Genomic DNA, 55,989 nt, shown 5'->3' on the forward strand with positions numbered 1-55,989 from the left:
GATCATGCTCACTGTGAAAAAAAAGCAGCTTCAACGGCTATGAGTCTAATGTATCGCTATGTTGATCGTGATAATTTGCTTCATAAAATGTCTCGCTTGGCTCGTGAAGAGCTATTGCATTTCGAGCAAGTTCATAAAATCATGCGAAAACGTGGCGTCGCCTACGATCATTTGTCGGCTTCACGCTATGCTGATGGTCTACGAAAACATATTCGAACCCATGAACCTGCGCGTTTAGTTGATACCATGATTATTGGCGCTTTTGTTGAGGCACGTTCTTGTGAGCGTTTTGCTGCCTTAGCTCCGCATCTAGATGATGAGTTGTCGAAGTTCTATATTTCATTACTAAAATCAGAAGCAAGACATTTTGAAGATTACCTTGAGCTTGCAAAAGAATATTCAAACGAACCAATTGACGATCGCGTGGCTTTTTTCCGTGATTTAGAAGAAAAGCTTATTACTGAACCTGATGAAGAGTTCCGTATGCACAGTGGGCCACCAAGCCTGATGTAAGTTACAAAATGCCACAATCTACTTACGCATCTTAATGGTGACTTTTAGGCAGGATGCTACACTCATATTATCAGTCAGATCTTCTGGAGAATATAATGGGCATACATAAGAGCGAAACCCTGCCAGATGTCACGTATTGGCTTGCACTGGAAATTGCGAAAGTAGACCCTGTGGTGGACTTAGACGTGATGTATAAAGGCTCTCTGGAGCTAGATTTTTTGTACCAACTACTTACTTGCAAAGTGCAACAACATTGGTGGCAAGCCTATGGTATTCAATTAAGTCCAGTAATTGTAAATAACGCCTTTTTTCGTGCTGTGGCCATGCTGCATAACCGTAATATAGAATTTTCTAGGTCTAGAAATGCAGATGAGACGGTTTGGGTGAGGGAGTTGTTATCGAGGGGGAGTCAGAAGCCGCGGTAACATAAACTAGGGGGATTTTGATTTATGATAGACAAATCATTTAAAGCAGTAAATTTACATCTTAGCATAATCAAATAAGCCCAAGACCAACAGGCAATTCGGTCTTGGGCTTAATTTTTTTGGCAACCTTAGAAATTAACAATACCTAATACGTTTAGGAATACAATAATAATAGCCAATGGCGTAATGTAGCGCATGGTAAATAACCAGAGTTGATGCATGATGGTAGAGCTTAAGCCTAGCTCATCTTGCATGACTGTTTTCTTCAATATCCAGCCACTAAAAATAGCCATCAATAAGCCACCAAGGGGCATAAGCCAGCTGGAGGTTAGATAATCAAGCATGTCAAAGAATGTTTTCCCGAATAGTGTCCATTCGGAGCCGATATTGAGAGAGACCACGACACCTAAGCCACCAAGCCAAAGCAATGAACCTGCTAACATGCAAGCTTTAAAACGTGTCATTTTAAATTTTTCGGTTAGCCAAGAAATAGTTGGCTCAAGCATTGAGATAGCTGATGTCAAAGCCGCAACCGCTAGCAATAAGAAAAACAAAGTGCCAAATGTACTGCCAAAAGGCATTTGACCAAAGGCAATAGGTAGGGTTACGAAGATCAGTCCCGGTCCAGCACCCGGTTCCAAACCATTTGCAAAGACAAGTGGGAAGATGGCGAGACCTGCAGCCAGTGCAACAACCGTGTCCATGATCGCTATTATCATGGTAGTTTTGCCAATCGAGACATTTTCAGGTAGGTATGAGCCGTAAGTCATAATGGCGCCTGACGCTAGACTTAGAGTGAAAAAGGCGTGACCGAGCGCGACTAAGAACCCTGTCCCAGTCATTTTGCTAAAATCTGCTTTGAACAAAAAGCTAACACCTTCCATAAAGTGTCCGCTGGTCATTGCGTACCCTACTAGAATCAGTAACAAAATTAGCAAGCCCGGCATTAATAAATTAATTGCTTTTTCAAGTCCACCATGTAGGCCGCGTAAAACAATGCCCATAGTTAAGCCCAAAACAACAGTCATCCAGATGGTTAGAGCAATAGGGTCCGCCAACATGCCGCCAAACATGGAGCCAATCGTGTCTCCATTTTCTCCGACAAAGCTTCCGGAAGCTGCTTTCGGGACGTACGCGAATGCCCAGCCAGCCACAACCGTATAAAACATAAGGATCATAAAGCCACACAACAATGCCATGACCCCGATGATTTTCCAGAAAGGATGCGCACCCGCTTCTCGTGCTAATGTAGCAATACCTTGGGCTGGGTTGTGTCGACCGCGTCGGCCTAAAGCGATTTCAGCCATCATAACGGGGATGCCAATTATCAGAATACAGCCTAGATAAACTAGTACGAATGCACCACCACCATGCTCGCCGGTTATGTAAGGAAATTTCCATATGTTGCCTAAGCCAACAGCTGAACCGACGGCAGCAAGAATGAATGCCATTCGAGTTGACCATTGAACACGAGTAGGTGACGATTTAGTAGAGCCAGAATATCCAGCCGAGGAATAGTTATCAGACATGAAGGTTGTACCTTTTTATTTATTTTTATGGTAGTGCTCAACATGGTAAGTTGGGCGTACGAATTAGTTACCAGACCGCTCTTTCGGATCACGAAAAAGAATATAGTAAGGCAGAATACTCTCTATTTTTTGATACACGGTCAAGTCCGATAGGATTGTTTTTGTATCGCAATAGGTGGGTTGTTGATTATTTCACGCTATAGTTCGTGGGGAGAAAACGCTTCAGCCTGTGCTAACCAGAGGTGAAGCGTAGTTTTGATGCAGAGTGCTAACAAATAAGTAAAGTTTTACGATGAACTTCTTGCAGTCCAGCAAGCCCATTTTCGTTAAAATCCTCTACCAATGATTTTGATTGAGAATAAATACCGTCCTTAATGCTTGCTAGCCAGACAAAGGTATCCCAATCGCCTAATACGCAGCGCAAATAGAGATCACCTTTATGAACGTCTGGTCTATGCGTGTGACCATGAATCACGCTTTTGCAGTTATGTTGAGACAAAGAGTCTTCAACAGCTGATGGCGTGACATCCATGATTGCCATGGATTTTTCTGTCGCCATGGATTTACTGTCATTGCGAAGTTGAGCTGCTAGCGAGATACGTTGCTCAAGTGGCATAGCGAGAATGTGTTCTTGCCATGCGCTAGAACGTACCGTTTTTCTGAACGCTTGATACTCAGTATCTTCTATGCAGTATTCGTCACCATGTGTTAGTAGTACAGTACAACTTTCAAGAGGTAATTTGGTTTGCTCATGAATGAGTTTAGCACCTACACGGTTAATCCAATCGCTACCAATCAAGAAATCTCGGTTGCCATGCAAAAAATACAAAGCGATTCCTGACTGAGATATTTCTGCCAAGGCATTTTCTATTTGAGTATTCCAATCTGCCTGATAATCGTCACCGATCCAAGCTTCGTAGAAGTCACCTAAAATATAGAGTTCGGCCTTTTCATCGCGTGAAATAAGTTCTTTGCTCATTCGTATAAACGCTCGGATAAGATCCGGGCGTTTATCACTTAGATGTAAATCTGAAATAAAATAACGAATCATTAGCCTTCGCTTTTTACTAATTCAGCGCTTTCAATGATAACGTCTTCTGCAGGAACATCTTGGTGTCCAGACTTCATTGTTGTTTTCACTTCTTTGATTTTGTTTACTACGTCCATACCTGCAGTAACTTTACCAAATACTGCGTAACCCCAACCATCTGGAGTTTTGCTGCGGTGATTTAAGAAGCTGTTGTCTGCAACGTTGATGAAAAACTGCGCAGAAGCTGAATGTGGGTCCATGGTGCGAGCCATCGCCAATGTGCCGATTTCATTTTTTAGGCCATTGTCCGCTTCATTTTCAATCGCTGTACGTGATTCTTTTTGTGTCATGCCTGGTTCAAAACCGCCGCCTTGAACCATGAAGCCATTAATTACACGGTGGAAAATAACACCATCGTAAAAACCTGAGGTTACATAGTCTTCGAAGTTTTTCGCAGATTTTGGCGCTTTTTCGTAATCTAGTTCAACGTGAATGTCACCGTGGTTTGTATGTAGAATGATCATTTAAGATTCCTTGTATGGTTAATATAACAATGTGGTAATAAGTAAATCGTATTCAATGCTTAATCGATATTGAGCATTTTATGTGTTTGTAAGCTAAGACGCCACCGCGGATGCGATAAACAATAGTGTAAAGTGGCTTGTTGCGTATCAATGAGTGGGATTTGATCCGTTGTTAGGTGGCTTTGATCCATGGGCTGTAAATAAAAATGTGAAAAATCCAGTGTTTCAAAGTAATCTGGGGATATATGTGACTGCGGATAAACCAACTTGAGTTCGTCTCCTTTGGTTACAACCAAAGGTTTAGCTGTTTTAGGGCTAACACATATCCAATCAATCCCATCGGGTAATGCCATTGTTCCATTCGTTTCAATCGCGATGGTATATCCATGCTGTTTCATTTCAACGATGAGCTCATCGTCTAGCTGAAGAGCGGGTTCGCCGCCAGTAAAAACAACGTATTTATGTCCTTGACCGCCAGGCCAAAGCACATCTATATGGGTGCGTAATTGTTCGGCGGTTTTAAATTTTCCGCCATGTTGCCCATTTGTTCCGATAAAATCAGTATCACAAAATTGGCATTCAGATGTGGCGCGCGTTTTTTCTGAACCAGACCACAAATTGCAGCCGGTAAAACGGCAAAATAGAGCAGGGCGACCAGCATGAGCGCCTTCGCCTTGTAATGAATAAAAGGCTTCTTTAATAGAATACATTTGGTTACACCTATTACATCTCGAAAACAGTCGAGGTAAGGGTTATAACTTTAGTTGATAATTTAATGACTAAAATTGGACATTTGTGGAACAAAAACCAATCAGCACTAAAACAAACACACTAAAATCAGAATAAGTAATTTGTTTAACTCGGTGGTTAAACTTCATAATCCAATGGATCTGTTTTACCTTGTTCAGCAAACGCTTCTAGGCGTTCGTAGCAGGCACCACATTTACCACAAGATTTTTCACGGCCATTGTAACAAGTCCATGTGTTGGCATAGTCGAGATCCATTTTCAATCCGGTTTTTAAAATTTCGCCCTTTGAAGAATGTAAAAACGGAGTGACGATTTCTACAGACTGGTAGTTGGCAATTTTAGATACCGCGTTCATGGCTTCCACAAACTCTGGACGGCAATCAGGGTAAATATGATGATCGCCAGAATGAGCACCGTAATAGACTTTGCCAGCTTCTAACGAAACAGCATAAGCAATTGCCATTGAAAGCAAAACCATGTTGCGATTTGGTACTACGGTAGACTTCATGTTGTCGTCTTCATAATGGCCTTCTGGAATTTCAGTATCGCCAGTTAGCGATGAGTTTGCCATTAAACTATTAATTGCGGTGATATCAATAATTTTATGAGAAACGCCTAATTCACGACATACCTGTGCGGCGACCTCTAATTCTTTGCTGTGCTTTTGTCCGTAGTTAAAAGATAAAGCATAAACATCTAGTCCGTTTTGAATTGCCGTATTCAGAACGGTAAAAGAATCCATTCCTCCTGAATACACAACGACAGCTTTTTCAGACATCTTTTGGTTCCTCAAAATAAGCCTTATTTGGTACTGCAAAAATGACAGTAACAAGGCCAGAGTTTATAAAACGCGGAGTATAGCAGACAGCCAATAACTCAAACTAGAAATCTAAGAGGAAGTTGTGCTTGTAACGATTAGAACTTTGCGATATTTTTATATCCGTAACTGGTTACCTATTTTTTGGTCGACCTTACTCTATTGTAAAAATTTTATATGCTGGAAACTTCATGGAACAGTTCGGAGTACTAACACTTGGCAGTCGATTAAAGCGATTAAGTGATCATTTGTTTATTCAAGTGCAAGAAATTTATTCCCAGTGCGATATACCTATTTCGGCAACCTATTTTCCTATTCTTAGGTTGTTGCAGAAAACGGGAAGTTTATCTGTGATGGAAATTGCTGACCGTTTGCATCTAAGTCACCCTGCGGTGAGCAAGCAAACTACTAAGATGATCAAAGAAGCGCTGTTAGAGAAAACAGTGGATGAGCAAGATCAGCGAAGATCTTCCCTACGCCTTTCTGAGTTTGGTTTAAGTGCTATGCTTCGTGTGGAGCCCGTCTTACATGAAATGAAAATCATCCTTGAAAAAATGACGGCTTTTTCTAGTGATAATTTTATGAACGGCCTGTCTTATTTGGAATCGCAGGTTTTAGGCGGAAGCTTAGCGGATAAAGTGCTAGACCGCTTAGAATCTATTCAAATTGTATCGCTAGAAAGTCAGCATGATAAAGCGTTTTATGATCTAAATATGGCTTGGCTTGAGCGATATTTTCCAGAACAGATTGCAGAGAAAGATCGGATCGTGTTGAGTAATCCGCAAGAAGAAGTTATTGAAAAAGGCGGTGTGGTTTGGGTGGCGATTCGCAAAACAAAATCGGTAGATTCTGTCGTTGGAACCATTGCTTTTGCTCCTCTGAAAGACAGTGCTTTGGATAATAAAAGAGGTGAAGTATTTAAATTGTCAGTTGCTGAGCACGCTCAAGGAAAAGGAATTGCTCAACGTTTGCTGTCTACTGCTATTGATTTTGCTACTCAAGGCGGCTTTTCTGTGTTGTCGCTAGAGACAGCGTCGTGCCTAAAATTGGCAAGGCGTCTCTATGATAAAAATGGTTTTGTTGAGAAGCCATTTCCCAATCCTTCTTTGTACGCAAGAGCGGATGTCTATATGGAAAAATCATTAATATTAAAAATGCATCGAGATCCTTCATGAATACAATGCAACATATGCGACGAGGTGCTGTAGCCTCCATACCTATGATTATTGGCGGTATTCCTTTTGGTTTGCTTTTTGGTTCGTTAGCGTCGAGTTATGGGTTGAGTCCTTGGTTTGCTGTGGCTATGTCAGCTTTTGTTTTTGCGGGCTCAGCGCAATTTGTTGCACTTGGATTAATAGCACTACACGCTCCTTTATGGGTAATTATTTCGACCACCTTTATTGTTAATCTTCGTCATCTTTTATACGCCGCGGATTTGGTCAAATTTGTGAAGCATCTACCAATGCCAATGCGAATTATTATGGGCTTTGGGTTGATTGATGAAACTTATGCTGCCGTTCGTCCAATGTATGAAGTGGGAGCGGCCGATGAAAAAAATGGACACAAGGTCTATCTAGGTTCTTTTCTCTCGTTTTATGTAATGTGGAATGTGACTACCATTTTAGGTGTGTTGTCTGGAGAGCTAATTCCCGGTATGAGCGAATGGGGACTGGAATTTGCTATGGTAGCGACCTTTGTTGGAATCATTACGCCATATTTAAAACATAAAGCATTTTGGTTGTGTTTATTAAGTGCAGGTGCATCTTCAATCATATTATCTGGTCTGCCAAATAATTTAGGATTGTTGGTCTCTGCAGTAATTGGTGTGGTGATGGGGTATGTGGCGGATTCTACTAATAAAACAATTTCGGACTCAAATGAGAATATGCAAGAGGTGAGCAAATGACTTTATGGCAAGGGTCTCTCATAATTCTGGGTATGTTTGTTGTTACTTTTGGTGTGCGGTTTGTTCTGTTCGCGCGAGCGGACAAAGTTGTTATGCCTGCTTTTATTGAAAAAGCGTTAAAGTTTGTTCCAGTTGCGGTTTTGACTGCAATCATTACGCCGATGATTTTGATGCCGAATCAGCACGTGGATTTCTCGTCATCTAATCCTTGGTTACTTGGTGCGTTGGCGGCTTTTGTTGTGGGTATTTGGCGTCAGCAACAGCTGCTGACTATTTTAGTGGGCGTTTTGGTTTTCTTTGCGGCGAAATACGGATTTTCTTTATAAAAAAAAGAGAAAAAGGCAGAAAAGATTTTCTGCTCAATATCCCATGCAAACCTAAATACTATATACTTGTCGGTCGAAGTAACAATATTGTTAGACCAACACTTATCGGGACTTACATCAAACATGTCAGAAACGTCTAAACCAGGTAATTTCATTACCCAAATCATTGATAAAGATAACGAATCAGGCAAGCATGGCGGTAAGGTTCTTACTCGCTTTCCACCTGAACCAAATGGCTACTTACACATTGGCCATGCTAAATCTATTTGCCTTAATTTTGGCTTAGCGCAGCGTTACAATGGTCAATGTAATCTACGTTTCGATGACACTAACCCAGAGAAGGAAAGTGTTGAATACATTGAATCTATTAAACGCGATGTTGAGTGGCTTGGTTTTGAATGGAAAGGCGAACCTAAGTTTGCTTCAGACTATTTTGATCAGTTATTTGATTTTGCTGTGCAGCTTATTCAAGCAGGCAAAGCTTATGCTTGTGAGCTTAATGCTGAGCAAATGCGCGAATACCGTGGCACCTTAAAAGAGCCAGGTAAAAACAGCCCATTCCGTGATCGTACCGTTGAAGAAAATATGGCCATCTTTATGGACATGAAAAACGGTAAGTATAAAGACGGCGAAGTTGTTTTGCGTGCCAAGATAGATATGGCAAGCCCAAACATCAATATGCGTGATCCGATCATTTATCGAGTTCGTCATGTACACCATCACCAAACGGGTGACAAATGGTGTGTCTACCCCATGTACGACTTTACTCATTGCTTGTCCGATGCATTAGAAAATATTACGCATTCTGTATGTACGCTTGAATTCCAAGACCATCGTCCATTGTACGATTGGGTTCTAGAGACATTAGATACGGCACATCCGCAGCAAATTGAATTTGCGCGTTTGAATTTGAACTACACGGTAACAAGCAAACGTAAGTTGAAGTTACTGGTAGACGAAAAACATGTTCATGGTTGGGATGATCCTCGTATGCCAACGATTTCTGGTTTGCGCCGTCGTGGTTATACGTCGCTGTCTATCCGCAACTTCTGTGAGCGCATTGGTGTGACCAAGTCTGACAGCGTTGTAGATGTTGGCATGCTCGAACATGCTATTCGTGAAGATCTGGATGCGAGCGCAAATCGAGTCATGGTCGTTTTAAATCCAATTAAGGTGACCTTGACCAACTATCCAGCAGACAAAGAAGAAATCTTCACCGTAGGTAATCACCCGAAAAGCGAAGAAGCGGGTACTCGCGAAGTGCCGTTTAGCAAAGATCTATACATAGACGCTGCTGATTTTGCTGAAGTGCCACCTCGTAAATGGAAACGTTTGACACTGGATGGTGCTGTTCGTCTTCGTGGCGGTTACGTCATTACTTGTGATGAAGCGATCAAAAACGAAGCGGGCGAAGTGGTTGAACTACTTTGTCGCTATGATGAAAACACTCTTGGTGTGAATCCTGAAGATTACAAACCAAAAGGTGTGATTCATTGGGTGAGCGCAAAACATGCAGTAGATGCAACAGTTAATCTTTATGATCGCTTATTCGTAAACGAAGCACCTGATGCAAATTATGAAGATAAGAACTTCTTAGACTTTATTAATCCAGAGTCTTTGACGGTATTAACAAATGCTAAAGTTGAGCCATCTTTGTTGACGTCTGACAAAGGTCAAGGCTTCCAGTTTGAGCGTGAAGGGTATTTTTGTCGCGATCTGAAAGAAGACGGTATGGTATTTAACCGTACTGTGACATTACGTGACTCTTGGGCGAAAATCGAAGCAAAAGGAAATTAAGCGCATGTTGAAGATTTACAACACCCTAAGCGGGAAGAAAGAAATTTTCAAACCAATTGAAGAGGGCAAAGTGGGGATGTATGTCTGTGGTAACACGGTATACGACTTCTGTCACATTGGTCATGCTCGCGCGATGATCTCCTTTGATATTATTTCGCGTTTTATTCGTCATCTTGGCTATGAGCTGAATTACGTTCGCAATATTACTGATGTTGACGACAAAATTATTAAGCGTGCAGAAGAAAATAACGAATCAACTCAGTCGTTGACTGAGCGCATGATTGCTGCGCAGCGCGAAGATGAACTGCGTCTTGGCAATAAAATGCCAGATCGTGAGCCAAAGGCGACTGAGTTTATGCAAGAAATTATCGATATGGTGCAAATCCTTATTGATAAAGGTTTTGCTTATCAGGGCACTTCTGGCGACGTTTATTATCGAGCCACTAAATTCAAAGATTACGGCAAATTAAATAACCGTAAGCTTGAAGATATGTTGGCTGGTGCGCGTATTGATGTTGAGGTGGCAAAAGAGCATCCAGCGGATTTCGTTTTGTGGAAACAAGCGAAAGCTGGCGAAGTGTCTTGGTCTTCTCCTTGGGGTGATGGTCGTCCTGGTTGGCATATTGAATGTTCTGCTATGTCGACTAATTGTCTTGGTAGTCATTTTGATATTCATGGTGGTGGGCCTGATCTTAAGTTCCCTCATCACGAAAACGAAATTGCTCAATCAGAGGCGGCGACAGGCAAAGACTATGTGAACTATTGGATGCACTGTGGTGCAGTTCGTGTTAACAACGAAAAAATGTCCAAGTCTTTGGGTAATTTTTTCACCGTGCGCGATGTATTGGCCAAGTTTAATCCTGAGGTGGTTCGCTACCTGATGGTTTCAAGCCAATATCGCAGTGCGATTGATTACTCAGATCAAAGTTTGCTAGAGGCTAAGGTTGCTTTAGAGCGCCTTTACACTGCTTTACGTCAACAGCAGGTTGCTGAGTCATTCGAGCCAACCGTCTTTACTGAGCGCTTTGAAGAGGCCATGAAGGATGACTTTAACACTGCAGTCGCTGTTTCTGTGTTGTTTGAGCTAGTTCGTGAGCTAAATAAAGCAAAAACAGAAGATGCAGATAAGGCCTTGGTGCTGGCTGCGGAGTTACGCTCTTTGGCAGAATTGCTTGGGTTGTTGTATCAAGATCCAGAGTACTTTTTGCAAAACAGCACTGTGTCTGAAGGATTAGATGAGGTGGCAATACAGGCTTTGATCGACGAAAGAACTCAAGCTCGGAAAGACAAAAACTTTGCTCGTAGCGATGAAATTCGTGATGAACTGGCTAGTCAAGGAATTGAACTTCTTGATAGTCGAGAAGGGACGACTTGGACCAGAAGTTAAAGTAGTAAATTGAGAATAATAAAAAGGCGATGTAATCCATCGCCTTTTTATTATATGACTAATTGTTGCTAGTCTTTGTCTTTTACCACTTTAACTGCTAATACGTCACATGGTGCGCCATGAAGAACGCCATTTGCTGTGGATCCTAATAATAGAGCAAGACCATGACGACCATGACTTCCTACAACAATAAGATCGACTCGTTTTTCTTCAGCAATACGGTGTATTTCGCTTTCTATGCCGCCTTGTGAAATACAGCTTTCTTGAACTGGAACGTCCAATTGGGCTTCAAGGATGGCAATGCGCTCTTTAGCAGTTTCTTGTAATTGTGCTTGAATATCTGTGATATCGATTGGTACATCACCACCATAGGCGTAATTGAGTGATTCAATAACATGGAGTATGGTAAGTTCCGCACCCGTTGCTTTGCATAGCGCGACGGCTTTATTAGCTACTTTAATACTTTCATCAGTTAGGTCAACAGCGAGTAAAATTCTGCTATACATCATAGAACACCTCCAAATTTGGCTCGATTAATTTATTTTAGTTTAAAACTAGAGAGACATTAAAATATGACCGCTCTTATTGTTATTTTTATTACACTATCATTAATGGGGTCGGCGTTATGGATTATGCCTCCTAAAAAAGAGCGTCAACGCATGGCTTTACGCATGCATGCTCGAAAACTTGGTCTTACTGTTCAGCTTACATCAATTGACCTTCCTGACAAGTGGGATAAATCAATGAATAGGCAAAAAACGATTGCCTATTCTTTTTATCGGCTGAAACCTGTAACTTCATTGCCTGATTGTATTTGGCTGCTACCTTATGAAGTATGGAAATATAATGCCCTGCTTAGTGGGTGGTGGTCTAGTGACTTATTTGCACTGGCTGCTGATGCCCAAAAAGCATTAGAAAAATACGGAGCATTGCTTGTAGGGGTAAAAATCACACCTGAGTGTGTGTCATTGTATTGGGATGAGGCTGGTGATGAGTCGGTTTTGGATGAGTTGGCTACACTGGTGTTTTCATTGGCTGAAGTAAAAAGCGTCCCTAATTAGAAATAAGAGTGACGCTTATTATGGTGTTAATAATATTGAATTAAGAATTCTTAGGTATTTCTAGGTTGTGAAGGAGTTCACTCAATACTTCTTCTGGGTTATCACTGGCTTTCATCGCTTCAATTTTAGGTGACAGTATCTGTTTCATTCGATCTGTTACGAAGTTTTTGAGGGTGTTTTTTTCTGGGCGCTCTGTGGCATCGGATTTAATGTGCGACAAAATTACCCCATAAAGAGTTTGTGCTACGCGCATGTCTCCACCAGCAAAGTTTTTATTTGCTTGAACCATTTGGCGATTTAATTGAATCCACAAGTTAAGCCAGCGCAGATATTCGTAGCAGGCTTGATAATGCGTATTACTAATACGTCCTTTTCGGCGTAAATAAAGCAACATTTTAGCAAGTTTAGTAAGGCGCTCTTTGTAGTTGCTTTTTTCTTGGAAGCTAAAAGGTTCAGGTTCTGGATTAAATGGAACGGGGTCGTTATTTCTGCCTTCTTCGGCGGTTGCAATGCGAACTTCAATCTTTTCGGGATCATCGGAATATTGCAGAAGCTCTCGAAGTGTGTCTAGATAGAAATCATAAAGCACATCGGTGGCAATGGTATCGGTATTAATATCTTTTAAACCGCGGATATGTTGTTCGACACGATCCGCGCGATTTGACAGTTGCAATTGTTTTACACGTCTTTGAGTGATTTCTTTTTCTTTTTGATGTGCTCTTGATCCAATGACCACAGATAAAAGTACAATAATGATCAAAAATGCAATTGTTAATATTTGGAGGGTAGCCATGATTGTCCTTAAGCAACGAATTCAGTATGTTAAATAAGAAATACTAAGTTCAGCAAGATATAATATGTGAAACAATACAGGGATCGCTTGTCATATAAAAGGTGTTTGCTTAATATCAGCGCCCCTAGAGATTAAACTTCGTGCAACGTGGATTTGCAGACCTACTTTATTAAAAGGCTTACACAGTTCAATGGGAAAATCACTGGTTATCGTGGAATCGCCTGCTAAGGCGAAAACCATCAACAAATACCTGGGCAACGACTTTATTGTCAAATCTAGTGTCGGGCACATACGTGACCTGCCTTCAGGTACAACTGCCACCTCTACGCCTCAAGAGCGTGCAAAGCAGGCTGCTTTGACGCGTAAAATGAGTCCAGAAGAAAAACTTGAGTATAAAAGTAGCAAATCACGTCAGCAGTTGATTTCTAGAATGGGGGTTGATCCAGAGAGCAACTGGAAAGCTCACTATGAAATTCTGCCAGGTAAAGAAAAAGTTGTCGATGAACTAAAACGTTTGGCAAAAAATGCTGACACCATCTATCTCGCAACCGATTTGGATAGAGAGGGAGAAGCAATCGCTTGGCATCTTCGTGAAGCTATTGGTGGTGATGATAGTCGCTATAAGCGTGTGGTATTTAACGAGATTACAAAAAAAGCCATTAAAGCTGCGTTTGACACGCCATCTGAATTAGACATGGATCGTGTAAACGCTCAACAAGCTCGTCGTTTCTTGGACCGAGTAGTTGGCTTTATGGTGTCACCTTTGCTTTGGTCAAAAGTAGCGAGAGGTTTATCTGCTGGGCGAGTTCAGTCCGTTGCAGTTCGCTTAATCGTTGAACGTGAAAAAGAAATCCGTGCTTTCATTCCTGATGAGTTCTGGGAATTAGATGCAATGCTTGCGACGCCATCGAAAGAAGTCATTAAATTCGAGGCCGCAAAATACCAAGACAAAGAATATCGTCCAGTTAACAAGGCGCAATCTGATGAGCATGTTGCTCGCTTAAATGATGCGAAATACCTCGTTAGTAGTCGAGAAGATAAGCCGACAAGCAGCAAGCCATCTGCGCCGTTCATCACTTCTACGTTACAGCAGGCGGCAAGTACTCGTTTAGGCTATGGTGTTAAGAAGACCATGATGCTAGCACAGCGCTTGTATGAAGGCGGTTATATCACTTACATGCGTACTGACTCGACCAATTTGAGTGTTGACGCGGTTGAGGCGTTAAGAGGGTATATTCTTTCCAGCTTTGGCGAGGCTTATTTGCCTGCTGATCCGATACGTTACAGCAGTAAAGAAGGTGCTCAAGAGGCGCATGAAGCGATTCGACCTTCTGATGTTACCGTACGTGTTGATGACTTGCTTGGCATGGAGAAAGATGCACATCGTTTGTATGATTTGATTCGCAGCCAATTCATGGCGTGTCAAATGACGCCAGCAGAATACACGTCAACGACCATAACTGTTACTAGTGGTGAATACGAGTTTAAAGCTAAAGGGCGTATTTTGCGCTTTGATGGTTATACTCGTGCTATGCAGACGGTTGCTAAAAAAGGCGAAGATAATATTTTGCCTGACGTAGGTCAGGGTGAATATTTGGCTCTTAAAGAATTATTGCCTGAGCAACATTTTACTAAACCTGTTGCGCGTTTTAGCGAAGCAAGTTTGGTTAAAGAGCTTGAGAAGCGTGGAATCGGTCGTCCATCAACTTACGCATCTATCATTTCTACGATTCAAGATCGTGGGTATGTACGTGTTGAAAACCGTCGTTTTTACGCGGAAAAAATGGGTGATATCGTTACTGAACGTTTGGTTGATAGCTTTAATTCTTTGATGAATTTCAGTTTTACGGCCCAAATGGAAGAACAGCTAGACGAAATTGCACAAGGTAATAAAGATTGGATTAAAACGCTTAATGCGTTTTATAAAGATTTTAGCTCGGTGTTAGCTAAGGCAGAGTCGCCAGATGGCGGTATGATGCTGAATGAGCCAACACCGACCGATATTGAGTGTCCGACTTGTTCTCGCCCGATGCAGATCCGTACTGCCAGCACAGGCGTATTTATGTCTTGTTCTGGATATGCTTTGCCTCCCAAAGAGCGCTGCAAAGCGACTATTAATCTTATTCGTGGCGACGAAGCCATTGCTGTAGATGATGAAGAGGGTGAATCTAAAGCGCTTATCAATAAGCATCGCTGCAAGATTTGTGGATCGGCCATGGACAGTTATTTAATGGATGAGCATCGCAAGCTTCATGTTTGTGGTAACAATCCGGCTTGTTCTGGTTACGAAGTTGAAACTGGAGTCTTTAAAATTAAAGGCTATGACGGCCCGACACTTGAATGCGATAAGTGCGGATCAGAGATGCAGCTTAAAACCGGTCGTTTTGGTAAATACTTTGGCTGTACTAATGATGAATGCAAAAACACTCGTAAGTTATTGAAGAGTGGTGAAGCTGCGCCACCAAAGATGGATCCAGTGCCAATGCCAGATCTTGCTTGTCAAAAAGTAGAAGATCATTATGTGCTTCGTGACGGTGCAACGGGCTTGTTCTTGGCGGCAAGTCAGTTCCCACGCAAGCGTGAAACTCGTGCCCCATTGGTTGAAGAATTGCTTCCATATATGGATCAAATAGATCCTAAATATCACTTTTTTGCAAAAGCGCCTAAAAAAGATTCTGAAGGTCGCCCAGCCATTATTCGATATAGCCGCAAGACGAAAGAGCAATATGTCATGACGGAAGAGGAAGGTAAGCCAACAGGCTGGAAAGCATTTTATGTCGGCTCTAAATGGGTGATTGAGGAAGGTAAGAAAAAATGAGTGGTGCCAGTTTAGCTAGCTTAACCAATCAAAAACTAGACACGGCAAGACGCTTTATTAAGCAAAGCCAAGATAGTGATGAAGCGTGGCTAAGGGTCGGGCTGGAAAGCTCGGCTATTTTTCAGTTAAGAAGTGCTCTTAATGGTCTGCTAAAAGAAGTGAATGCAGCGTATTCGTTATCTGGATCTCTGGATGTTGCTAAACTATTAGCTGAGTCAGAAGATAAGCAGATTGTTGTTCCTGTGCTGGCGGAGCTCGCTGATTTGTTGTCACGTACTGATTCTTGGTGCTTTCAATTGAACCAGGCATATTTGGTTCAGTTTGAATGTCGTACCTCTATGTCGTCAGTAGTGCAAAGTGATAGTCTAATTGGCCGTGGAAGTGACGCTGGCGCGTCCGTGAGTTTTTATTTGGCCAAGTTGGTCGAATTGGTGTTACGTTTTAGAGAAGAGTCATCAGAGTATTGAATATGAAAGAATCCTACCTAGAAATTGTTGAGCTGGATAATGGCGATATTGTGCTGCGTCCAGCCAGTGAAGATGGTGAGGAAACCGTTCCACTAGCAACATTGCAGATATCAGATGATACTCGATCTTATTTAAAGGATCGTTATTTTGAATTGGCAAAATGCATGTTCCATGCAGGAATTGATTTTGTTTATTCAGATGATTCGTTTTTTGACGAAGATTCGGAATATCTTGATGACGAAGATTTTCGTCCTAAGATTCTGCATTAAGTCTGTGTTGTTGGTGTGAGGCGTAGGTTTACATAAAAAAGCGAAGCATATGCTTCGCTTTTTTATTGGTATGGTGTTGATGAGGTAGCGGCTACTTAAAGTCCTTGGCGAATCACACCAACTGATAAGCCTTCAATGGCGAACTCTTCGCTTTCAAGGTCGACAATGATGTCATTGAACTCTTCGTTCTCAGGAATAAGTCGAACAATACTGCCTTTTTGTTCGAAACGTTTAACTGTTACTTCGTCACCAATGCGAGCAACGACAATTTGGCCGTTACGCACAGTAGTTGTTTTATGCACTGCTAATAAGTCGCCTTCCATTATTCCGATGTCTTTCATGCTGGTACCTGAGACAGATAAGAAATAATCGGCTTGTGGGGAGAACATATTTGCTGGGATGTTTACATGAGAAGCAATGTTTTCTTGGGCTAAAATAGGGTAACCTGCAGCAACTTTGCCTATGACAGGTAAGCCAAGGTTGTTTGTGGGGTCATCATTTGATGCACGATCAACTAAGCGTATTCCCCTTGACGCGCCAGAAAGCATCTCTATTGCACCTTTTTTACTCAAGGCTTTTAGGTGCTCTTCAGCAGCGTTAGGAGATTTAAACCCAAGCCGGCGTGCTATTTCTGCTCTGGTTGGTGGAAAACCTGTTTCACTAATAAATTCGCGAATGGTTTCTAGTACGTCAGATTGTCTTTTGGTTAATTTAATCATAGGTTATCTGGTTGTTTATACAGTTACTGTTATTATATACAGCATTCCTAACTATACTCAATGATATAAATGCTTTCAGACGAACTAAAAAAACAGATTCAACTTGCATACCGAGCATCTTTGGATGCGAAGTCCCATAAACCAAGGGCTGGACAGCGCCAGATGATTGGTGCGATCGCTCGAACTTTGGGTAACATTAAACAAGACTCGGAAGGCGAGCGCCTTGAAGAAAAGCATGTTGCCGTAATTGAGGCAGGAACAGGCACGGGTAAAACTTTGTCATATTGCCTTGCGGCTATTCCTATCGCGAAAGCTCGTGGTCTTAAATTAATTATTTCTACTGCTACGGTTGCGCTTCAAGAGCAGATTTTGCATAAAGAGTTGCCTGATTTGCTTGAACATACGGAGCTGACTTTTAAGTACACGCTTGCTAAAGGGCGAGGACGTTATTTGTGCTTGAATAATCTTGAGGGCTTCTTGAGCTCAGAAGAGCAAGCAATGGACGATATGTTCGCTGGACTTTTCGAGCAGCACCTTCATTCCGATGATATTAATACTGTTCTTTATCAAGAGATGGATGCTGCTTTGCAAAAAGGTGACTGGGATGGTGATAAAGACAATTGGGCTGGTATTGTTCGTGATCAAGATTGGCGTCGCTTAACCACAGATCATCAGCAATGCACTAACCGTAATTGTGCTAATTATTCCGCCTGCCCGTTTTTTAAAGCGCGTGCTGAAATCGAAGTGGCTGATGTGATTGTTGCCAACCATGATTTGGTATTGGCCGATTTGTCATTGGGTGGTGGCGTGATTCTTACCCCGCCAAAAGAAACCATCTATGTTTTTGATGAGGGTCATCATCTTCCTGATAAAGCGATAGGGCACTTTCGTCATGAAGTTCGTTTGCAGCAAAGTATTACTTGGTTACGCCAATTAGAAAAAAATCTGGTTAACTTGAAGCAAGAGTTAACAGACGATGTCAGTGTAACAGGTCAGCTGCTACTAAAAATCCCACAGCAAATACAAAGTATTGTGAACTTTATCCAATATGCCCAGCAGGGGTTAGCGCCTTATATTCAGGGTTTGGGGTTGGATCAAGAAAATAATCAGCACCGTTTCGAGTTTGGCCAAATTCCAGATGAATTACGCCAGCTGGCATACAGTTTACAGACGTCTTATCAAAAGTTGTTTAACAACATTGAAAGCATCCAAGACGAATGTAAAAAGACTAAACAAAATGAAGGGATGGGTGTAACACCTGAAACTGCAGAAACTTGGCAGCCTATTTTAGGTGTCATTCTTGGTCGCTTAGAGCAATGTATTGGGCTTTGGCGTTTGTATTCTACAGTTGATGATCAAAACTATCCGCCTAATGCACGCTGGCTAGTTTTATCTGGTCAAGGGATGGAGCAAGATATTGAACTGGGCGGTTCTCCGATTCTTGCCGCAAACACATTAAAGCAGCAGTTGTGGGATAAATGTTTCGGTGCGGTAGTGACATCAGCTACGTTAACGGCGCTTAATCAATTTCATCGTTTTAATATGCGATCAGGCGTTCCTCGTGAGAGTGAGTATTTGCGCGTTATTAGCCCATTTAATTTCCAAGAAAATGGGCTTTTGGTCGTTCCAGATATGGAGCATGAGCCGAATAGAGTAGAGCAACATACCGCCGAAATTGTTGCTTATTTAGATAAGCATGTGAACACAGAAAAGGGCAGTTTAGTATTGTTTTCTTCCCGTCGTCAGATGGAGGAAGTGGCTCAGTCTGTGTCTGCAGGATTACAAGAAATACTCTTGATGCAAGGTGAGCAATCTAAACGCGTTATTTTGGATTCGCATAAATCTCGCATTGATGAAGGGAAAGGCAGTTTATTGCTTGGCTTAGCCAGCTTTGCCGAAGGTGTAGATTTACCAGGTGATTATTTGACCTGTGTGTACATTGCTAAAATTCCTTTTGCGGTGCCAGATGATCCAGTCGAAGCAACGCTAGCAGAATGGATTCAAAAACGTGGTGGCAACCCCTTCATGGAAATTACCATACCAGATGCCTCTTTGCGCTTAGTGCAGGCAACAGGGCGACTATTAAGAAGCGAAAAAGACTCAGGTGAAATACATATTTTAGACAAGCGTCTGAGAACTAAACGTTATGGTAAGCAATTAATTAATAGCTTACCACCGTATAAGTATCAGTAGCTTGCTTCAACAAAGCGTAAGCAAGGGGTGATAAAGCTTTACCAATTAGGTACACTCCTTGCACAGATTATTAACCTCAAAACACAATAGAAGCGTATAGATTCCAATATGGAAAACCAAACTCAAGAAGCACCATCAGAAACCACAGCAAAACCAAAACGTACACGTCGCCCAAATAAGGGTCCAAGAAGTAACGATGATAGCCCTGCAAGCGTCCAAGCGGATGCACCGCAATCAAGCAATGAAACAAAACCTGCAGGGAATGCAAACTCTAAAATTTGGTCCATAGAAGATTTTCCGGTTGCTGAAGTTGAAGGCAAGATGCGCTTCCATGATTTAAATCTTCCTGATCGCGTCATTAAGTCTATTGCTGAAATGGGTTTTGAATATTGTAGTGAAATCCAAGCTGAAACCTTACCAATGACTTTGTTGGGTTATGACATTATTGGTCAAGCACAAACAGGTACTGGTAAAACAGCTGCTTTCCTCATCGCGATGATCAGTGACTTTCTTGATTACCCTCTTGAAGAAAAAAGAGCGAATAATTTTGCGCGAGGTTTGATTATCGCACCAACTCGTGAATTGGCGATACAAATAGCTGATGAAGCTGTAAAACTGACAACGAATTGTCATTTGAACGTCGTAACTTTGGTGGGTGGCTTGAGTTATGAAAAACAAAAGATCGCACTAGAAACTGAAAATGTTGATATTTTGGTTGCCACGCCTGGTCGTTTGTTGGATTTTGCTCGTAGCCGCAAAGTGCAATTGGGTAAAGTGGAATGCTTGGTGTTAGATGAAGCTGACCGCATGTTGTCTATGGGTTTTATCCCTGATGTGAAAAGTATTATTCGCATGACGCCGCATAAAGAAGCAAGACAAACCATGTTGTTTAGTGCGACCTTCCCGAAAGATATTCAAGCACTGGCACAGCAGTGGACTTACTTCCCTAAAGAAGTATCTGTTGTTCCAAAAGAAGCGACAAATCAAAATATTGATCAAGTGATTTATACTGTTGAAGCGGATCAAAAATGGCCTGTTTTACAGCAATTGATCGAAAAAAATGGCGGTCAACGAACTATTATTTTTGCTAACCGTCGTGATGAAACACGCGACCTTTATGAGCGCTTACGCAAAGCCAATATTAATTGCGCTATATTATCAGGCGAAGTTGCGCAAGATAAACGTGTAAAAACTCTGGCGAACTTCAAAGAAGGCATCATCCAAGTGCTTGTGGCAACAGATGTTGCTGGTCGTGGTATTCACGTGGATAACGTAGAGTTAGTTGTAAACTATTCGTTACCAGAAGATCCTGAAGATTATGTACATCGTATCGGCCGAACTGGTCGTGGTGGTGAAACCGGTAAATCTGTGAGTTTTGCCAGTGAAGATGATGCTTTTATGATTCCTGAGATCGAAAGGGTCGTTGGTGAGAGCATCCGCTGTGAGTACATGGTTGATACATCTCTATAAATATCGCTTAGTTTTTAAGTGAGATAAGATGATTTTAGAACACCATTTTGCAAGTTTGGGTGAGGCGTTTTCTTCGAAAACCCTTGTCCAGCCACTTTTTGAGCAGCGATTGGTTGAATTTAACCAATCGCTCGCTACTCTTCTGTCTATTGATATTAAATCTACCGAAACCAAACGCATCTTAAGTGGAGAAGAAGCTCTGCCTTCTAGCCTAAGTATGGTTTACGCAGGTCATCAGTTTGGTGGTTTTTCACCTCAATTAGGTGATGGGCGCGGTGTGCTACTGGGTGAGGTTCGTGGTCAGGATGGTCTTTTATATGATTTGCATATGAAAGGTGCTGGGCCGACGCCTTATTCTCGTCGTGGTGATGGCCGTGCTGTATTGCGTTCTTGCATTCGTGAGTATTTGGCGAGTGAGGCCATGACAGCTCTGTCAGTGCCTTCTTCCCGCGCTTTGGCACTTTATGATAGTCGAGAGGCTGTTTACCGAGAAACGCCAGAAGCAGGAGCTATGCTGCTTAGGGTTGCGCAAGGTCATATCCGCTTTGGTCATTTCGAATACTTTTTTTATCAAGGTAAGCAAGCGGAATTGGATCAGCTGATTGAATATTGCCTTACGCATTATTACCCTGACTGCTTGGCGACAGAGTCGCCGTTAGAAAGCATGTTAATCGCAGTTGTCAAACGTACAGCTAGAATGATTGCCAAATGGCAATCGATCGGTTTTCAGCATGGTGTAATGAACACAGATAACTTTTCTTTTACCGGTGAAACGATCGATTATGGTCCATATGGTTTTATGGAGGATTATGAGCCAGATTGGGTTTGCAATCATTCAGATCATGAAGGTCGTTATGCGTTCTCGCGGCAACCAGGGGTCGGTTTGTGGAATCTCAATTGTTTGATGCGATGCTTTTCAAAGCTCCTTGAACGGGATCAGCTTATCGCTATCTTGCAGTGCTATGAGCTAGAGCTACAGACTCACTATGATTCATTAATGATGAGTAAAATGGGCTTAAACTCTGTGCAAGATATGCATGAGTTATTACCTGAGCTATTTACAATATTGGCCGCAGAAAAAATAGACTACTCAGTGTTTTTCCGTTTATTGAGCCATTTTGAACAGGGAGGCTTTACGCTTTTGCTTGATGAAGTGGTTGATAGAGAAAGGCTGTCTACTTGGCTTGAACGCTATGAGCTTGCACGAATGAAAAATGATCTAGCATGGCCTAAAGTGAGTGCTTCTATGCTGGCAGTGAATCCGAAGTTCCTGCTGAGAAATTATTTAGCTCATGATGCAATTCTTGCAGCAGAACGAGGTGACTATTTACCCTTCCGCCGTTTATTGAACGTACTCATTACTCCATTTGATGAGCATCCAGAGTCGGATGTGCTCGCGCAAAGAGCGCCAGAGTGGGGTAGGTCATTAGAAGTTAGTTGTTCGTCTTAGTATTGTTCGTTTTTATATAGTTAGACGATATTTTTTAAAGAGAAACAGTCATTATGAAGCATTCTGTGTGTGTATTAGGTGGTGGTAGTTTTGGCACAGCCTTGGCCAATATCATGGCTAAAAATGGTCATCAAGTTAGTCAGTGGATGCGTAATGAAGAACAGGTTGAAGAGATTAATTTGACAGGTCTGAATAGTCGTTATTTACCCAATGCGCCATTGCATCGAGAACTACTGGCGACCAGTAATTTAGAACAGGCAATACGAGATAGTGATACTGTTTTTGTGTCAATTCCTTCTAAATCATTCGAACAAGTAGTTCAGCGCATTGAGCCTTTATTGACGGCGGATAAAATATTAATTAGCACTACTAAGGGTTTTAATCCAAATCGATTTGAACTTATGAGCGATGTTTTGCGTCGAAACCCTATTACTCAAAAAATTGGCGTGTTGAGTGGTCCAAACTTAGCAAAAGAAATTGCTGCAGGTCAAATGACGGGGTCGGTGATTGCCAGTGCTGATGATAAGGTTCGCCAGCGAGTTATTGAGTTGTTGAAATCACCTACTTTTCGAGTGTATGAAAATACCGACAGTACAGGTGTTGAGTTGGCTGGCGCGTTAAAAAATATTTATGCGATTGTGTGTGGTCTTGCTAAAGCTCTAAATGTTGGCGAAAACACTATGTCGATGATTATGACTCGAAGTCTTGCAGAGATGAGCCGGTTTGCTGTGCATTTTGGTGCTAATCCTATGACCTTTCTTGGGTTGGCGGGAATGGGAGATTTGATCGCAACCTGTACTTCACCTTTGAGTCGAAATTACCGTGTCGGCTTTGCTATTGGTTCGGGTCAAGACTTAGACGAAGCCATTGGTGGAATAGGTGAGGTTGCTGAAGGGGTCAATACCTTAAAAATGGTGGTAGATGAAGCCCATAAACATGGCTTATATATGCCTCTTGCAGAAGGTTTGTCTAAATTATTGTTTGAAGGTGCTAAGCTGGAATCATTGATTGGTTCAATGATGACTGGCGAGCAAAAATGGGATGTCGAATTTGCGACAAATGAGGGGAATAACAATGTCTAAGCCAGGTTATGCTGATCAAGGTTTTTGGTTTCGTGTGATTTTTATGCTGCTGTATTGGGTGGTTTTGAATATTGCTGTCACTGTATTTGGTGTTTTGCTTGTTTTGGTAAGCTTGGTGAAATTAGGCTCCAAGTATGAGCCAGTCACTTTGTCTTCTTGGTTAAAAAGTGTGACAGCTTTCATCGGTCAGATTTTCTCATTTTTGTCTTTTGAGTCAGAAGAAAAACCTTTCCCATTTCAGCCATGGCCTCAGGTAAATGCGGATGAAGAAGCTTAAGCGCCTATATATATTGCGCCATGGAAATGCTCAACCGTATGGTTATGATCAAGATGAACTTCGTGAGCTGACAGAGCTTGGAGTGGCTGAAGTAAAAACAGCTGCTCGAGCTTTTCGTAATAAGAGTGAGATGTTTGATGTGGTTTTTGTTAGTCCTTATGTTAGGGCGCAGCAAACTGCAAAAGTCTTTTTGGCCGATCTTGATGTTTCTGTTGAGGTTGAAAACTGCCCTCTAATTACCCCGGAAGGCCAAAGCATGGATGTGGCTACTTGGCTAAATGATCTGCCCTATGAATCCATTTTATTGGTTACACATCAGCCTTTTGCACATCAGTTTGTGGACTTTTTGGTTGATGAGCCCTTGCCGGTTAGCTTTTCGATGACGACGGCGACGTTAGCTTCTGTAGAAGGTGAGTTTTTTGCCGGAGCATGCTGTCAATTCTGTTGGTGTATTTCACCATCATAAATTATTTAATTGAATTTAGTGGGTTGGTTAAAAGCAAATATGGGAAATGAAATCGTTTATAAGCTTGCGCATACTGAAATAGCTGCTTTGCAATGGCTGCCTAAAAATACCTCGGCATTTAAAGTATTGTCGCTACATGGGTGGCTTGATAATGCAGCTAGTTTTTCTAACTTATCTCCTCATCTCTCCGATTTTTCTCATGTTGCATTAGATCTTGCTGGACATGGCTTGTCTTTACATCGATCAGCGGGAAGTTTTTATCATTTATGGGATTATGTTTTGGATGTGGTGTCTATTTTAAACCAATCCAAGCAAAGTGTTTGGTTAATTGGTCATAGTATGGGCGGTGCTGTTGCTATGTTGGTGGCTGCTATTGCTCCTGATAAGGTTCGCGGACTGATTGTGCTTGATAATATGGGGCCCTTGAGTGGGGCGCCAGCGGATCGTGTGGTGACGTTACAACGAGCTGTTAATAAAATGGCCAAATATCGCTTGGGTAGGGATACAAGCTATCAAACGAAAGAAGATATGGTACTTGCTCGAATGGATGGTTTCACTCAATTGTCCAAATTCGCGTCAAAAGTGTTAGTTGAACGTGGTGCTAAGCAAAATGCTGATGGGATTTGGACGTGGCGTCATGATGGAAAGTTGACCTTTCCTTCGCCATTTCGGATGGATGAAGAAAGCGTTCAGGCCTTTATCCAGGAAATTAAATGCCCAACTTTGGCTTTGGTTGCTAAAGATGGGATTTATCAGAATGATCATCAGTTAGTTGAAAAGCGCGCGGCTCAATTTCCATGGATAAAGTTAAAATGGCTTGAAGGTAATCACCATTTTCACCTTGAACCGGAGAGTTGCTTTGCAGTAGCAACTGAAATTCAGCGATTTATTGATCAAAACTAATGCGTTAGCCCATCCTTAGTTGGGATGAAAGGAAGGTTGTATGGTTAAGTTTCGAGGCGTGTTGTGCCTATTGGCTGCTTTTAGTAGTGTTTCTTTTGCGGGGGTATTAGGGATTGAGCCTTATCGTGATGCACAGTTAGTTAAAAGTAATTCTCAAGCTGAGCAGTTTGTAGAAATTCCTTTGAGTAAAATTCGCCGTGCTGGCAGTGGATGGGAGCCTGAAACGGTTATTCGTTTGAAAGGTGATTACTTTTCTTCATTATACAAAATCAATCGCAATGCGCTTTTGTCTGATGTATATACTCACTACCGATCACAAATGTTGAGTGACGGCCGCAGTATCTTATTCGAGTGTGATAGTCGAAGCTGTGGTAGTAGCAATGCTTGGGCGAATAATTTCTTTGGTGATTATCTTTTGTATGGTTCGGATCAAAGTCAGTTTTTGCTTGTTGTTAAAAATAAACAAGATACTTATCAGATCTTATACCTTAATCGTCGCGGCGCTGGTGACGTGATGGTTCGTTTAGATGTAGTGAAATCGGCAGAAGCAAATGATACAGAGTTCGAAATTGTAGCCCAGATGGATGTGCAGGATATTCCTAGAATACGTCGTTTCGTCAGTGATTTACCTGCTGGCCAAAATGTGGTTGGTTTTGTTACAAGTCAAAAAATAGGAACTCTAAGTGCTATTGAGTCGGGGGATCAGCTTATTTCAATGGCGTCGGCAGGTCTAGGGGATCAGCTTAAAGATAAGGTTAGATTTATTAACTTAGCAGATCTTGGTCGCGAATCACTTGGTGTTAATCGCATATCTTTTGTTTATGTTCGTCCTTAGGCGGTAGTAGTGAATACGAAAAAGACAGTTGCTCTGGTTTTAGGGAGTGGAGCGGCGCGCGGTAATGCACATATAGGTGTGATTCAAGCATTTGAAGATCGTGGATATGAAATTGTCAGTATTTCTGGTTGTTCTATTGGGGCGATAGTCGGTGGTATTTATGCTGCGGGTAAGTTGTCTGAGTATCGTGAATGGGCTGAATCTTTAGATCGAATGAATGTTATTCGTCTATTAGATATGTCTATATTGAACGGTGGCTATGTAAAAGGTGATCGTTTTTTTGAGAAAATTCAAGACATGATAGGGGAGCCAACTATTGAGTCCTTACCGATAGCTTACACCTCTGTAGCTGTCGATTTATTGAATCAGAAAGAATTTTGGTTTCAGCGTGGTGATTTGATAAGTGCTATGCGTGCATCCTCAGCCATACCGTCTCTAGTGTTGCCTGTGACGCTTAATGGTCAAATGTATGTTGATGGTGGGGTGTTGAATCCTTTACCTATCATCCCTTCTGTGCCAGCTGGGGCGGACTATATTGTTGCGGTTGATCTTAATGGTCCTGCTGAACGAGTTGTGAACAATGTTTCTGAGAGTGATCCAGAAGGGCCTGCTTGGTGGTTGAGTACTAAAGGTTTTTTTGGAAAAAACAAAGAAGAAACAGATGAAAAGGCTAAGTATTCGCCAGAAAGTTGGGGGCGATTACAGACTATCAATATGATGTTTGAGACTATGCAAGAATCTCTTACTCAGTATAAATTAGCTGGATATCCGCCAGATTTGCTTATCTCTATACCTAAAGATATCTCTGGTTTCTATGAGTTCTGGCGGGCTAAAGAATTGGTAGAGTTTGGTTATGAAACCGCTTTAAAAGCGATTGATGGCCTTGAATCACCAAAGTCGAGCTATTTTTCTTTCCCTAAAGGCTACTAACAATAGTTTAGCCTATAGGGTTTACTCCTAGCTCTCTAAGTGATCGAGATAGAGATATAAGTGGTAAACCAATTAAACTATTAGGGTCATCACCTTCCATTTTTTCAAAAAGACATACTCCAAGCCCTTCACATTTAAAACTACCTGCGCAATCAAGAGGTTGCTCGATTGAAACATATTGAGTAATTTCTTGTGTCGTTAGTACCCTAAAATGAACGTGGTATTCATTTAATGTGTACTTATAAGATTGATCTTGTTGGTTTAAAACGCAAAGTCCTGTTAGAAAACTTACTCTTTTACCACTGAAGCAAGAAAGCTGCTTTATGGCATTTTGTTCTGTATGAGGCTTTCCTAAAATCTGGCCATTTAATACTGCAACCTGATCAGAAGTTATAATCAGCTCGTTTGAGCTTTGATTATTTTGTTGGCGTTCGTTATTTACGGCATGCGCTTTGGCAACACTAAGGCGTTTGACTAAATCGACAGCGGATTCTAGGGGAAGTGGGCTTTCGTCAATGTTGGGCGAATGGCATTCAAAAGGAATTCTTAAGCGTTCTAAGAGCGCTTTTCGGTAAGGAGAAGACGAGCCGAGTATGAGTTTTTTTTGCATTGTTTTTTAATCATTTTATTGAGATGAAAGATGATTTTACTTTTTTTTACCTCTAATGACTTAAAAAAGTGAAAAAAAGCGCTTTAAGAGCAGTTAGACTTTGACAAAAAGGGCCCTTAGCAATATTATCCCCCGCCATGTTGAATGATACGTTACCTAAATATTTTGACCCTCGTAAATACGCTAGCTATGAGCAAGCGTTCGAAGGGTACGTGCCCCTTAATGAATTTAAGGAGCTTTGTGCTATATTAGCCTCTGATGAGGGTAATGCTTTTATTCATCTAGACTTTAGAGTTGATGAGGATAGGCGCTATATTGCTACTGGATCATTAACAGCTCAAGTACAGGTTGTTTGTCAGCGTTGTATGGGGGCTGTTTCACATGATCTAGCGTTAGATTTGTCGCTGGGATTCGTTTATGACGAAGATCATGCTAAGAATCTACCGAATAGTTATGATCCTGTTGTCATGACCGATGGTGAAGTAATTTTGGCAGATATGGTCGAGCAAGAAATTATACTTGCCCTACCAATTGTCGCTTATCACGAAGAAAGTGGTTGCAACCCAACAGCTGTAAAGTATGCCTCGTCTACCGATGACGCACCGGATGACGAAAAACCGAATCCATTTAGTATATTGGCCCAATTAAAGGCTAAGTAAAGTTAGGAGCTCCAAAAATGGCAGTACAAAAAAGTAAAGTAACTCGTTCACGTCGCGGCCAGCGCCGTTCACACGATGCTTTGACAGGTCCAACTCTTTCTGTAGAAAAGACTACTGGTGAACTTCACCGTCGTCACCACATTTCTGCAGATGGTTTTTACCGTGGTCGTCAAGTTATCACCCCTAAAGGTGAGTAACTAAGATACCCATGATCAGGGTAGCTTTAGACGCTATGGGCGGGGACTTAGGTCCCCGCATTGCATTTGACGGTGCAGTAGAGATTCTTTCTCGCTATCCAGATGTCGTCATCACCATCTATTATTTCCCTAATCCCGGTCTTGAACTTCCTGCGCCTCATGAACGTTTGTCTCTGATTGCTTGCACTGACGTTATTGATGGAGATGAAGAGATAGTCTTGTCTTTATTTCGTCGTCGAAATAGTACGCTTTATCAGTCTTTAAGTGCATTGGCTCAGCGGTCGTCGGACGTTGTTGTGACCTTGGGTAATACAGGTGCTATGGTTGCATTAGCTCGCCATATACTGGGCGTGTTACGTCCGAAGCTGTATCCTGCATTAATAAGGGAGCTTTATTCTAATCCGTTGCGATGTTTGGTGGATTTAGGGGCTAATGTCCATTGTCCGCCATCAATGTTGGTTGGCTTTGCAGAGTTAGGTGCGGCTTATATTGAGGCGCTCAGTGATGAAAAGCCAAGGGTTGGCCTGTTAAATGTTGGCGTCGAAAGCTCGAAAGGTAGTGCGGTTATTCGAGAAACGGATCGGCTTTTAGCAAGCAAAATATGGCCTGATTATTTTGGTTATGCAGAAGGAACTGAGCTGTTTGATGGCGATAAAAATGTCATTGTATGTGATGGCATGGTTGGTAATGCTGTATTGAAAGCATCAGAGGGGCTGCTGTCTTTCATGATGAGTAAATTTAAAGGGGTTGACGGCGTATCATCCTTGTTTGAGACTTTTTACCAAACTGAGCGTAGGCATGGTGCTTGTTTAGTGGGTGTGCGTGGCAATTTGGTAAAAGGTCATGGTCGTTCAGATTTGTCTGCGATGATCGGTGCGATAGAGTATGGAATTGATATTGCGCGAGCGGATTTGTATTCTGCGATAGAAGCGCGTCTTTGTAGTTAAGCTTTATAGCTAGGAGATTAAATGAGCACTAAATTAGCTTTTGTTTTTCCAGGTCAGGGTTCTCAGCAGTTAGGGATGTTGGCTGATTTGGCGGAAAAACATGAAATAATAAAGCAAACTTTCGCCGAAGCATCTGATGTTCTTGGTTATGATTTATGGGATCTTGTGCAGAATGATGCTGAGAGACTTAGTCAAACGGATAAAACTCAGCCGGCGCTGTTGACGGCCAGTGTTGCTCTATGGCGCCTTTGGGAGCAGCAGGGTGGTGATAAGCCAGCGTATGTTGCAGGTCATAGTCTTGGCGAGTATTCTGCTTTAGTGTGTGCTGGTGTGATTGCTTTTACTGACGCGGTAGAGCTTGTTAAGTTGCGTGGTGAATACATGCAGCAAGCGGTTCCTGCGGGCGATGGTGCAATGGCTGCGATTATTGGTCTTGATGATGATAAAGTGGTTGCTGCGTGCGCTGCGGCTCCAGGTATTGTTAGCGCGGTTAATTTTAACTCGCCAGGGCAAGTTGTGATTGCGGGTCATGTTGCAGCTGTAGAGGCTGCGATGGTAAATGCAAAAGAAGCAGGAGCTAAGCGTGCATTGCCTTTACCGGTGAGTGTTCCATCGCATTGCGAGCTTATGATTCCTGCTGGCGCTAAATTAGCCGAGAAACTTGAGACTATTGTTTTTAAATCGCCTTCCTGCACTTTGGTGCAGAATGTTACTGCTCAAGCTGTTTCTGACCCTTCTGTGATCAAGGCAAACTTGGTTTCTCAATTAAGTGAGCCAGTTTTGTGGACGCAATCTGTTGTGTTACTTTCGGAATTAGGTGTAACGTCTACGGTAGAGTGTGGTCCTGGTAAAGTGCTGAGTGGTCTTAATAAGCGAATAGTCAAAGGTTTAGAAACATCTTCTTTGGGTGATTTGGCTGGATTTGAAGCGGCTTTGTCTGCGTAATAGTATTTTATTATTTGTTCGAAATGCACTTTTTGAAATAGATTGTTGGAGACAGACATGGGTCTTGAAGGAAAAATTGCTCTAGTGACTGGAGCTACTCGCGGTATTGGTAAAGCGATTGCTGTTGCTCTAGTTGAGCAAGGTGCGACCGTTATTGGTACGGCAACTAGTGAGTCTGGTGCGCAAAGTATTACTGAATATTTGGGCGCTAATGGTAAAGGCTGGGTGCTTGATGTGTCATCAAGTGAGTCAGTTGATGCGGTAATTAAAGAAATTACTGCTGAATTTGGTGCGCCAACGGTTCTTGTTAACAACGCCGGCATTACTCGTGATAATTTAATGATGCGAATGAAGGAAGATGAGTGGGATCAAGTGATTAATACTAATCTAACTTCTGTTTTTCGTGTTACAAAGGCTTGCTTACGTGGCATGACTAAAGCAAAATTTGGTCGTGTTATTAGTATTAGTTCTGTTGTTGGCTCTATGGGCAATGGCGGACAAACAAATTATTCTGCAGCAAAAGCTGGGCTAGAGGGTTTTAGTCGTTCTTTGGCAGCAGAAATAGCATCTCGCGGTATCACTGTAAATTGTGTGGCTCCGGGGTTCATTGAAACGGATATGACTAAGGTGTTATCTGAAGAGCATAAGGCCAAATTGGTCGAAAAAGTGCCTTCATCACGTCTTGGTCAACCAGAAGAAATTGCGGCAGCTGTCGCATTTTTGGCGTCAAATGGCGCTGCTTACATTACCGGTGAGACATTACATGTCAATGGCGGTATGTATATGTCGTAATTTGAGTTGAATTTTATGTTTAATTCAACGAAAATACGTCTCCGGTTCATGTCGAGAATCACACCTTTTTTGGTGATCGAATTTTTATAATATGCTCACACTGAGCTGTTAATGAGTAGAGTAGGAACTTCTAATGAGTAGCATTGAAGAACGCGTTAAGAAAATCGTTTGTGAACAACTAGGCGTTAAAGAAGAAGATGTTGTTGCTTCAGCATCTTTTGTTGATGACCTAGGTGCAGATTCCCTAGATACAGTTGAGCTAGTAATGGCTCTTGAAGAGGAATTTGATACTGAAATTCCTGATGAAGAAGCTGAAAAAATCACTACCGTACAAGCAGCGAACGACTACATCAACGCTAACTTGTAAGATATTGGTGAACTGAGTTTTCCGAAAAGCCGCTTGTATTCGTTACAGCGGCTTTTCTTATTAATAGCTCTTAAAGAATTGAGGGCGAATTGCTGGAGAAATCTTATGTCTCGTCGTCGGGTTGTAGTCACAGGAATGGGAATGGTGACACCCCTTGGCAATAATGTGAAAGATACGTGGGATAGCATCTTGGAAGGAAAGAGTGGTGTATCTGAGATCACTTCTTTTGACGCCAGTCTGTTTTCCACCCGTTTTGCAGCGCAAGTAAATGGCTTTGATGCGACTCAATATATGAGCGTTAAAGAGGCTCGCAAAATGGATCTTTTCATTCAATATGGTATCGCAGCCGCAGTGCAAGCTTTGGATGATGCCAATCTTAATGCCGATACAGCGGATTTAAGCCGTGTTGGTTGCGCGATAGGTTCTGGTATTGGTGGTTTGCCAATGATTGAAAAGAACCTTGAGCTGTTGAATGAGTCAGGCCCAAAACGTATTTCTCCTTTTTTTGTTCCAGGCGCGATTATTAATATGATTTCAGGTCATGTTGCGATTCGTTTTGGTTTTAAAGGCCCTAATATCTCTATTGTTACCGCGTGTACTACTGGTACGCATAATATTGGTATGGCAGGTCGCATGATCGCTTATGGTGATGCTGATGTGATGATTGCTGGCGGTGCTGAAATGGCTATTACTCCATTGGGTATCGGCGGTTTTGGAGCGGCTAGAGCATTGTCCACTCGTAACGATGATCATAAAACAGCAAGTCGTCCATGGGATAAAGACCGTGATGGTTTTGTGATGGGGGATGGTGCTGGTATTTTAGTACTAGAAGAATACGAACATGCTATTGCACGTGGTGCAAAAATTTATGCAGAGCTTGTGGGTTTTGGTATGAGTGACGATGCTTATCACATGACTGCTCCGCCAGAGAGTGGTGAAGGAGCTGCGTCGGCTATGAGGGCTGCTCTGAACGATGCTCGTCTTACGCCTTTAGATATCGATTATATTAATGCTCATGGTACATCAACTCCTGCTGGTGATTTAGCAGAAACTAATGCGGTAAAAGCGTTAATGGGTGAAGATGCATCAGATGTCGCAATTAGCTCGACTAAGTCCATGATAGGGCATTTGCTTGGTGCCTCGGGAGCAGTTGAATCAATTTTTTCGATACTTGCTATTCGAGATCAAGTTGCTCCACCAACCATTAATTTAGATGAGCCGAGTGACGGTTGTGATTTGAATTATGTTCCTGGAACACCACAAAAACGTAAAATAGACGTTGTTTTAAATAACTCGTTTGGTTTTGGTGGTACGAATGGAACATTAGTATTTAAGAAAATATCTTAAATACTAGGTGGGCAGATTATAATCTGCCCACCGTAGCTAGTTTTATTAATGGATTTGAGTTGGTGTGCCGCGTAATGCACTGATTTCTTTTGATATATCATAGCTTTTATTTTGACTGTCTAGCTCATATAAATGGTCTTCCAGCTGTTGATAAAGAGCAATTTCCTCATCACCTAGAAAATGCAGGCATTCGCCACCGACAAACCATAATAGCTCTCTCTTTATTAGAGGGACTAGATTTGCGTAGCATCGTATGAAGCGTGATAATACCTCTTGGGCATCGAAAGTATAATCATGGGTATTTTCCTGAATGTTTTTTATCAGGCCGTCCCACTTTTCTAAGAAGTCTAATTCTTCTTCTGCCAAGTCTGGTTGATCAAAAGGTGCGTGTTCTGCGATGCGCTGACGCAAATCAGCAAAAGCGTCAAGTATGTATTGTGTGCGTGATTCCACGTAAAACCCTATTCAAGTAAGTAACTATTTAGTCGGCTACTGCCGTACGAGAACTTCAATTATGACATATGCAATCGAAATTAGTGACCTTAAAAAGCGCTATGATAGCGGCTTTGAAGCGCTAAAAGGTATCGATTTAAAAGTTGAAAAAGGAGATTTCTTCGCGTTACTCGGTCCAAATGGAGCGGGCAAGTCTACGACAATCGGTATTTTATGCTCGTTAGTGAATAAAACATCGGGCAAAGTGTCTATTTTTGGTACAGATATTGATAAAGATTTTGCCAAAGCCAAAAAATATCTTGGTGTTGTGCCACAAGAGTTTAATTTTAACGTGTTCGAGACCGTTTTTAATGTTGTGGTAACTCAGGCTGGTTTTTATGGTATTAGCCGTTCGTTAGCAGAAGAGCGTGCGGAGAAGTACCTAAAACAGCTAGACCTTTGGGATAAAAGAAACGATCAATCGCGAATGCTATCTGGCGGTATGAAACGTCGTTTAATGATAGCCAGAGCATTAATTCATGAGCCTGAAGTGCTTATTTTGGATGAGCCAACCGCCGGTGTCGATATTGAGCTTCGCCGTTCTATGTGGGAGTTCATCAAAAAACTAAATGAGCAAGGTACGACAATTATCTTAACCACACATTATCTGGAAGAAGCAGAACAGTTGTGCCGAAACATTGCCATTATTAATGCGGGTCAAATTGTTGAAAATACCAGTGTGAAGGCTTTGTTGAAAACACTTAATCAAGAAACCTTTATTTTGGATTTAGATACTAGTCTGCCTAATGGCTGGGCTTTACCTGGCTTCAGTGTGTTAGTCAGTAAAGACGCGAGTACGATCGAAGTTGAAGTTATTAAAGGGCAATCTATCAATGCCATCTTTCAGGCGCTTGATGCAATCTCCGTCAACGTCGTGAGTATGCGTAACAAGTCTAATCGACTCGAAGAGCTCTTCGTTAAATTAATTAAAGGCTAGATAGATGAAAAATTCGGAAATTTGGGTCGCATTTTATACGATTTTGGTAAGAGAAATTCGTCGATTTACTCGTATTTGGCCACAGACATTATTGCCACCAGCTATTACGATGACATTATATTTTGCTATTTTCGGCAACTTAATCGGTGATCGAATTGGTGAAATGGGTGGCTTTAGTTATATGCAATACATTGTGCCAGGCTTGATCATGATGTCTGTCATCACAAACTCATATTCCAACGTGTCTTCGTCGTTCTTTTCTGCGAAGTTTCAACATAGTGTGCAAGAGTTGTTGGTCTCTCCTACACCAAACTGGGTGATTCTAATGGGGTACACGCTTGGCGGTGTGGCTCGTGGTTTGTGTGTTGGTTTGATTGTTACTGTGCTGTCGCTGTTTTTTACTCATTTGGCGTTAGAAAGCTTATTCCTAACGATTCTTGTGGTGTGTTTGACGGCAATTATGTTTTCTCTAGGCGGTTTTGTTAACGCTATTTACGCTAGAAGTTTTGATGATGTATCCATTGTTCCGACTTTTATTTTAACGCCGCTCACTTACTTAGGTGGAGTGTTTTATTCTATCGATTTGCTGCCTGATTTCTGGCAATCCGTTTCGCTATTAAACCCAGTTCTTTATATGGTTAATGCGTTTCGTTACGGCATTTTGGGTGTTTCTGATATTAACGTATATTGGGCACTTGTTATTGTTTGCGTATTTATTGTGGTGTTGTTTGGATTCGGTCTGCGTTTGCTCAATCAGGGCAAAGGTATTAGAAGTTGAGGTAGTGTTATATGGGCTTTTTACCCTTAGGTCAGCAAACAGAATATGTTTCTGAGTACGATGCAGGGTTGCTTTACCCCATTGCAAGAGTTGATAAATGGACTGAGATGGCTATCGAGTCTGAGCGACTGCCGTTTTTTGGTGAAGATGTTTGGAATGCTTATGAACTGTCATGGTTAAACTTGAAAGGAAAGCCAATCGTTGCCTTGGCTGAATTTCGTTTACCTTGTGATTCGCCAAATATTATTGAATCAAAATCGTTTAAATTGTATTTGAATTCATTGAATCAAATGCGTTATGAGTCAGCTGAAGAAGTCCAAGCCATACTTGAGAAAGATCTTTCGCGGGCCGCTGGTGCTGAAGTGACGGTTATTATTCGCGATGTTGATTCAATGGCATCGTTGGTAGTATTAACGCCTGATTATTGCATCGATGAACTGGATGTTGATGTATCAGAATATCAGCCAAATGCAGGCTTATTAGAGACTGATGAGACAATGGGGGTGGTTGAAGAGCGATTGGTTAGCCATCTTTTAAAATCAAATTGCCCTGTGACCAATCAACCAGATTGGGGTTCGGTTTTTATTGATTATAAAGGCCCTAAGATTCACCACGAAAGCTTGTTGAAGTATGTTATTTCATTCCGTGAGCATACCGACTTTCATGAGCAATGCGTTGAGCGAATTTTTATTGATATCATGCGTCAGTGTAAGCCGGAGAGTTTAACTGTCTATGCACGTTATGTAAGGCGCGGAGGATTGGATATCAATCCATATCGTTCAACAGCACCATTAGTGTTGGGGAATGATCGTTTAACGCGCCAGTAGTTTTTACTTAGCTTTAAAATTCAAACCGCATAATATTAAAATTATGCGGTTTTTTTTCGGAAATTTATTTTTTAAGGCAACTTAAAGATACAGCCACCAGAGCAAGCTAACAATACAAAGTGACATGGGTAAAGAAATAAGAATCATGAGGGCAATTTCATCTACTGGCCCCTTAAACTTGCTTGCTAGCATATAACTAATAACTGCCACAGGCATGGCACTGAGTACAATTAATACAGAGCCTTCCAGGCGGCTAAGTGGAAAAAAGTAGACAACCAAACATGCACAAAGAACGCCTACCACTGGGCGAAATAGTGATAAGAGAGAAGCGCGACCGATTTTGCTGCTTTCTTTTATAGATAGACCACTAATGGATCTACCTAGTAGCATTAGCATAATAGGCAATGTTATATGGCTGAGCATGTTCAGTGTGTTCATCAAAGGCGTGGGTAAGCTAATATTAAAACTTAGGAAAAGCGCACCAATCACTAAGGCAATAACGGGACCATTTTTTAACAGCTGCTTAGGTTGATAGGTGCCAGACATAAAACCAACGCCCAAGGTAAAATGACTAATTTGTACCACTGATGAAATTACCACGGCGATAGCCATACCTTCGGCACCAAATAATGCGTAGGCAACAGGTATACCAAGATTTCCCGTATTAGGATTGACTAAAGGTGGCAGATAAAAGCGTGTAGGTAACTTGAGTGCTTTTAGAAAAACAAATGACATGAGCGACACCAAAACTAATACTAGAGCTGTCGCGGCGATAATTTTGAGCATGCTGAAAACTTGCATCTGCATCGATAAAACAGAATAAAGTAGCAAGGCAGGCAAGCCTAAGTTTGAAACCAGTGCGGCCAGTGATGGGTTTTCTAGATAGTCTGTCTTTTTACCAAGAAAGAAGCCCAAGCAAATCATCAATAATATTGGTGTCAGTGAGTTAGTTAATGCCGAGAGCATAGAAATCCTTAGTGAGACATTTTTATCTATGAGAGATTTTTGCACAAAGGATAGGTAAGTGCAGTCGTCGTGCAAAAGTCTCTATGAGAATTAATCAGCCTTAATATTAAAGGCTTCCACAAGGTAGTGCACCAAGGCTTTTACCCTAAGGCTGATATTTCTTGATTGAGGATAAAGTAAAGTGACATCAGAGTCAGGCAATTGCCAGTCTGGCAGTAGCACTATCAGTCGACCCGATTGAATGTCTTGTTTTACATAATAGGAAGGTTGTCTAGAGATGCCTGTTCCTTCCAGGGTTGCCAACTTTACGACATGTCCGTTGGAGCATTTTAGTTTACCTTGCACTGGAAGCTCATACTTCTCTTTGCTGCTAATGTGTGTGAACGACCATCTTTTTACTGAGCCGTTGATTAGCGTGTGATCAAGCAAATCTTTCGGACTATTTAGTTTCGGCATGCTGTCAGAATAAGTAGTACTAGCAACTAAGTAGTTGGTGTAACTCGTTAGTTTTCGTCCAATTAAATTTGAGTTAGTAAGCGTGCCCATTCTGACCACAAGATCGTATTGCGACTCAATCAAATCTTCCCTTGTGCTCGAAAAGCTAAGTTCTATTTCCACCTTAGGATTTTCATTCATAAATCGAATTAAAATCGGTGCAAGTATCTCTTCACCAAATAAACCGCCAACGGAATTGATTCTGATTTGACCTCCAATACTTGAATGAGCGTTTTGAGCTGACAGAACCGCATGTTCTAGTTGATTCACTCCTTGTCGTGCAAGCTGATAAAAAGTTTCTCCAGCCGGAGACAAAGAAAGAGAGCGGGTCGATCGATAGAGTAACTGGACACCTAAGTCTTTTTCTAAACGGCTGATGATTTGTGAGACTCTAGCGCGAGAAATATTAAGCTGTTCTGCGGCTTTCGAAAAACTATGTACTTCAACTACTGCTAAAAATTCTCTTATGCCTTCAGGAAAATAAGCACTCATATTGTTAAGCCTTGTTAAACAATAAATTTAATATATCGATAATTATAAACAGTTAAAACCCTCGTATAGTAGTGTGATTAATCATTAATTCGTTTATTAGGAGTGTGTATGAAAACTAGAACATTAGGGAAAACAGGATTTGAGGTGTCGGAAATTGGCTTGGGTTGCTGGCAACTTGGTAATGATTTTGGTCCGGTAGAAGATAAAGAAGCGATCGCAATACTACAAACGGCAGTAGAGGAAGGTATTCACTTTTTTGATACAGCGGATGTTTATGGTGGCGGTCTAAGTGAGCAGCGAATAGGTCAATGGCGTAAGTCGTTGAACAAGTCACCTGTTATAGCGACCAAAGTAGGTAGGAGCGCTGAGCTTTATCCTAATGGTTACAGCAAGGCCGCAGTGAAGAAAAGTTTGCAGGCTTCCGCTCAACGTTTAGGCGTTGAGTCTATCGACCTTGCTCAATTGCACTGTGTTCCTCGTGATGTGCTGTTTTCAGGTGATATATTGGCTTGGATGGAAGACCTCAAAAAAGAAGGTGTCATTAAGTATTTTGGTGCCAGTGTGGAAATGTTGGACGAAGCGATGTTTTGTTGTGGTCATACGGAGTTAGCCAGCTTACAGATATTGTTCAATGTATTTCGTCAGGATGCGACAGAGTCACTATTGCCGCTAGCTGAAAAGAACAATGTGGGTATCATTGTGCGCTTGCCATTAGCAAGTGGTTTGCTGTCAGGAAAGATGAGTCTTAATCACGCCTTTAGTGAGCGGGATCATCGTTCATATAATAAAGATGGCGCTGCATTTCATGTTGGTGAAACCTTTAATGGTATACCCTTTGAAAAAGGTATTGAGTTAGTTGAAGCGTTAAAGGGAAAGCTGCCAGAAGGGCATAATATATTGGATGTATCTTTGCGCTGGATTTTAGATCAGCCTCAAGTATCAAGTATTATTGCTGGCGCTAGTCGATCTTCCCAAGTGGTACGCAATGCGGCCGTATCGTCTCTGCCGCCTTTGAGTAAAGAGTTGCACGCGTTATTAGCGGAATTTTATCGGGAAGAAGTTAGAGAGCATATTCGCGGTGGTATTTGAATTTGAGTGACTAAATGAAAAAAATGGCGCGGAAATTATCGCGCCATTTTTTGTTCTGTTTATTTCAAGATTTGCTCAGCGTGGGCTTTGGTTTTGACCTTGCTGATAATGTCTGAAATAACACCACTTTCATCAATGATAAAAGTCGTTCTTACCGTGCCCATTGATTCACGGCCCATAAATTTCTTTAGTTGCCAAGTGCCATACAATTCATGAACTTCTTTCTCTGTATCTGCGATCAGTGGAAAAGGTAGATCATATTTGGCGATAAAGTTTTGGTGCTTTTTCTCTGTGTCGGTGCTGATTCCAAGAATTACAAAACCTTGATCTAATAGTGCTTGGTAGTTATCACGTAAGTCACAAGCTTGAGCTGTACATCCAGGAGTTGAATCCCTAGGGTAAAAATACAAGACGACTTTTTTACCTTTAAATTGGCTTAGTGTAATGGTGTCGCCATTCTGATCTTTGGCATTAAAGTCTGGTGCAATTTGTCCGATTTCGATTGTCATAAAGTTTCTCTACAGTTCAACGAAATATTTAAAGAAAAATAGTTTGCCTATTATTAGTATTTGTTTAGCAGTCGTTAGCTTAACAAGACATCAGTTAAAAATCCTCCCGAATGGCGTTTCTTGTTAATTTACTCCGGCTTTACGTCTGTCAATTATTGTTAAACCAGAGTCTGGACGTTACTATAGGCGCGCTTATAATTTTATCGGAGACTCGAAATGATCACAGGTAGTTTAGTTGCGCTTATCACACCTATGTCACCAGATGGCGCTGTAGATACTAAAAAATTAGATGATCTAATAGAGTTTCATATTAACGAGGGTACTCACGGGATCGTAGCCGTAGGAACCACAGGTGAATCTTCCACTCTTACACCAGTAGAACATGCTAATGTGATTCGTCAGGTTGTTAATACGGTTAATGGTCGTGTTCCTGTTATTGCAGGCACTGGTGCAAACGCAACACATGAAGCCATCGACCTTACTCGTAGTGCTAAAGAAGCTGGCGCAGATGCCTGCTTACTTGTGACTCCTTATTACAACAAACCAACTCAAGAAGGTTTGTATCAGCATTTTAAAGCCATAGCAGATGCAGTTGATATTCCTCAAATTCTATACAACGTACCAGGTCGAACTGCGTGCGATATGCAAAATGATACTGTGGTGCGTCTAGCTTCGGTTAAGAATATTGTTGGTATAAAAGACGCTACTGGTAATCTAGAGCGAGGTGAGGCATTGATTAAAGCTTTACCTGAAAGCTTTGCCGTATACTCTGGAGATGATCCAACGGCAGTTTCATTGATGCTTTTGGGTGGAAAAGGAAATATTTCCGTTACGGCAAATGTAGCGCCTAAAGCCGTTGCCCAAGCAGCTGAATCAGCATTAGCTGGAAAAGCGGATCAAGCACATTCAATTGATACAACGATTTCTTCGCTTCATAAAAATTTATTTTTAGAGTCTAATCCTATCCCTGTAAAATGGGCTTGTAGTCAACTAGGACTATGCGAAGAAGGAATTCGATTGCCGCTTACACCTCTTTCTGAACAGCATCATTCAGCCGTTCGGCAAGCCATGATAGAAGCTGGAGTTTTATTAGTATGAATAAGTTTACCTTACAGTTGGTGAGCGCAAGCTCGTTGACTATTTTGTTGTCTGGGTGCAGTGTTTTTTTCACGGATCATTCAGATGATTATCAAGAAGAAAAACCAGTTACTTCAACACTGGATATGCCTGCTGGATCTATGCCGGCAAGCGATGTTTTAGTTATCCCTAATGAAAAAAACATTGCTAACCTAGACGGGAAGACTGCGTATACTACGCCTAGGGCTCCATTTGTATTTTACCCAATGGTTGCTGTTGGTACTGAAGAGCAAGATGATGCTATTGAGTTCACTGTCCCTGCTGATATTGCTCAAACGAAACGTATTGTTACAGATTTTCTTACCGCACTTCATGGCGATGGAGCATCGATTGCTTCACAAAGCGATGATCAGATAATAAGTGTACCATTTGATTTTCATCCGCAAGGTTGGTGGGCATCATTATGGAGCGATATTACTCGTATTCATCCAGCTCAAACTGCATTCTCTTTTCGCTTCAATGAACAAGAAGAAGGTAAAACATTGGTTACAGTACAATTTCGTGATGAGCAGCAAGATGTCGGCCCAGGAAATTGGATGAGTCCAGTTCAAAATGATGACGCTTATTCTGTCGCTGTACGTTTATGGGGAACAGTGGGGCGTCAGCTGAATCAATCATCTGCATATCTTTCTAATCGTGGTGATGCGGCATCTTTTCCTATTTGGGTAGATCATCATGGAATATTTGCAATTCATCTAGGTGATAAGGTTTCACCTTCTGATGTTGAAGCTAAATTGAACGCAGCAGGTATTTATCTTATACCTGGATCAAACCAATTACTTGCGCCAGTTCCGCCAGAAGACGTAGCTCGTGTTGGTGACGTTGTAGATCTAACCTTGCCATTAGTTGATAGTGATAAAATAAAATCACTTAAAACTATTCGCCGAAACTTGGATGATGTTAGCTGGGAAGAGCGTGAATATTCCTACAAAATAACTCATCAAAAAGCAGGTGACTTTTTAGTTATTGATGTTTCCTCTATGGACTCACCTGAAGTGGTTTCGTATCACTTGGCGCAACGTTTTGTAAATTAAATTTAATTAGATTAACCCCTCACAAAAGAAAACCGGAGACCCTCCAATGGAAAAACGACAAGAGCTATATGCAGGTAAGGCAAAATCTGTATTTCGTACAGATGATCCTGACAAAATGGTTCTAGTGTTTCGTGATGACACCTCTGCATTTGACGGTAAAAGAATTGAACAGCTTGACCGTAAGGGTATGGTGAACAATAAGTTTAATGCATTCATCATGACAAAATTACAGGAAGCAGGCATTCCAACACATTTTGAAAAGCTTTTAAGTGATACAGAATCACTGGTTAAATGTCTTGATATGATACCTGTTGAGTGTGTCGTTCGAAATGTTGCTGCTGGTAGTCTATGCCGACGTTTAGGTGTTGAAGAGGGTATTACTCTTACTCCACCAACGTTTGAATTGTTTTTAAAGAACGATGCATTAGGTGACCCAATGATCAACGAATCTCATGTTGAATCATTCGGTTGGGCAAAAGCATCTGACTTAGCGAAAGCAAAAGAGCTTACATTCAAGGTGAATGATGTATTAAAAGCGATTTTTGCAGAAGGCGGCATGATTCTAGTTGATTACAAATTGGAATTTGGCCTATATAAGGGTGAGGTTTTATTGGGCGATGAGTTTTCTCCTGATGGCTGCCGTTTATGGGATGCTAAAACCAAAGAAAAATTAGATAAAGATCGTTTCCGCCAAGGCTTGGGCGGCGTGATCGAAGCTTACGAAGATGTAGGTCGTCGTATAGGTATCGATTTCGACGCATAAGCGGATTGGTAACTTAGTCCAAAATAGAGGAGCTTTGCTCCTCTATTTTTACCACGCAAGCTTGTCATACAAGGACATACATTGATTAACTTCCTTCCTTTTGCTATCGGTCTGCGTTATGCCCGAGCAAAACGCTCCAATCACTTCATTTCCTTTATTAGCTTTTCTTCTATTGCCGGTCTTGCACTCGGTGTGATGGTTCTCATTACTGTTTTGTCTGTAATGAATGGCTTTGACCGTGAATTACGTCAACGGATATTAGGTATGGTTCCTCATGCGACTTTGTGGGGAGATCCAGTGCTCAATGATTGGCGTGATACAGCAAAGCTGGTTGCTAAAATGCCTGATGTTGTTGGCGTTGCTCCACATATCCAAGCGCAAGTCATGTTTCAGTCTGGCGAAAGTGTTCATGGCGCTATTTTAAATGGCATAAACCCAGACATGGAGAAAAAAGTATCAATCATTGGTGACAATATTGCATCTGGTTCTTTAGATGCTCTTAATGATACTAGCTTTGGGATCGTCCTAGGTGCTCAGTTAGCCAAGATGCTAAGAGTCGATATCGGCGATAAAGTAACGACTATATTACCTAAAGCTAATGTGTCTATTGCTGGTGTTGCGCCTGTTCTAAAGCGATTTACTGTGGTGGGAACTTTTGAGGTTGGAGCTGAGCTAGATAGCAGTCTTGCTTATATCAATATTAAAGATGCGGCTAAATTAAAGCGCTATAAAGCTGATGATGTGGAAGCGCTGCGAATTTCATTCGATGATTTATTTGTAGCTCCTTCACGTATTTGGGATATCGCTCGAGCTGTGCCAGGGCAAAATAGAGTGAGCGACTGGACTCGTACTCATGGTAGTCTTTTCCAAGCGATAAAAATGGAAAAAACCATGATTGGTTTGCTTCTGTTATTAATTGTCGCTGTGGCTGCTTTTAATATAGTTTCCACCTTGGTAATGGTGGTAACAGATAAACGTAACGATATCGCTATACTTAGAACAATGGGTTTAACCTCGAGTCAGGTTATGTGGATATTCGTTGTTCAAGGAATGTTTATTGGTATGCTTGGGACGCTTATTGGTGTCGTCTTGGGTGTAACCTTAGCGCTCAATGTGAGTGAAATTATTGCTGCTCTACAGACATTATTAAATGTCCAGTTTTTAAGTGCGGATGTCTATTTTATTAACTACTTGCCTTCAGAGCTTCAATGGTCTGATGTGAAGCTAATTGTTATATCTGCATTTATTATGACGGTAGCGGCAACTATTTACCCGGCTTGGCGAGCTTCGAAAGTAGAACCTGCGGAGGCACTGCGTTATGAATAACAGTATCGTTTTAGAATGTCGTGAACTTTCTAAGCAATATCAAGACGGTAAGCAGGTGGTCGACGTTTTTCGCTCTATCGATCTAACCTTAAATAAAGGTGAAGCTTGTGCCATTGTCGGCTCATCGGGCTCAGGTAAAACGACCTTATTGAATCTTTTGGCTGGTCTGGATTTAGCTACAACCGGTGATGTGAGCTTGGCAGGTTTTTCTTGGTCTAGTATGAAGGATTCAAAGCGGGCCAAGATGCGAAATAAAGAAATGGGGTTCGTGTACCAATTTCACCACCTATTGCCTGAGTTTACGGCGTTAGAAAATGTATTGATGCCAATGTGGATTGCTGGCATGGATAAAAAAGAAGCCAAACAGCGTGGAGAGAAGCTTTTGGGTCAGGTTGGTCTAAAAGATCGTTTTAATCATAAGCCTTCTCAATTGTCCGGCGGAGAGCGGCAACGTGTTGCGATTGCTCGTGCCTTGGCAAATCGACCTGCTTGTGTGTTGATGGACGAGCCAACGGGTAATCTAGATGAAACTACCTCTCTAGAAATTCAAAACCTTATTAATACACTTAAAACTACTTACGATATGGCGTTTCTTGTGGTTACTCATGATGAGAAAATGTTGAGCTGGATGGATTGCGCTTATCGTTTATCGCAAGGAGCTTTGCATCCGCTAAAGCAAACTAATGTTTAGTTGAGTTAAGTTTTTTGAGTCATAAAAAAGCCAAGATTTAAAAATCTTGGCTTTTTTTGTTTTTACTAAAATGAATTATTTGTTGTTTCTAAGTTTGCGCTCTTTCCAGCGTTTGATGACATGAAGACGCCATAATATGGTGATTGCGGCATAGCTGATCGCACCAACAATCAAACCTGATACAATTGAGCCAACATAAAGTGGCATCCAAATATGTTCCATTTTATCCCAGATCCATTCAACGGAGAGTTGAAAGTTTTTTTCGTCATGGGAACCTAAAATTAACGTACCGACCTTGTAGTTGAAATAAAACACAAAGGGCATAGTTAGGGGGTTGGTAATCCATACGAGAGCAATTGACAAAGGAATGTTTGCTCGCAGCGGTACCGCAAGTAAGGCCGATGCAAGCATTTGAAATGGCATCGGAATAAAGGCCCAAAATAAGCCGTTAAAGAAAGCTCTTGCTACAGATTTACGATTTAAATGCCATAAGTTGGCTTCATAAATTTGAGCACCTAAAAGGCCTAAGGCTTTACTTTGCTTTAACTTTTCTGGATTAGGTATGAATTTTTTAAGATAATTCTTCGGCATAATCAGGTAAAAAATAATTTAGCGATCTAAGACAAGGAGGTCTTATGTTACTAAGTAGTTTGTCCATATTGATGGGCGCCATACTGGTGCCGAGCGATTATTTGTGGGTGTATTCTACTCATATCATTCTAGTGTGTCTCTACTTAATATGGTCAAAGCGTTTAATAGTTTTGTTTTTGACACTTCTCTCCTTTATTTCGATCATTTCTAGTGAACTTCTACCTGCACCATCTTTGCTTTTACAGGCTGGTAGCGTGGTGTTTGTTGATTTTGAAAGGAAAAGTTTAATCGTCAACCAGGATCAATCTTCAAATGAATGGGATTTGTCTGAAATAGGTCCGGTCAGTATTGTGTATTTCTCTGGAAAAGGCCAAAGACAAAGACAAGATAATTTTTATCTGACAGGGTCTGGTAAGGCTTCCATTCACGAATCTCGTTCGAATTTATCATATCGAGGCGAGCTAAAAAGTATCTTGTTACCAGATAAAAATGGGCCGTGGTGGCAAAAGCAGCTCTATGTAAAAAGACAAGTTGCCCAGCTAACTATTCAATTTTCTGATAAGGATCTTTCTAGTATTGACCAGGTTCATTTCTCTTTCCGTGATGAGCTGCTCACTAAGCTTGATATGATGTTTGGGGCATTCAATTCTTGGCGCTTCTCCAAAGCCTTGCTGTTAGGGCAGAATGATTTATGGAGTGAACGAGATACTTGGGTAATTCGTACGCTTGGCTTGGCTCATCTATTTGTCGTTTCGGGGTTACATACTGGTTTTATGTTCGCTATCGGATGCTTGGTGAGTAGAGCTGTTTGGAGGTTGTTACCCAATCAAATAATGCTTTCTGGTCTAACTCGCTGGCATTGTGATGCAATAATTGTCATGCCCTTGTTACTTGCTTATGCTTATATAACAAACTGGGGAGAGCCTGTGGTAAGAGCATCGATTATGCTCAGTGTTTATTTGTGCTCTCGCATGTTGACTCTGAAAGTCTCACCATATGGCATCATTACTTTTGCCTTGTGGCTAGTGCTACTTATTAACCCTAGAGCAGTACTTAGCCCAGGATTGTGGCTGTCTTTTAGTATGGTGTACTTGCTAATTGGCTACTGCCAAACGTCAGCAAAATTGTCACGATTACTCATGGTGCAAGTCATGCTTAGTACCGCCTCAATGGTGTTGATATTAGGGTGGCAAGAAGCTATATCCAGTGCCTCTATTCTAGTTAATGTTTTACTGATTCCTTACGCGGCTTTTTTATGGTTTCCATGGGGAGTGTTATCTTCCTTTGAGGCATCGGTTATTGGGTCGACGTATAGTTATGAGTTATTAGATAGATTGCTCTATTACGTAATGACACCTGTGGATTGGACCGCTTTTGAATTGCCCTTATTATTTTTTGAGCAATTTACTTCAAGTGTTCCGAGATTAATCATGTTGCTGCTGATAGGCTATTGGGTTTATCAGAGCCCTTTAAATCGGGGGCTTGTTTGTGCGCTTGGTATTTGGTGTGTTTTATTTTCTTCGATGTTATTTAATGGCTCAAATGCTGACATTACTCTGAAAAATAAAGAAAATAGCCTAATTATTTTAGAGCAAAATGAATTATTGTTAGCGGACTCTTGGGCTGGCGCTGATCCTTCAAGACTGATGTTTGGTTCTTATTTGAAATCGGAACGACAGAATGCTTACATTTTATCGCCTAGAACAGTGAAAGATCTCACTCCTCAAATGCTGCTAGATTACGGTATTGAGTGGGTAATACTAAAACGAAAGGAATCAGAGCAAACACTGGCGATGCTGGATGCATTAAGTGTTGATTGGTTAGTGATTTCTGCTGACGAATCTTTGGCTTTTTATTTTCAAAGCAGCCGTGTTTCAATACGCCATTCTTCCTGTATCTATTCATTTTTTCTCTTAAAATCTGACACTTGCAAACGTGTAGAAAAGTTAGAGAGTGTGTTAAATTACGTGCAAACTTAAATTGGAGAGCGAAGTGTTAGCCTTTATTCAAACTGGTGGTTTTTTCATGTGGCCGTTAATGGCGTGTTCCATCCTTACGCTGGCTATTATTATTGAGCGTTTTTGGACGCTTCGCAAAGCGGGTGTTGCACCAAAGGGGCTCTTGTCTGATGTTATGGCGAGATTACGTGATGACAGAATGACCATTGAGTACATTCGTTCAATGCAGGCTAAAACTGGGCTGGCTTCTATTTTTGCTGCGGGACTATTAAATTCAAAGCATGGTCGTGGCGCAATGAAAGAAAGTGTTCAGGAAGCGGCAAGTCATGTTATTCATGAATTAGAGCGTTTTATGAATACGCTTGGTACAATTGCAGCGATTTCGCCATTACTTGGCTTGTTGGGTACGGTTGTCGGTATGATTAAAGTCTTTTCAGTGTTGATGGAAAGTGGCGCAGGCAATACTGCGTTATTGGCTGGCGGCATTTCTGAAGCATTACTAACAACGGCGGCAGGTCTTGGTGTTGCTATTCCAGCTTTGATTTTCCATCGTTTTTTTAGTCGTAGAATAGATGAGCTTGTTGTCACTATGGAGCAGCAATCCACTAAGTTGATTGATTCGCTGCATGGTGATCGAGATAAGTCAGGAGTCGCACAGTGAAATTCCGTCGTCAAAAAATAGATGACGTTCAAATCAATATAACGCCTCTGATCGACGTCGTCTTTTTATTACTTATTTTCTTTATGGTTAGCACGACTTTTAACCAAAGTACTGAGTTGACGATTGATTTGCCAACCGCAACGTCAAATGCCCCAAGTTCTGATCGCTCTAAGAACGTAGAACTGGTGATTACAGCAGATGGTCAGTATGTCATTAATGGCCAGACACTTATCAATGAAAAAGTCGGTACTTTAATTCAAGGCTTAAAAGAAGTAACTGCAGGGGATTATACTCGACCGCTGATTATTACCGCAGACGCGAAAGCATCTTATGACATGGTTCTACGGGTTTACGATGCGGCAGCAAGTCTTGGTATTACAAAACTTGCCCATACTGCACAGAAAGAGCCGGTCCAGTGAGCGTAGAGTCATTATTTACACGTTCCTGGTATGGTCGTTGTGGTTGGACAAATGTATTTCGGCCGCTACAGCCGTTGATTAAAAAAGCGGTGCATAATAAACGCAAAGCTTTTTTAGCTCATCCAGAACTCTCATACAAAGCTCCGGTTCCAGTGATTGTTGTGGGAAATATTAGCGTTGGTGGAACGGGAAAGTCACCCATGGTTGTGGCGCTATGTGAGCTTTTAATTGAACATGGGTTTCACCCAGGTATTGTTTCCCGAGGCCATGGCGCAAAAATGGACACGCCGACACATGTATATCCAGATAGCTTGCCTAACGAAGTTGGTGACGAACCTGTGATGCTGGCTCGACGAGCCGCTTGTCCTATGGTGGTTTTCCCTAAAAGGGATGAAGCGGTAAAGCTCCTACTAAGTACAACAGACGTGAATGTCGTGGTGAGTGATGATGGCATGCAGCATTATCAGCTCAATAGAGATCTCGAGATTGCAATGCTGGATGCGACACGAGGCGTGGGTAACGGACATTTGTTACCTGTTGGTCCACTGCGAGAACCCATTGAACGACTTGCCGAAGTAGATTTTGTCGTTAGTGTTTCTGAGACGATGACTAAGCCCTTAGAAGCTTTGAATTTGCCAGTCACTTTAACAAGGCTAGTGTCCTCTAAATTGATTTCATTGGATGGAACCAAGAGTCTAGATTGCCATGAAGCATTTTCAGGTAATTCAAACTGGCATATCATGGCGGGAATTGGTAACCCCGAACGTTTTATGGCAACGCTAGAACGCTTTGGATTACAAAAGAAAAACATTACTCATCAGTGGTTTATTGATCATCATGCGTTTGAAGTAACCGATATCCCAGCTGATGGTGCTGTAATTATGACTGAGAAAGATGCAGTGAAGTGCCAATCTCTTGAATTATCGAATTCAAATATTTGGTATTTGCCGGTGTCTTTAGTGTTACCAACAAGCTTTCAACAAGCATTTTTAGAAAAAATTAACCTTATAAAAATGGATCATACCCATGAATAAAACCTTACTTGATATCCTTGTTTGTCCTGTTACTAAAGCTTCACTTACTTTAAGTAAAGACGGAACTGAATTGATTAGCAAAGTGGGCGGCATGGCATATCCAGTTCGCGACGGCATTCCAGTTTTGTTGGAAACAGAAGCGCGCACATTAACAGCTGATGAACGTTTAGATACTGGCTCGGCAAAATGAAATCCTATAAAGTGCTGACAGTGTGCTTAGGCAATATTTGTCGATCACCAGCGGCGCAGGGTATTTTAGAAAGTGTTGCAGCTAAGCGTGATGTATTTTTAGAGCTTGATTCGGCTGGAACAGCGGCTTATCACCTGGGCAACCCGCCAGACTCACGATCTATTAAAGCGCTTCATCAGGTTGGCATTGATATTAGCCGTCAACAAGCTCGGCAAGTGACTAAAGATGACTTTCATAAGTTTGATTGGATTCTGGCGATGGACAGAGAGAATCTGTCCAATCTCAAAAAAATCCAACCTCAAGACAGCAAAGCTAGATTAGTTATGTTCGGTGAGTTTTATGATCATGCTGCGTTTGGTGAGGTAGCGGATCCTTATTATGGTGGTGATGAAGGCTTTACTGAGATGAGAAAACACCTTTGTCGGATAGCTGATTCGTTTGTGCATCACCTTCATTCAAATAGAGAAGATTAAATCAGACAATGAAAATGCGATTCAATACCGAAGATGCTTTTGCGCAGCGCATTGAAAATTCCATTCAAGAAAATGTTTCCTTAGCCACATATAATACTTTTCGCTTTGATTACTCTGCTGAATATTTTGCGATAGCAGATACCTTGGAGGCATTAAAAGCCTTACTTGCCTGGGCAAAATATTTTCAACAAACTATCACCATGATTGGCGGTGGCAGTAATTTGCTTATTTCAGCAGATGTTTCTGGCCTTGTTGTCATTAATCGACTCTCTGGTATCAATGCAAGAGAGCGCGCAGGTAACCTTGTTAGTTTGACCGTTGCTGCTGGTGAAAACTGGCATAAAATAGTTGAATACGCTGTCGCTCAAAGATGGTATGGAATAGAAAACCTCGCTTTAATTCCAGGTACTACTGGTGCTGCTCCAGTACAAAATATCGGCGCTTACGGTGTTGAAATAAAAGATGTCTTAGCTCGTGTTCAAGTTATCAATAGAAACACTGGCGATGTTTACTGGATAAACGGTAGAGACTGCGGGTTTGCTTATCGCGACAGTTATTTCAAATGTCAATGGAAGGATTTATTGCTCATAACCTCGGTTGAATTGTCACTGAAAAAACAATCAGAACTTTTATTAAGCTATGGCGGATTGTCTGAACGAATTGAAGGAAAGCCAAACATTCAAGCTGTGTTTGATACTGTATGTCGCGTTAGAAGTGAAAAACTACCTGATCCAGCAGTGTTAGCAAACTCAGGTAGTTTTTTTAAAAATCCGATTGTTAGCAAAATCCAGCATGATGAATTAAAAGAGTGCTTTCCTAATCTGGTATCTTTTCCATTTGAAGGAGGTTTTAAATTGGCTGCAGGATGGCTGATTGATCAAGCTGGTTGGAAGGGTAAGCAATATCAAGGTGTCGGTGTGTATGAAAAACAGGCGTTGGTGTTAGTGAATCATTCAGAAACCAACGCGACTGCTTTACTAGAGTTAGAAGCGCAAATAAAACAATCGGTTTTCGATAAGTATGGTGTTCACTTGGAGCGAGAGCCCGTTCAGTTGCCTCTTGGTATGGAGAAACTTAAGTGAAAGTTGGCGTGATGGATTCAGGAGCAGGGGGATTAACCATCCTTAATGCCATACACCAAAAACATCCTTATCTTGATCTGGTGTATTTGGCCGACGATGCTTTTGCACCATATGGCAGTAAAAGCATTACTCAATTACAAGATAGACTAGTAAAAGTTGGACGGTTTTTTGAGAATGAAAAGGTTTGCGCCATTGTTGTTGCTTGTAATACCGCGACGGTGGCGGCGATTGATGCACTTCGAGCTAGCACATTGTTGCCAATTATAGGTGTAGAGCCTGCTGTAAAACCTGCTTTTCGCCTTAGTAAAAAACGCAGAGTGGCGGTACTGGCAACACCTGTAACAGCTGAAAGTCCGCGCTTAAATCAATTGATCGATCTTTGGAAAGAGGACAGTCATGTATCTATTATGTCTAGCTCAACGTTAGCCTTTGACATTGATGCTTGGCCAGAAACAGAAGAAAAAGTTAAACAAACCATTGAGCAATTAAGCCAAGAAATGCTCGCTCAAAATATCGATACCTTGGTATTGGCTTGCACTCATTATCCTTTGGTTAAACATTTGTTTGAGCAAATACTGGGAAGTGAATGCGAAATCATAGAGCCTAGTGAAGGAGTGACAGCTCAGTTAATTCGTCGCCTCACAGAGTCTTATCCGAATGATATGAGCCAGTTACTTGATGCTGTTTCTAAACATCAAGACAGCAGTGAAAATCAAGGCAGTATAGAACTTTGCAGCTCACTTGGGTTTAAAAATATGCAGCGCCTGAATTCATGGGTTATATCATCAAGCGCCATTAAGGGCTGCAGGCACGTATTGATTTAGTGATTAATGGCTATTTTCAAAGAAAGCGATGATTCTATCCTTTTCCCACATGGCATCTTGATATCCTAAATCCATTAATGCTCGACAATACTGTGGTGTGAAGAGTAAGTAACTCGCTGCAGAACTGATTTTTTCTCTTGTTGAACCTCCGGCGGCTTTTAAAAGAATTCTAATGTTTTTAGGTAAAGTTGCTATGTAATGATGAGCTATCTCATTTAGCTCTTCTGATGGAGAGATAATTAATGTCTCCGTAGGGAGGTTTTGGTGATTGGCTTGTTTGTCTTTTGGAAGATCACGAATAAGGCTATTCATGATTTCTAGTTGATAGATATCGTCTTCAAGATTGTCGATGAATGCGCTATTTAATAGTTGTCCGAGAATTTGAGCCATACTCGGCGCGCTAGTATCGACGTCTTTTTCCTGTGTTGCCCACTTTTTTGCACTTCGGTTGCCACTCACGCCAATGATAAATAGCTTATCTGCGCCTAATTTAAGAGCAGGATAAATTGCGGATTTTTGGCGTATAGCGCCATCGCCATAATAGTGGTTATGAATTTTATGAGCAGGAAATATCGTTGGAATAGCGCTAGATGCTAATAGGTGATCGACCCCTAGGTTTGCTGCCACACCTTTTCGTCGATTTCCTTGCCATGCCTGTAAATCAGGAGAGCCTTGAAAAAAAGTAGTCGATTCCCCAGTACTATAACTCATTGCAGTGATAGCCAAAGCCTTTAGCTGATGTCTATCAATTGCAGTGTTTATTCTCGTAAAATCTAAATGATTGGTGAGTAGCTCTTTTAACGGCGTGTTATCCATAAGCGCGATAGAACTATCGTGATTATGGAGGTGGAAAAGCGATAATAGGGTTTTTGTTAGTGAACTAGCCACTGGCCAGCGTCCAACTGTGTAAATTTGATCTGGGGTTAAGTGACGCCAAACAAAAGCCAGTGAGGATACGGCTTTAGAAAAATTATCAGCATGAGACGCTAGCATGGTGGCATTTAACGCACCAGCAGAGGTGCCACATAATATGGGAAAGGGAAGATGTGTATGTTTAGGGCGCATCTTTCCCATAGCAGATAAAACACCCACTTGATAGGCGGCACGAGCGCCACCGCCAGATAATATTAATGCATTGTTATTTGTCATAAAGGCTCGCTTAGTCTGAATCTGTTCAAGCATTTCATGTATCTCATAAAATACTATTTTCTTCTATTAAAACAATCACTCGCTTTTATGCAGTATGGTGCGAGCTGGCGAATAATGCCACACCTTGATATAAGTATTTTGAATGATATTAGGCTCTTGTTATTACTAATTGTAGACTGTCTAAGCAATCTACTTCACAATCCTAGCTATACTCTTTAAAGCAATAGATACAAAAGATAAATCGATACTTTTTGAATAATAAGAAAAAGGATAAAACCATGATTTCTTCTGTCGTCATTAGTGGAGTTGGTCTTTGGACTCCCGCATACAGCATTAGCAATGAGGAGCTGGTAGATAGCTATAATGCGTGGGTTGAGCAATTTAATGCCAAAAACGCTGATGCTATTGAGAAAGGTCAAATAGAAGCTAAGCCTCTTTCTAGTGCTGCATTTATTGAAAAGGCATCCGGTATAAAAAGTCGCTATATTTATTCAAAAGACGGTGCATTAGATATCAATCGAATGCGCCCAATACTTGAAATTCGCAACGATGAACAAATCTCCCATCAAGCAGAAATGGCTATCGCTGCTGCAAAAAAAGCCCTTGATGCGGCAAATAAAAAAGCCAGCGATATAGATATGGTGATTGTTTCATGTGCTTATACGCAGCGTTCTTATCCTGCTATCGCAATTGAGGTGCAATCAGCTTTAGGTATTGAGGGGTTTGGTTTTGATATGCTGGTTGCGTGCTCGGCCGCTACTTTTGGTTTGCAGCGTGCTGTTGATGCAATAAAAGCAGGCTCCTCAAAGGGCGTGCTGGTGATAAACCCTGAACTGACATCTCCTCAAGTTAACTACATGGATAGGGATTCGCACTTTATCTTTGGTGATGTGGCAACCGCAGTGGTGGTTGAGAGCAGCGAAACTTGTCAGTCAGCGCATTCTTTTGATGTGCTAAGTAGCAAATGTATTACTTCCTACTCGAATAATATACGCTCTAACTTTGGCTATACGACACGCGTCACTGATGAAGACCCTTATTCGGCAGATATGTTGTTTCATCAGAATGGTAGAAAAGTTTTCAAGGAAGTTTGCCCGATGGCAGCAGATCATATTGAAAATCATTTGAAGAGCCAGGGTATTCAAGTGTCACAACTAAAACGTTGGTGGTTACATCAAGCTAATATCAATATGAATTTGTTAATCAGTAAACGATTACTAGGCCGCGACGCGACGCTTGAAGAGGCGCCAGTGGTTCTTGATGAATATGCAAATACTGCTTCTGCTGGCTCTATTATTGCTTTTGCTAAGCACCATAAAGACTTGGCTGCAGGCGATATTGGTGTGATTTGTTCGTTTGGTGCAGGTTACTCAATAGGTAGTTTGATACTGCGTAAGCGTTAATTGCTCATTCTTTTCGATACTTGAATAAATTGTCTAAGTTAAGTAATACCTAAGTTAAGTCATTGAAACAGATGCGATTATAAGAGAGACTAATTGCATCGGTTTCAATGACTTAATAGGGCATTTAAAATATGGCAATTCATCCTCAAGCAGGGCAGCTTGCTTCTCACGATTTACTTGTAAATCTCCCTGAACTTATGTCGGCTTATTATCTAAAAAAGCCTCGAGTTACTACTCACCCAGATGAACGAGTCAGCTTTGGTACATCAGGTCATCGTGGTAGTGCCTTATTAACCAGTTTTAATGAAAATCATATCTTAGCCATTGCTCAGGCTATTGCCGAATACCGTCAATCTCAAAATGTCTCTGGTCCGTTATACTTAGGTAAAGACACGCATGCTTTGTCTGAAGCTGCTTTTCAAACAACAGTGAGCGTGCTCACGGCTAATGGTGTGAGGGTTCGCACTCAGCTGAATGGCGGTTACACGCCAACGCCGGTTATTTCTCACGCAGTATTAACACACAACAAGATAGAAACAGACACTAGTGATGGCATTGTTATTACGCCTTCTCATAATCCGCCGGAAGACGGCGGTATTAAATATAATTCCAGTAAAGGTGGCCCAGCAGACAAAGATATTACCGACTGGGTAGCAAAAAGAGCGAACGCTTTGCTGGAAAAAAATCTACATGGCGTAAAGCGTTTTTCGTTAGAAGAAGTAGAAAGCAGCGGTTTAATAGAGCCTTTTGACTATATTAATCATTACGTGAATGATCTTGAAAATGTCATTGATATGAAAGCCATCGCTGATGCGAAGATTCGCATTGGTGTTGATCCTATGGGCGGCTCAGGCATTCATTATTGGGAACCCATTGCAAAAAAATATGGTTTAGACATTACAGTTGTTAATAAAGAAGTCGATCCAACCTTCCGTTTTGTGCCGCTTGATAAAGATGGTCGCATCCGCATGGATTGTTCTTCACCGTATTCCATGAAAGGATTGTTAAAGTTGAAAGATGACTTTGATATTGCAGTGGGTAATGATCCTGATTATGACCGTCACGGCATTGTATGTGCTGGCTTTGGGTTAATGAATCCAAATGCGTATCTAGCGGTTGCAATTGAGTACTTATCACAACACAGAAAGCAATGGTCTCAAGATATTCAGTTTGGCAAAACGCTCGTTTCCAGCGGCATGATTGATCGGGTGGTAGCTGGACTTGGTCGTAAGTTGTGTGAAGTGCCAGTTGGTTTTAAGTGGTATGTAGAAGGTTTATACGAAGGCACTATGGCGTTTGGCGGCGAAGAAAGCGCGGGAGCATCTTTCCTGCGTAAAGATGCGAGTGTTTGGACCACAGATAAAGATGGATTCATAATGGCGTTGCTTGCTGCCGAGATCTTAGCTGTAACAGGTAACGATCCGCAGACACTTTATGAAGCGCAAGTTGCTAAATATGGTAAGCCTTTTTACAAGCGTATCGATGTAGCGGCAACGACAGCTCAAAAAGCTTTATTGGGGGCATTAGACGCAAAAGATGTTACGCAAACGCAATTGGCTGGTGAAACGATTGTGTCTGTATTAACGCATGCACCGGGCAATGATGCCGCTATTGGTGGTTTGAAAGTTTCTACTGAAAATGGCTGGTTTGCGGCTAGACCATCTGGCACGGAAAATGTTTATAAAATCTACCTAGAAAGCTTTATTTCAGAAGATCATCTTGCAGAACTTGAAAGTGAAGCTAAGACCTTGGTTGATCACGTACTCCATTCTTAAATCCTCCGGTTCAATTTAATTCGAAAATGCCGCTTCTGTTAGCGGCATTTTATTTCCTATAGATTTTAACGCCTGTTTAAGTTCAGCTAGCCAGAAAACATCAATTATGGACTTTCTCTCTTTTTCTTTACAAAAAAATGTAAAAGAATGTTGACTCCGAACTATAAATGTAAATAATAACCGAAATCATTTACACTATTCCTACTAACTTTGTAAGTTGTATTTAATTAAGGTTTCTTAACGTGAATAAAGATCTAAGCAGTAGTTTATTAGAGAACACTCGTCGCCATCCAT

General features: G+C 41.5%; 62 protein-coding genes (2 of these 62 running past the window's edge). 47 read left to right on the forward strand and 15 right to left on the reverse strand.

The genetic code is table 11. From position 1 onward, the window contains the following. Positions 1-513, forward strand: partial view of a tRNA-(ms[2]io[6]A)-hydroxylase gene (locus CCS02_RS03740; RefSeq protein ID WP_100185751.1) — the 3' portion only. 99 nt of this gene lie to the left of the window's left edge; only the last 513 of its 612 coding nucleotides appear in the window; its start codon lies beyond the left edge, outside the window; it ends in the stop codon at positions 511-513. A 95-nt stretch (positions 514-608) separates the two neighbouring features. Next, positions 609-938 carry a hypothetical protein gene (locus tag CCS02_RS03745; RefSeq protein ID WP_232617038.1) on the forward strand — a complete coding sequence of 110 codons (330 nt, stop codon included), beginning with the start codon at positions 609-611 and terminating at the stop codon, positions 936-938. Positions 939-1,066: 128 nt separating this feature from the next. On the opposite strand, the gene CCS02_RS03750 is transcribed toward CCS02_RS03745, so the two are convergent. The 5 genes from CCS02_RS03750 to queC all read right to left on the reverse strand — a co-directional run bounded on the left by CCS02_RS03750 (position 1,067) and on the right by queC (position 5,548). Beyond that, complete coding sequence (locus CCS02_RS03750) at positions 1,067-2,467, reverse strand: sodium-dependent transporter (protein ID WP_100185753.1); 1,401 nt, start codon at positions 2,465-2,467, stop codon at positions 1,067-1,069. Between the two features lie 268 nt (positions 2,468-2,735). Continuing rightward, complete coding sequence (locus CCS02_RS03755) at positions 2,736-3,518, reverse strand: UDP-2,3-diacylglucosamine diphosphatase (RefSeq protein WP_100185754.1); 783 nt, start codon at positions 3,516-3,518, stop codon at positions 2,736-2,738. After that, complete coding sequence (locus CCS02_RS03760; protein ID WP_072839153.1) at positions 3,518-4,021, reverse strand: peptidylprolyl isomerase; 504 nt, start codon at positions 4,019-4,021, stop codon at positions 3,518-3,520. The genes CCS02_RS03755 and CCS02_RS03760 overlap by 1 nt, the downstream gene beginning before the upstream one ends. Positions 4,022-4,080: 59 nt before the next feature. After that, positions 4,081-4,731 carry a 7-carboxy-7-deazaguanine synthase gene (gene queE / locus CCS02_RS03765; RefSeq protein WP_100185755.1) on the reverse strand — a complete coding sequence of 217 codons (651 nt, stop codon included), beginning with the start codon at positions 4,729-4,731 and terminating at the stop codon, positions 4,081-4,083. A gap of 157 nt (positions 4,732-4,888) precedes the next feature. Further along, complete coding sequence (gene queC, locus CCS02_RS03770; protein ID WP_100185756.1) at positions 4,889-5,548, reverse strand: 7-cyano-7-deazaguanine synthase QueC; 660 nt, start codon at positions 5,546-5,548, stop codon at positions 4,889-4,891. 230 nt (positions 5,549-5,778) lie between these two features. On the opposite strand from queC, the gene CCS02_RS03775 reads away from it, so the two are divergent. From CCS02_RS03775 to cysS, 5 genes are all read left to right on the forward strand, one after another. Continuing rightward, positions 5,779-6,762 carry a bifunctional helix-turn-helix transcriptional regulator/GNAT family N-acetyltransferase gene (locus CCS02_RS03775; RefSeq protein WP_100185757.1) on the forward strand — a complete coding sequence of 328 codons (984 nt, stop codon included), beginning with the start codon at positions 5,779-5,781 and terminating at the stop codon, positions 6,760-6,762. Beyond that, positions 6,759-7,493 carry an AzlC family ABC transporter permease gene (locus CCS02_RS03780; protein ID WP_100635856.1) on the forward strand — a complete coding sequence of 245 codons (735 nt, stop codon included), beginning with the start codon at positions 6,759-6,761 and terminating at the stop codon, positions 7,491-7,493. Before CCS02_RS03775 ends, CCS02_RS03780 begins: the two co-directional genes overlap by 4 nt. Beyond that, complete coding sequence (locus tag CCS02_RS03785; RefSeq protein WP_100185759.1) at positions 7,490-7,819, forward strand: AzlD domain-containing protein; 330 nt, start codon at positions 7,490-7,492, stop codon at positions 7,817-7,819. Before CCS02_RS03780 ends, CCS02_RS03785 begins: the two co-directional genes overlap by 4 nt. 123 nt (positions 7,820-7,942) lie before the next feature. Beyond that, positions 7,943-9,616, forward strand: a complete 1,674-nt coding sequence (locus CCS02_RS03790) for a glutamine--tRNA ligase/YqeY domain fusion protein (RefSeq protein WP_100635857.1) — start codon at positions 7,943-7,945, stop codon at positions 9,614-9,616. Positions 9,617-9,620: 4 nt separating this feature from the next. Continuing rightward, complete coding sequence (gene cysS / locus CCS02_RS03795) at positions 9,621-11,003, forward strand: cysteine--tRNA ligase (protein WP_072839146.1); 1,383 nt, start codon at positions 9,621-9,623, stop codon at positions 11,001-11,003. Between the two features lie 68 nt (positions 11,004-11,071). Here cysS and CCS02_RS03800 read toward each other — a convergent pair whose 3' ends face one another. Continuing rightward, positions 11,072-11,512 carry a universal stress protein gene (locus CCS02_RS03800; RefSeq protein ID WP_072839145.1) on the reverse strand — a complete coding sequence of 147 codons (441 nt, stop codon included), beginning with the start codon at positions 11,510-11,512 and terminating at the stop codon, positions 11,072-11,074. 63 nt (positions 11,513-11,575) lie between these two features. On the opposite strand from CCS02_RS03800, the gene CCS02_RS03805 reads away from it, so the two are divergent. Next, complete coding sequence (locus CCS02_RS03805) at positions 11,576-12,064, forward strand: hypothetical protein (protein WP_100185761.1); 489 nt, start codon at positions 11,576-11,578, stop codon at positions 12,062-12,064. A 40-nt stretch (positions 12,065-12,104) separates the two neighbouring features. On the opposite strand, the gene CCS02_RS03810 is transcribed toward CCS02_RS03805, so the two are convergent. Next, positions 12,105-12,857 carry a DNA topoisomerase I gene (locus CCS02_RS03810; RefSeq protein WP_072839143.1) on the reverse strand — a complete coding sequence of 251 codons (753 nt, stop codon included), beginning with the start codon at positions 12,855-12,857 and terminating at the stop codon, positions 12,105-12,107. Between the two features lie 190 nt (positions 12,858-13,047). On the opposite strand from CCS02_RS03810, the gene topA reads away from it, so the two are divergent. The 3 genes from topA to CCS02_RS03825 are packed head-to-tail and all read left to right on the forward strand — an operon-like array spanning position 13,048 to position 16,411. Further along, on the forward strand, positions 13,048-15,675 hold the full coding sequence (gene topA / locus CCS02_RS03815; RefSeq protein ID WP_100185762.1) for a type I DNA topoisomerase: 2,628 nt from the start codon (positions 13,048-13,050) through the stop codon (positions 15,673-15,675). Further along, positions 15,672-16,142: a DUF6586 family protein gene (locus tag CCS02_RS03820; RefSeq protein ID WP_072839141.1), complete on the forward strand. Its 471-nt coding sequence runs from the start codon at positions 15,672-15,674 to the stop codon at positions 16,140-16,142. Before topA ends, CCS02_RS03820 begins: the two co-directional genes overlap by 4 nt. Before the next feature lie 2 nt (positions 16,143-16,144). After that, the gene (locus tag CCS02_RS03825; RefSeq protein WP_072839140.1) at positions 16,145-16,411 is read left to right on the forward strand and encodes a hypothetical protein; all 267 of its coding nucleotides are present in this window, start codon (positions 16,145-16,147) and stop codon (positions 16,409-16,411) included. 95 nt (positions 16,412-16,506) lie between these two features. Here the strand turns inward: CCS02_RS03825 and lexA are convergent, their stop codons facing one another. Continuing rightward, positions 16,507-17,130 carry a transcriptional repressor LexA gene (gene lexA, locus CCS02_RS03830; RefSeq protein ID WP_072839139.1) on the reverse strand — a complete coding sequence of 208 codons (624 nt, stop codon included), beginning with the start codon at positions 17,128-17,130 and terminating at the stop codon, positions 16,507-16,509. A 69-nt stretch (positions 17,131-17,199) separates the two neighbouring features. On the opposite strand from lexA, the gene dinG reads away from it, so the two are divergent. The 9 genes from dinG to CCS02_RS03875 all read left to right on the forward strand — a co-directional run bounded on the left by dinG (position 17,200) and on the right by CCS02_RS03875 (position 26,736). Beyond that, complete coding sequence (dinG, locus tag CCS02_RS03835; RefSeq protein ID WP_100635859.1) at positions 17,200-19,323, forward strand: ATP-dependent DNA helicase DinG; 2,124 nt, start codon at positions 17,200-17,202, stop codon at positions 19,321-19,323. A 108-nt stretch (positions 19,324-19,431) separates the two neighbouring features. Beyond that, positions 19,432-20,793, forward strand: coding sequence for a DEAD/DEAH box helicase (locus CCS02_RS03840; RefSeq protein WP_072839137.1), 1,362 nt, complete (start codon positions 19,432-19,434; stop codon positions 20,791-20,793). Positions 20,794-20,821: 28 nt separating this feature from the next. Further along, positions 20,822-22,243 (forward strand): protein adenylyltransferase SelO, encoded by a 1,422-nt coding sequence (locus tag CCS02_RS03845; protein WP_100635861.1) that lies wholly within the window; start codon positions 20,822-20,824, stop codon positions 22,241-22,243. A gap of 53 nt (positions 22,244-22,296) precedes the next feature. Continuing rightward, the gene (locus CCS02_RS03850; RefSeq protein ID WP_072839135.1) at positions 22,297-23,325 is read left to right on the forward strand and encodes an NAD(P)H-dependent glycerol-3-phosphate dehydrogenase; all 1,029 of its coding nucleotides are present in this window, start codon (positions 22,297-22,299) and stop codon (positions 23,323-23,325) included. Further along, positions 23,318-23,602: a DUF4389 domain-containing protein gene (locus tag CCS02_RS03855; RefSeq protein ID WP_072839134.1), complete on the forward strand. Its 285-nt coding sequence runs from the start codon at positions 23,318-23,320 to the stop codon at positions 23,600-23,602. The genes CCS02_RS03850 and CCS02_RS03855 overlap by 8 nt, the downstream gene beginning before the upstream one ends. Further along, on the forward strand, positions 23,589-24,068 hold the full coding sequence (gene sixA, locus CCS02_RS03860) for a phosphohistidine phosphatase SixA (protein ID WP_072839133.1): 480 nt from the start codon (positions 23,589-23,591) through the stop codon (positions 24,066-24,068). The genes CCS02_RS03855 and sixA overlap by 14 nt, the downstream gene beginning before the upstream one ends. A gap of 39 nt (positions 24,069-24,107) precedes the next feature. Then, complete coding sequence (locus CCS02_RS03865; RefSeq protein WP_232728812.1) at positions 24,108-24,971, forward strand: alpha/beta fold hydrolase; 864 nt, start codon at positions 24,108-24,110, stop codon at positions 24,969-24,971. Positions 24,972-25,011: 40 nt separating this feature from the next. Next, positions 25,012-25,806, forward strand: coding sequence for a DUF4892 domain-containing protein (locus CCS02_RS03870; protein WP_100635865.1), 795 nt, complete (start codon positions 25,012-25,014; stop codon positions 25,804-25,806). Positions 25,807-25,815: 9 nt separating this feature from the next. Next, positions 25,816-26,736: a patatin-like phospholipase family protein gene (locus tag CCS02_RS03875; RefSeq protein WP_100185769.1), complete on the forward strand. Its 921-nt coding sequence runs from the start codon at positions 25,816-25,818 to the stop codon at positions 26,734-26,736. A gap of 7 nt (positions 26,737-26,743) precedes the next feature. Here CCS02_RS03875 and CCS02_RS03880 read toward each other — a convergent pair whose 3' ends face one another. Next, positions 26,744-27,346 carry a Maf family protein gene (locus tag CCS02_RS03880; protein ID WP_072839130.1) on the reverse strand — a complete coding sequence of 201 codons (603 nt, stop codon included), beginning with the start codon at positions 27,344-27,346 and terminating at the stop codon, positions 26,744-26,746. Between the two features lie 137 nt (positions 27,347-27,483). Here CCS02_RS03880 and CCS02_RS03885 point away from each other — a divergent pair, with 137 nt between their 5' ends. The 7 genes from CCS02_RS03885 to fabF all read left to right on the forward strand — a co-directional run bounded on the left by CCS02_RS03885 (position 27,484) and on the right by fabF (position 32,600). Beyond that, positions 27,484-28,005, forward strand: coding sequence for a YceD family protein (locus CCS02_RS03885; protein WP_072839129.1), 522 nt, complete (start codon positions 27,484-27,486; stop codon positions 28,003-28,005). 17 nt (positions 28,006-28,022) lie between these two features. Then, positions 28,023-28,202, forward strand: coding sequence for a 50S ribosomal protein L32 (rpmF, locus tag CCS02_RS03890; RefSeq protein WP_072839128.1), 180 nt, complete (start codon positions 28,023-28,025; stop codon positions 28,200-28,202). Between the two features lie 11 nt (positions 28,203-28,213). Then, the gene (locus tag CCS02_RS03895; RefSeq protein WP_100635867.1) at positions 28,214-29,149 is read left to right on the forward strand and encodes a fatty acid synthesis protein; all 936 of its coding nucleotides are present in this window, start codon (positions 28,214-28,216) and stop codon (positions 29,147-29,149) included. A 21-nt stretch (positions 29,150-29,170) separates the two neighbouring features. Then, on the forward strand, positions 29,171-30,094 hold the full coding sequence (fabD, locus tag CCS02_RS03900; protein WP_100635868.1) for an ACP S-malonyltransferase: 924 nt from the start codon (positions 29,171-29,173) through the stop codon (positions 30,092-30,094). A gap of 57 nt (positions 30,095-30,151) precedes the next feature. After that, positions 30,152-30,886: a 3-oxoacyl-ACP reductase FabG gene (gene fabG / locus CCS02_RS03905; protein WP_072839125.1), complete on the forward strand. Its 735-nt coding sequence runs from the start codon at positions 30,152-30,154 to the stop codon at positions 30,884-30,886. Positions 30,887-31,019: 133 nt separating this feature from the next. Then, positions 31,020-31,253 (forward strand): acyl carrier protein, encoded by a 234-nt coding sequence (gene acpP / locus CCS02_RS03910; protein ID WP_012069834.1) that lies wholly within the window; start codon positions 31,020-31,022, stop codon positions 31,251-31,253. Positions 31,254-31,358: 105 nt separating this feature from the next. Continuing rightward, the gene (fabF, locus tag CCS02_RS03915) at positions 31,359-32,600 is read left to right on the forward strand and encodes a beta-ketoacyl-ACP synthase II (RefSeq protein WP_072839124.1); all 1,242 of its coding nucleotides are present in this window, start codon (positions 31,359-31,361) and stop codon (positions 32,598-32,600) included. Between the two features lie 45 nt (positions 32,601-32,645). On the opposite strand, the gene CCS02_RS03920 is transcribed toward fabF, so the two are convergent. Continuing rightward, a complete protein-coding gene (locus CCS02_RS03920; protein ID WP_072839123.1) occupies positions 32,646-33,053 on the reverse strand; it encodes a PA2817 family protein in 408 nt (135 codons plus the stop codon). A gap of 61 nt (positions 33,054-33,114) precedes the next feature. On the opposite strand from CCS02_RS03920, the gene CCS02_RS03925 reads away from it, so the two are divergent. The 3 genes from CCS02_RS03925 to queF are packed head-to-tail and all read left to right on the forward strand — an operon-like array spanning position 33,115 to position 35,634. After that, the gene (locus tag CCS02_RS03925; RefSeq protein WP_072839122.1) at positions 33,115-34,029 is read left to right on the forward strand and encodes an ABC transporter ATP-binding protein; all 915 of its coding nucleotides are present in this window, start codon (positions 33,115-33,117) and stop codon (positions 34,027-34,029) included. Between the two features lie 4 nt (positions 34,030-34,033). Next, complete coding sequence (locus tag CCS02_RS03930) at positions 34,034-34,807, forward strand: ABC transporter permease (protein WP_012069838.1); 774 nt, start codon at positions 34,034-34,036, stop codon at positions 34,805-34,807. 11 nt (positions 34,808-34,818) lie between these two features. After that, positions 34,819-35,634, forward strand: a complete 816-nt coding sequence (gene queF, locus CCS02_RS03935) for an NADPH-dependent 7-cyano-7-deazaguanine reductase QueF (RefSeq protein WP_072839121.1) — start codon at positions 34,819-34,821, stop codon at positions 35,632-35,634. 81 nt (positions 35,635-35,715) lie between these two features. Here queF and CCS02_RS03940 read toward each other — a convergent pair whose 3' ends face one another. Continuing rightward, entirely contained in the window at positions 35,716-36,600 is an 885-nt protein-coding gene (locus tag CCS02_RS03940; RefSeq protein ID WP_072839120.1) for an AEC family transporter, read from the reverse strand. Between the two features lie 90 nt (positions 36,601-36,690). Next, complete coding sequence (locus CCS02_RS03945; RefSeq protein WP_100635869.1) at positions 36,691-37,587, reverse strand: LysR family transcriptional regulator; 897 nt, start codon at positions 37,585-37,587, stop codon at positions 36,691-36,693. A 108-nt stretch (positions 37,588-37,695) separates the two neighbouring features. Between CCS02_RS03945 and CCS02_RS03950 the strand changes: the two genes are divergently transcribed. Beyond that, on the forward strand, positions 37,696-38,676 hold the full coding sequence (locus CCS02_RS03950) for an aldo/keto reductase (RefSeq protein WP_072839118.1): 981 nt from the start codon (positions 37,696-37,698) through the stop codon (positions 38,674-38,676). A gap of 59 nt (positions 38,677-38,735) precedes the next feature. Here CCS02_RS03950 and bcp read toward each other — a convergent pair whose 3' ends face one another. Beyond that, complete coding sequence (gene bcp, locus CCS02_RS03955; protein ID WP_072839117.1) at positions 38,736-39,185, reverse strand: thioredoxin-dependent thiol peroxidase; 450 nt, start codon at positions 39,183-39,185, stop codon at positions 38,736-38,738. A 216-nt stretch (positions 39,186-39,401) separates the two neighbouring features. Here bcp and dapA point away from each other — a divergent pair, with 216 nt between their 5' ends. The 5 genes from dapA (at position 39,402) to CCS02_RS03980 (ending at position 44,136) form a co-directional block, all read left to right on the forward strand. Then, complete coding sequence (gene dapA, locus CCS02_RS03960; protein WP_072839116.1) at positions 39,402-40,283, forward strand: 4-hydroxy-tetrahydrodipicolinate synthase; 882 nt, start codon at positions 39,402-39,404, stop codon at positions 40,281-40,283. Continuing rightward, entirely contained in the window at positions 40,280-41,356 is a 1,077-nt protein-coding gene (locus tag CCS02_RS03965) for a hypothetical protein (protein WP_100635870.1), read from the forward strand. Before dapA ends, CCS02_RS03965 begins: the two co-directional genes overlap by 4 nt. A gap of 46 nt (positions 41,357-41,402) precedes the next feature. Then, positions 41,403-42,119: a phosphoribosylaminoimidazolesuccinocarboxamide synthase gene (gene purC, locus CCS02_RS03970; protein ID WP_012069846.1), complete on the forward strand. Its 717-nt coding sequence runs from the start codon at positions 41,403-41,405 to the stop codon at positions 42,117-42,119. An 81-nt stretch (positions 42,120-42,200) separates the two neighbouring features. After that, the gene (locus CCS02_RS03975; RefSeq protein WP_100635871.1) at positions 42,201-43,445 is read left to right on the forward strand and encodes a lipoprotein-releasing ABC transporter permease subunit; all 1,245 of its coding nucleotides are present in this window, start codon (positions 42,201-42,203) and stop codon (positions 43,443-43,445) included. Beyond that, on the forward strand, positions 43,438-44,136 hold the full coding sequence (locus CCS02_RS03980; RefSeq protein WP_072839112.1) for an ABC transporter ATP-binding protein: 699 nt from the start codon (positions 43,438-43,440) through the stop codon (positions 44,134-44,136). Before CCS02_RS03975 ends, CCS02_RS03980 begins: the two co-directional genes overlap by 8 nt. Positions 44,137-44,211: 75 nt before the next feature. Here CCS02_RS03980 and CCS02_RS03985 read toward each other — a convergent pair whose 3' ends face one another. Then, entirely contained in the window at positions 44,212-44,727 is a 516-nt protein-coding gene (locus CCS02_RS03985) for a DUF2062 domain-containing protein (protein WP_012069849.1), read from the reverse strand. 44 nt (positions 44,728-44,771) lie between these two features. Between CCS02_RS03985 and CCS02_RS03990 the strand changes: the two genes are divergently transcribed. Genes CCS02_RS03990 through murI form a run of 8 tightly spaced genes read left to right on the forward strand, consistent with a single transcriptional unit; the run spans position 44,772 to position 51,368 of the window. Next, a complete protein-coding gene (locus tag CCS02_RS03990; protein ID WP_100635872.1) occupies positions 44,772-46,706 on the forward strand; it encodes a ComEC/Rec2 family competence protein in 1,935 nt (644 codons plus the stop codon). 13 nt (positions 46,707-46,719) lie between these two features. After that, the gene (locus CCS02_RS03995; protein ID WP_072839110.1) at positions 46,720-47,346 is read left to right on the forward strand and encodes a MotA/TolQ/ExbB proton channel family protein; all 627 of its coding nucleotides are present in this window, start codon (positions 46,720-46,722) and stop codon (positions 47,344-47,346) included. Then, entirely contained in the window at positions 47,343-47,765 is a 423-nt protein-coding gene (locus CCS02_RS04000) for an ExbD/TolR family protein (protein ID WP_072839109.1), read from the forward strand. Before CCS02_RS03995 ends, CCS02_RS04000 begins: the two co-directional genes overlap by 4 nt. Continuing rightward, positions 47,762-48,799, forward strand: a complete 1,038-nt coding sequence (gene lpxK / locus CCS02_RS04005; RefSeq protein WP_100185785.1) for a tetraacyldisaccharide 4'-kinase — start codon at positions 47,762-47,764, stop codon at positions 48,797-48,799. Before CCS02_RS04000 ends, lpxK begins: the two co-directional genes overlap by 4 nt. Continuing rightward, on the forward strand, positions 48,792-48,989 hold the full coding sequence (locus CCS02_RS04010; RefSeq protein WP_100185786.1) for a Trm112 family protein: 198 nt from the start codon (positions 48,792-48,794) through the stop codon (positions 48,987-48,989). The genes lpxK and CCS02_RS04010 overlap by 8 nt, the downstream gene beginning before the upstream one ends. Beyond that, positions 48,986-49,462, forward strand: a complete 477-nt coding sequence (locus tag CCS02_RS04015; protein ID WP_100635873.1) for a low molecular weight protein-tyrosine-phosphatase — start codon at positions 48,986-48,988, stop codon at positions 49,460-49,462. Before CCS02_RS04010 ends, CCS02_RS04015 begins: the two co-directional genes overlap by 4 nt. A gap of 14 nt (positions 49,463-49,476) precedes the next feature. Then, positions 49,477-50,544 (forward strand): UDP-N-acetylmuramate dehydrogenase, encoded by a 1,068-nt coding sequence (gene murB, locus CCS02_RS04020; protein WP_232728813.1) that lies wholly within the window; start codon positions 49,477-49,479, stop codon positions 50,542-50,544. Next, a complete protein-coding gene (murI, locus tag CCS02_RS04025; RefSeq protein ID WP_100185789.1) occupies positions 50,541-51,368 on the forward strand; it encodes a glutamate racemase in 828 nt (275 codons plus the stop codon). Before murB ends, murI begins: the two co-directional genes overlap by 4 nt. A gap of 3 nt (positions 51,369-51,371) precedes the next feature. Here the strand turns inward: murI and CCS02_RS04030 are convergent, their stop codons facing one another. Beyond that, the gene (locus CCS02_RS04030) at positions 51,372-52,517 is read right to left on the reverse strand and encodes a patatin-like phospholipase family protein (RefSeq protein ID WP_232728814.1); all 1,146 of its coding nucleotides are present in this window, start codon (positions 52,515-52,517) and stop codon (positions 51,372-51,374) included. A 278-nt stretch (positions 52,518-52,795) separates the two neighbouring features. Here CCS02_RS04030 and CCS02_RS04035 point away from each other — a divergent pair, with 278 nt between their 5' ends. From CCS02_RS04035 to CCS02_RS04045, 3 genes are all read left to right on the forward strand, one after another. Continuing rightward, positions 52,796-53,920 carry a beta-ketoacyl-ACP synthase III gene (locus tag CCS02_RS04035; protein WP_100185791.1) on the forward strand — a complete coding sequence of 375 codons (1,125 nt, stop codon included), beginning with the start codon at positions 52,796-52,798 and terminating at the stop codon, positions 53,918-53,920. A 131-nt stretch (positions 53,921-54,051) separates the two neighbouring features. Beyond that, on the forward strand, positions 54,052-55,695 hold the full coding sequence (pgm, locus tag CCS02_RS04040; RefSeq protein WP_100635876.1) for a phosphoglucomutase (alpha-D-glucose-1,6-bisphosphate-dependent): 1,644 nt from the start codon (positions 54,052-54,054) through the stop codon (positions 55,693-55,695). A 242-nt stretch (positions 55,696-55,937) separates the two neighbouring features. Further along, a protein-coding gene (locus CCS02_RS04045; RefSeq protein WP_100635877.1) for a TonB-dependent receptor crosses the window boundary here: on the forward strand, positions 55,938-55,989 show its start. Its footprint extends 2,216 nt past the window's final position; the window shows 52 of its 2,268 coding nt (coding positions 1-52); it begins with the start codon at positions 55,938-55,940; the stop codon falls past the right edge of the window.

This window comes from Marinomonas sp. ef1 (assembly GCF_002806845.1).
GTDB lineage: Bacteria > Pseudomonadota > Gammaproteobacteria > Pseudomonadales > Marinomonadaceae > Marinomonas > Marinomonas polaris.

Excerpts from the sequence above, each read along its gene's own strand:
- sixA (WP_072839133.1), top strand. The coding sequence starts at position 23,589 with ATGAAGAAGCTTAAGCGCCTATATATATTGCGCCATGGAAATGCTCAA.
- CCS02_RS03810 (WP_072839143.1), bottom strand. The coding sequence starts at position 12,857 with ATGGCTACCCTCCAAATATTAACAATTGCATTTTTGATCATTATTGTA.
- CCS02_RS03925 (WP_072839122.1), top strand. The coding sequence starts at position 33,115 with ATGACATATGCAATCGAAATTAGTGACCTTAAAAAGCGCTATGATAGC.
- CCS02_RS03825 (WP_072839140.1), top strand. The coding sequence starts at position 16,145 with ATGAAAGAATCCTACCTAGAAATTGTTGAGCTGGATAATGGCGATATT.
- CCS02_RS03790 (WP_100635857.1), top strand. The coding sequence starts at position 7,943 with ATGTCAGAAACGTCTAAACCAGGTAATTTCATTACCCAAATCATTGAT.
- pgm (WP_100635876.1), top strand. The coding sequence starts at position 54,052 with ATGGCAATTCATCCTCAAGCAGGGCAGCTTGCTTCTCACGATTTACTT.
- CCS02_RS03820 (WP_072839141.1), top strand. The coding sequence starts at position 15,672 with ATGAGTGGTGCCAGTTTAGCTAGCTTAACCAATCAAAAACTAGACACG.
- fabG (WP_072839125.1), top strand. The coding sequence starts at position 30,152 with ATGGGTCTTGAAGGAAAAATTGCTCTAGTGACTGGAGCTACTCGCGGT.
- dapA (WP_072839116.1), top strand. The coding sequence starts at position 39,402 with ATGATCACAGGTAGTTTAGTTGCGCTTATCACACCTATGTCACCAGAT.
- CCS02_RS03930 (WP_012069838.1), top strand. The coding sequence starts at position 34,034 with ATGAAAAATTCGGAAATTTGGGTCGCATTTTATACGATTTTGGTAAGA.
- CCS02_RS03780 (WP_100635856.1), top strand. The coding sequence starts at position 6,759 with ATGAATACAATGCAACATATGCGACGAGGTGCTGTAGCCTCCATACCT.
- CCS02_RS03850 (WP_072839135.1), top strand. The coding sequence starts at position 22,297 with ATGAAGCATTCTGTGTGTGTATTAGGTGGTGGTAGTTTTGGCACAGCC.
- CCS02_RS03950 (WP_072839118.1), top strand. The coding sequence starts at position 37,696 with ATGAAAACTAGAACATTAGGGAAAACAGGATTTGAGGTGTCGGAAATT.
- CCS02_RS03845 (WP_100635861.1), top strand. The coding sequence starts at position 20,822 with ATGATTTTAGAACACCATTTTGCAAGTTTGGGTGAGGCGTTTTCTTCG.
- CCS02_RS03990 (WP_100635872.1), top strand. The coding sequence starts at position 44,772 with ATGTTACTAAGTAGTTTGTCCATATTGATGGGCGCCATACTGGTGCCG.
- CCS02_RS03940 (WP_072839120.1), bottom strand. The coding sequence starts at position 36,600 with ATGCTCTCGGCATTAACTAACTCACTGACACCAATATTATTGATGATT.
- CCS02_RS04035 (WP_100185791.1), top strand. The coding sequence starts at position 52,796 with ATGATTTCTTCTGTCGTCATTAGTGGAGTTGGTCTTTGGACTCCCGCA.
- CCS02_RS03945 (WP_100635869.1), bottom strand. The coding sequence starts at position 37,587 with ATGAGTGCTTATTTTCCTGAAGGCATAAGAGAATTTTTAGCAGTAGTT.
- CCS02_RS04030 (WP_232728814.1), bottom strand. The coding sequence starts at position 52,517 with ATGACAAATAACAATGCATTAATATTATCTGGCGGTGGCGCTCGTGCC.
- CCS02_RS04015 (WP_100635873.1), top strand. The coding sequence starts at position 48,986 with ATGAAATCCTATAAAGTGCTGACAGTGTGCTTAGGCAATATTTGTCGA.
- CCS02_RS03805 (WP_100185761.1), top strand. The coding sequence starts at position 11,576 with ATGACCGCTCTTATTGTTATTTTTATTACACTATCATTAATGGGGTCG.
- CCS02_RS03840 (WP_072839137.1), top strand. The coding sequence starts at position 19,432 with ATGGAAAACCAAACTCAAGAAGCACCATCAGAAACCACAGCAAAACCA.
- CCS02_RS03800 (WP_072839145.1), bottom strand. The coding sequence starts at position 11,512 with ATGATGTATAGCAGAATTTTACTCGCTGTTGACCTAACTGATGAAAGT.
- CCS02_RS04010 (WP_100185786.1), top strand. The coding sequence starts at position 48,792 with ATGAATAAAACCTTACTTGATATCCTTGTTTGTCCTGTTACTAAAGCT.
- CCS02_RS03760 (WP_072839153.1), bottom strand. The coding sequence starts at position 4,021 with ATGATCATTCTACATACAAACCACGGTGACATTCACGTTGAACTAGAT.
- CCS02_RS03985 (WP_012069849.1), bottom strand. The coding sequence starts at position 44,727 with ATGCCGAAGAATTATCTTAAAAAATTCATACCTAATCCAGAAAAGTTA.
- CCS02_RS03775 (WP_100185757.1), top strand. The coding sequence starts at position 5,779 with ATGGAACAGTTCGGAGTACTAACACTTGGCAGTCGATTAAAGCGATTA.
- CCS02_RS03885 (WP_072839129.1), top strand. The coding sequence starts at position 27,484 with ATGTTGAATGATACGTTACCTAAATATTTTGACCCTCGTAAATACGCT.
- CCS02_RS03865 (WP_232728812.1), top strand. The coding sequence starts at position 24,108 with ATGGGAAATGAAATCGTTTATAAGCTTGCGCATACTGAAATAGCTGCT.
- murB (WP_232728813.1), top strand. The coding sequence starts at position 49,477 with ATGCGATTCAATACCGAAGATGCTTTTGCGCAGCGCATTGAAAATTCC.
- queF (WP_072839121.1), top strand. The coding sequence starts at position 34,819 with ATGGGCTTTTTACCCTTAGGTCAGCAAACAGAATATGTTTCTGAGTAC.
- CCS02_RS03965 (WP_100635870.1), top strand. The coding sequence starts at position 40,280 with ATGAATAAGTTTACCTTACAGTTGGTGAGCGCAAGCTCGTTGACTATT.
- cysS (WP_072839146.1), top strand. The coding sequence starts at position 9,621 with ATGTTGAAGATTTACAACACCCTAAGCGGGAAGAAAGAAATTTTCAAA.
- fabF (WP_072839124.1), top strand. The coding sequence starts at position 31,359 with ATGTCTCGTCGTCGGGTTGTAGTCACAGGAATGGGAATGGTGACACCC.
- fabD (WP_100635868.1), top strand. The coding sequence starts at position 29,171 with ATGAGCACTAAATTAGCTTTTGTTTTTCCAGGTCAGGGTTCTCAGCAG.
- dinG (WP_100635859.1), top strand. The coding sequence starts at position 17,200 with ATGCTTTCAGACGAACTAAAAAAACAGATTCAACTTGCATACCGAGCA.
- CCS02_RS03870 (WP_100635865.1), top strand. The coding sequence starts at position 25,012 with ATGGTTAAGTTTCGAGGCGTGTTGTGCCTATTGGCTGCTTTTAGTAGT.
- CCS02_RS03755 (WP_100185754.1), bottom strand. The coding sequence starts at position 3,518 with ATGATTCGTTATTTTATTTCAGATTTACATCTAAGTGATAAACGCCCG.
- CCS02_RS03880 (WP_072839130.1), bottom strand. The coding sequence starts at position 27,346 with ATGCAAAAAAAACTCATACTCGGCTCGTCTTCTCCTTACCGAAAAGCG.
- bcp (WP_072839117.1), bottom strand. The coding sequence starts at position 39,185 with ATGACAATCGAAATCGGACAAATTGCACCAGACTTTAATGCCAAAGAT.
- acpP (WP_012069834.1), top strand. The coding sequence starts at position 31,020 with ATGAGTAGCATTGAAGAACGCGTTAAGAAAATCGTTTGTGAACAACTA.
- topA (WP_100185762.1), top strand. The coding sequence starts at position 13,048 with ATGGGAAAATCACTGGTTATCGTGGAATCGCCTGCTAAGGCGAAAACC.
- CCS02_RS03750 (WP_100185753.1), bottom strand. The coding sequence starts at position 2,467 with ATGTCTGATAACTATTCCTCGGCTGGATATTCTGGCTCTACTAAATCG.
- lexA (WP_072839139.1), bottom strand. The coding sequence starts at position 17,130 with ATGATTAAATTAACCAAAAGACAATCTGACGTACTAGAAACCATTCGC.
- CCS02_RS03745 (WP_232617038.1), top strand. The coding sequence starts at position 609 with ATGGGCATACATAAGAGCGAAACCCTGCCAGATGTCACGTATTGGCTT.
- queC (WP_100185756.1), bottom strand. The coding sequence starts at position 5,548 with ATGTCTGAAAAAGCTGTCGTTGTGTATTCAGGAGGAATGGATTCTTTT.
- queE (WP_100185755.1), bottom strand. The coding sequence starts at position 4,731 with ATGTATTCTATTAAAGAAGCCTTTTATTCATTACAAGGCGAAGGCGCT.
- CCS02_RS03855 (WP_072839134.1), top strand. The coding sequence starts at position 23,318 with ATGTCTAAGCCAGGTTATGCTGATCAAGGTTTTTGGTTTCGTGTGATT.
- CCS02_RS03785 (WP_100185759.1), top strand. The coding sequence starts at position 7,490 with ATGACTTTATGGCAAGGGTCTCTCATAATTCTGGGTATGTTTGTTGTT.
- CCS02_RS03895 (WP_100635867.1), top strand. The coding sequence starts at position 28,214 with ATGATCAGGGTAGCTTTAGACGCTATGGGCGGGGACTTAGGTCCCCGC.
- purC (WP_012069846.1), top strand. The coding sequence starts at position 41,403 with ATGGAAAAACGACAAGAGCTATATGCAGGTAAGGCAAAATCTGTATTT.
- rpmF (WP_072839128.1), top strand. The coding sequence starts at position 28,023 with ATGGCAGTACAAAAAAGTAAAGTAACTCGTTCACGTCGCGGCCAGCGC.
- CCS02_RS03980 (WP_072839112.1), top strand. The coding sequence starts at position 43,438 with ATGAATAACAGTATCGTTTTAGAATGTCGTGAACTTTCTAAGCAATAT.